Below are 57,671 nucleotides of genomic sequence, written 5' to 3'. Positions count from 1 at the left end.
CATCCGACGCTTTGCCGTTGATTCTATTAAATCGTTTTCTTTGGTTGACGAGAATATTGCGGCTTTATATGAGCAAATTCCTGAGGATCCTGTGTTGAAACACCTTCAACAAGCACTCGAAGATCTGAAGCCCAAATCAATGCAAGTCATTCGTTTTGGTAAACGCAATAAAGACGCTGAAGCCATGCAAACTATCATTTCAAATCAAGCCGCATATGATGAAGTAACTCGTCTTTCAAACGAATTATTAAGCAAAGAAAGAAACTATCTTTCACTAATTGCAGAGCAACAACATCAAAAGAATATTAAGCTGAGTATCTTTGCTGCTTCCCTTGTTGGCATTGCATTACTAGCTTCTATTTTTCTAAATCTTTACACAGCAAAGTATTTGTCTAAAGCGTTGGTTCGCATTAATGAAGCAATGAAGAATTTTGCAAACGGCGACTTAACCATTAAGAAAGCGAGTAAGCCGACTAATGATGAAATTGGAAATCTTTATCAAAGCCTTGTGCTTTCGATTGGGAGTATTCGAGAGATTGTATTGGGGATACGTGGGGAAACAAATAAAATTTCAAGCACATCCAATACAGTAGATAAGCGCGCTGCACAAACTCAAGCAGACGTGTCTGGGATATATACCGAAGTCGACGCACTTACATCTCAAATCAACTCACTAAACGAAACTGCTGAGAAAGTAGAATCTCGCTTCGAGCAAACAACGCAGTTTGCTCGTCAAACCGCCCTTCAAAGCGAAGAAGCAGGCGTTTCGATTGAAAAAGGGTTGCAATCTCTAAATCGCTTCCGAGAAAATACTATCGGCGTGATGAATAATACAAAGTCATTAGCAGAATCTGCCAATCGTATCACCGACATCACCTCTACTATCAAAGCGATATCAGAACAAACTAATCTACTTGCACTCAATGCTGCGATTGAAGCAGCGCGAGCCGGCGAACAAGGTAGAGGCTTTGCAGTTGTTGCAGATGAAGTTCGAAACTTAGCCAATCGCTCAGGAGACGCTGTAGAACAAATTTCAACACTTGCATCAGAAATGAACACTAGAGTGAGTCAAAATGTAGATAGCTTTGATACCAATTTTAAAGACTTGGATTTAAATATCGAAGCCCTTAAGAGCGTGTCTGAAAATGCAAAGCAAACTATTTCGCTATCTCAAGACACCATTTCGGAAATAAACAATACGAAACAAGATTTTTCTCAACAAGCTGTCTTCATAGAAGAACTAAGTCGCTTTCTTGTTACCTTGGATAAAGTAACTTGCAGAACTCAAGATGAAATGCACGCCTTGTGTAGTGAATCATCAGAGCTTGCCACCGCATCAACCACCTTGGAAGAAATGGTTCGCCAATTCTCAACGGGTTCTCATTAATAGGAGTGTCGTCATGAACATTAAACTGGGGTTAGTCATTATAACTTGCTTGTTTGCGCCTCATATCTTGGCCGACGAGTACAGTAGCACTGTATTTGAGGCGGGGCATCCTAGCCTCAAAAAATGGTTATTGCCTGACGAAGTGCCAACACCTAAAGATAATCAGCTAACACCAGAGAGAATCGAATTAGGTAAAAAACTATTCTTTGATCCCCGACTTTCTGGCGATAAAAATATGTCTTGTGCGACTTGTCATAGTCCAGTTTTTGGCTGGTCAGATGGTTTACCCAAAGCAAGGGGAAACAAGAGTATGGAGCTTGGTCGTGCAAGCCCTACGGTGATAAATACAGCCTATAACACCATACAAATGTGGGACGGTAGAAAAAAGTCACTTGAGGACCAAGCCATCGGCCCGATGAAAGCCCATGAAGAAATGAATATGGACTTGGGCGAGTTAATGAGGTTTTTAAATGAAAACGAGGAGTATTCGACACTATTTGGCAAAGCTTACCCAGATGCTGAAATAGGTGAGGAAACCCTAGCTAAAGCACTCGCTTCATTTGAAAGAACAGTCATTAGTAATAATTCACCTTTTGATCAATGGGTAAAGGGTGATGCTAATGCGCTTTCAAAACAGCAGATAAATGGCTTTAAGGTTTTTATGGACCCTCAAAAGGGCAACTGCTCTGTTTGTCACTCTGCTCCTAATTTTACTGACAACGGATTTCACAACCTTGGTTTGGCCGCTTTTGGAAAAGAAAACCCCGATTTAGGTCGTTATACACAACGCCCATTAGGTTTAATGAAAGGTGCATTCAAAACGCCAACAATCAGAGACGCATCGCTTACCGCTCCATATTTTCATGACGGCTCTGCGAGCACACTCAAGGAAGTTGTAGAACATTATCAAAGCGGTGGTGTGGTCAAGACTAACCTTTCACCTAACTTTAAAGGTGCTCAATTGAGTGACCAAGAAGTTGAAGACTTAATTGCGTTTATGCGCGCTTTAACAACTGAGCCAAAGCCTTTTACACTGCCAATTTTACCCTTAGCTGATTAACTATAGGAAAAACTATGAAAACGTATATCAAACTATTTGTTTTATTTATTGCTCATGTATTGCTTTTTACCACTGCGGTGCTAGCCCAAGAAACACATAAAGTAGGACAAAAGAATAAAGAATTTACAACTGACAAAATTGTCGTCAAAAAAGGCGACAGCGTAGAATTCGTAAACGAAGATCCATTTTTTCACAATGTATTTAGCTTAAGTGATGCTGCGATGTTTGACTTGGGATCATTCCCACAAGGAAACTCAAAAAAAGTGGTATTTGAAGAAAGTGGTGAGGTCGAGGTCGAGTGTGCAATTCATCCTAATATGCGCATGACCGTTGTGGTCGAAGACTAATCCCAGCTTGAAAACGAGGAGACTAGCTTGCGAAATTTACTATTAAGTTCAGCACTGATTGCCTATTCTTTACTAGGCATGGCTCACGCAAGCATCGGCTTAAAAGACGATACTACGCCTAGTTTAGACATCGGTGCAGAGGTCTTTAACCAACGTTGCTCACTGTGTCATGGCTCTCAAGGTATGGGAGAGGGGAAAATTCCATTAAAGATCCCTGATTACCCTGATACAAATTTGTTTACCGCTCAAAAAGCGTCGACTAAAGAAGAGATATATAACACGGTGGTATACGGCAGCATGCTAGAAAATATTAATCAATACATGCCACCGATGGGTAATGAGCTTACATGGACAGAACTTGAGTCAGTGAGTTTGTTTATAGGCTTCTTGCGCAACGAACCCAAGCAAGCAATAGCAAAGCTAAGTGATCTAGACCAGCAAAGCTCTTTCATAACACTCGGTAAAGACGTGTTTGAAGCTCGCTGTGTTTTATGCCACGGAAAAAACGGTTTAGGTGATGGACGGATGGCAAAAATTATCAAGTCCCCGCCACCTTTTAATTTAACTAAAAGCCGAGCACCTGCAGCCTACCTAAAGCGCATTATTGAAGAAGGTGGGCAACCTCTTGGGCGGTCGCCTCAGATGCCGCCTTGGGGTGAGCAACTGTCAGCTGACGAGCTTAACGCTGTGGTAGAGTATATTATTAGCTTGCGTGACTAAGGCCAATGAAGTTTGCTTCTCATTACAAGCTTGATCACACCACGACTCCTAAAGAAGTTTTTGTCGAACGCCGAAAATTTATCAAAGGGGCAATGGCGTTGGGCTTGCTTCCAATACAACAGGTCATCGCATCGCCCCACACTTTTGACTCAAATAAGCAGTGTTTTGATGTGGGTGAGCAACTAGCGACTAGTCAAAAAAAACACGTGCAATCGTATAGTAATTACTATGAATTTAGCACTGACAAACAAATGGTTAAGCACCTTGCTCGAGAATTCAAAACAGAACCTTGGCAGGTTCGCGTCTCTGGCTTAGTAGAAAGCCCCCTGTCACTATCGCTAGAGGATTTAAAGTCTTTTACCTCTTGCCGTCGAACATACAGACTGAGATGTGTAGAAGGATGGTCTGCTGTTATCCCATGGCATGGGTTCGAACTAAACCAACTTCTCTCTTTAGTAAAGCCTCTCCCAAACGCTAGGTATGTAAAGTTTAAATCGTTGCATGATCCCAAACAAATGATCAACCAACGGAATAATTTAATGCCATGGCCCTACACAGAAGGCTTACGACTCGACGAAGCAATGCATCCGCTTACGATCCTTGCCACTGGCATGTATAACGAAGCACTTGCTAAGCAAAATGGTGCCCCGATCCGTTTGGTGGTTCCTTGGAAGTACGGCTTTAAAAGCATTAAAGCAATTACAGAGATCGAACTAGTGGACACTCAACCGATATCAAGCTGGAGTCAAAGCTCTCCAAGTGAATATGGTTTCTACGCAAATGTGAATCCAAATGTTGCACATCCGAGATGGAATCAAAGACGAGAGCTTCCTTTAGGAGCAAAGAAAAAAATAAAGACGCAACTGCTCAACGGATACTACGAAGAAGTTCGTGACTTATATCAGAATGATGTACTTGATAGCCTTTTCTAACCGCGATAATCACACTCAAAATGATACTTGCACAACTCAAGAAACAACGCAAACGACACAATAGATATCTATTTTATCTTCTACAATTACTGCCCTTGGTATTTGTTGCGATTTACGTTTTCGATCTGTACCCCGTAAATGTATTTGAGGCATTAATGCTATGGTCTGGATATATCGCTATATCTGTGTTTGTTATTTCTTATCTCATGTCTCCTGCTCAAAGGCTGCTTTCATATATCGCCATTCGCGCTCAGTGGCCACTTGGAAAAAGACTATCAGATTGGAACTTCTTAATTACCTATCGCAGAACGTTCGGAATGGCCGCCGCGTACTTCGGTGTCTGGCACTTCATGACCTATTTTTATTTCGAATTTGACTTTGATTGGCTTGAATTATGGTTTGATTTGCAGGCGCGCCAGTTTATTTTCGTTGGCCTATTGGCCCAAGTTATTTTAATAAGCTTATTCATTACCTCTTTTAACTTTGCAAAAAAAGTACTTAAACGACATTGGTTGACCTTGCATTCTCTTGTACACATTACTGCTGTGTTGCTTTTACTTCACATCGTTTGGGAAAGTAAGGTGTTGTTTTGGTATCACTATATGACGATTGGGTTGATCAGTATGTTATTGATAGAGCGTATCATTAATGCGCCAGGTATGAAGCGAATTCAAGCGCGAATGCTCAGAAAGAAATAATCGATTAAATTTATGGCACAAACAAAAACACCGCCAAAAGGCGGTGTTTTTAAATCAATTCGTTGTGTTTCGAATTAAGCTTCTTGAATAATTACTAGCTTAACTGAAGACATAACTTCTGAGTGAAGTTGAACATCAATTTCGAACTCACCTGTTTCGCGAAGTGTACCAGTAGGTAATTTAACTTCTGCTTTAGCAACTTCAACACCTGCCGCAGTAACTGCGTCAGCAATGTCTTTAGTACCAACAGAACCAAACAATTTACCTTCGTCACCCGCTGGAGCTGCAATGGTTACAGACTCTAGTGCGCTTAGCTTGTCAGCACGTGCTTGTGCAGCAGCTAATTGCTCAGCGATTTTCGCTTCTAACTCAGCGCGACGAGCTTCAAATTTCTCAACGTTAGCTTTAGTGGCCGGAACCGCTTTTTGCTGTGGAAATAAGAAGTTACGTGCGTAACCTGATTTTACTGTGACTGTGTCACCTAAACCGCCTAAGTTGGCGACTTTATCTAGTAGGATGATTTGCATCTTGCTACCTCTATTATCTGTTTAAGCGCCAGCTTATTTATGTGAATCGGTGTACGGTAACAACGCTAGGAAGCGTGCGCGCTTGATAGCAGTCGACAATTGACGCTGATATTTTGCACTTGTACCAGTAATACGGCTAGGAACGATTTTACCACTTTCAGTGATGTAGTTCTTAAGCATGCTGATGTCTTTGTAATCGATCTCTGCAACGCCTTCGGCAGAAAAACGACAAAACTTACGACGTCTGAAAAAACGAGCCATTATTCGTCTCCTTCTTTTTCTGTAGTAGCTGGTGCAGCAGCCGGTGCTGGACGGTCTTCACGTGGTGGACGACGGTCTTCACGACGCTCTTCTTTAGCCATTGGTGATTGCTCAGTAACAGCCGCTTTTGTACGCATAACCATGTTACGCAATACAATGTCGTTGAAACGGAAAGCAGTTTCTAGCTCTTCAACAGCTTCTGGAGTTGCTTCAGCGTTAACAAGAACATAGTGTGCTTTGTGAAGCTTTTCGATTGGGTAAGCCAATTGACGACGGCCCCAGTCTTCTAAACGGTGGATTTTTCCGCCGTCTTGCTCAAGGATACCAGTGTATTTTTCAATCATGCCTGGTACTTGTTCACTCTGATCAGGGTGAACCATGAATACGATTTCGTAATGACGCATTACTGCTCCCTACGGTTATAGTCTCGGGTAGTGAAGTCTTCTACATAGAGACAAGGAACTTGGATGTTGACTTCAAGGGCGCGCATTATACGTAGCAACGACGCCAATCACAAGGGGTTTATTGATTAAATTTTAACTAATGCTGGATTACCTCAGCCACGCATAGCTTAGCTTCATAAAGATAGAACGGCCATTGACTGTTAGCTTATTTAACTCGTCGGTTTCAAAAGCCGATTGAGAGTAGCCAACAAAGAATTTAGTTAATGGGTTTACTTTGTATGAGTAAAGCAACTGAAAACCATAGTCAGCGTAATGCTCATCTACTTCATCAAGATAATTAGCGGCATTGCGCTCAATATCAGTGTAAGCCATTGTAAAACGCACTAATTGGCGTTGGTCAAACTGATAGGTCATTCGCAAATCAGATAAGTTGGCAGTGAACAAGTCTTGTCCTTGAGCATCAAAATCTACGTAACTGTGCTCAAAGTTCAAGCGCATATGTTTGCCGATGTTTAGTTCTATTTCTGGTTCAAATACAAATTGTTCACCGATTCGATTATTTGCAAAGTCAATCGCATCACCTTTATTCGTCCATGTATCAAAGGTGATATATTGGTTGGGACTGGTCACAAAAAACAAGGAAATACGGTTTTCCGAAAACTGTGTCGCATTATTATCAATTTGCAAATTGGTATTATCTTCGCGCAAGCCAACGCGTGTTCTTTCCATTATACCAATCTCCGCGAAAGTCTGATAATCACCGCGAATACTGGCGTAAATTTCTGACTCTTTTTCTATCAATTCTCCATCAGTATTATGAGAGATATCCCAGTCGCCATTGATTCTGATTCTATTCCACCAGCTATTTTCATTCCACCAATTGTAGCCACCACCGATGACAGTAGTCACACTGTCGACTCTAGACTGAAAACCTAAATCAGCTCGAAATTCATCATCTGTGAAAAAGTGACCAAAACGGAGGTTATAATCGTTGGTATTTCGGCGATAGTTAAATCGATAAGACAGCCCTTGATAACCTGTCGCTTCTTTGCTCCGCAATGCGGATTCACTTAGTTCATCTGATGATCGGCAAGCGTCTTCACAAAACGTTTTAAATAAGTCTATTGGATATTCAGTCTCACTCATAACCGCTTGCACTCTAATCGTATCCGTATCGCTTAATCTATATTTAGCGTCAATGCCAGAAACGTAGTTGTGATAAGCGTTTGAATCCCGAATAGTCACCACCGTACCTATCGACAAATCATCTGAATAATCATATCGATACCGCAAACCCAAATTAGTGGACTCGTCCTCTAAACTCGCAATACTTGAACCCAAGTTGCCCGGTACAATGAATGAAGTAGTCTCATCATTTGCCACAAACAAGCCCAAGGAGTGCTGATCGCTTCGGCCAGTTACTTTTGCACCATAATCAGGTGCATTAATATTGCGAGTGTAAATGAGGTTTTGGTCACTGCTAAAGTAATCAGCATTCTCGACAAAAAACGGTCTTCTTTCTTGGAAGAACAAAGCAAAAGTATTATTTACGCTGAGTTGGGCAACATCTGCTTCAACTTGTGAAAAATCAGGGTTGAGCGTGCCTAGCAACGTTATTTCAGGCGTAATTGCCCATTTGACATCCAAACCCAGTTCTTGGTTGTTTGAATCGTCCCAGTCTAAAGAGGATTCAGGTTCTCTTGTTTGCGCACGTCCAATAACAGCAGTCGGCACGATCGCTAAATTCTGACCTTGCTTTGCTTTTTCAAAGCCATCAACAAAGCCCATCTGACATAGGTTGCAAGAATTGTTGCGGTCAAACGGAACATGCGACAGGCGGTATTGTATTTTACGAGGGTAAAAACGCACAAACTCAATACCCCATCGCTTTATTGCATCTTTCTCTTGAAAGTTCATTAACCTCAATGGGATGGCAATTTCCACTTGATAACCATCTTCTGTTATTTTTCCTGCAGACTCCCAGATGCCATTCCAACTCATGCTTTCTTGGCCAGTCATTTCATTTTCGATTGAGTCAATTTGCGTCCCAAATGGATTGACAAAAAACTGATAAGCCAATCGTCCATCGCCGTACGTATCCAGCTTCAAGCCGACTAAGTCTTGCCCCCAAACATTATCTCGGTCCCGATAGAACGAACGTATATCGCCTGGATTTGGGTCGTAAGCCCTAAAGGCAACGAAAAATGTAGTGCCGTTTTCAAAATATGAAACACTGGTCTTGACTGGTGGCGTATCATTTTGCAAGGGTTGTGTCGTATAAGCCAAAGAATATGTTTGAGCATTACGCCAAGCATTGTCGTTCAAGTTGCCGTCTATATTTGGCTTGGCGTCGATAAATGGCACCGCAAGGGACGTAGGTTCTTGGGATGCTTGTGCGGCAGCACACAAAGGCGCAACGAGCAAAAGACAGGCTAGAAAATTTTTTTTGAATGACATTTATTTATTATCTTTTTCTTGTGTAAGCGCTTGGAGTCGCAAAGTATAAGGCTTTTTAAACGCAAAAACTTTTCAATCTTGTAGCTATGTCGGACCAAAATGAAAAAAGGTTTAAAGGCTTTTGCTGTTATTCCATATTTTCATCTAAATCATAGGGCTAGTGAAAACAGTGATCATATTGCGTTGCCTAAATTGATCTGTGTCAAAAAGGTGAACCAAAAGCAACAAAATAGGTCAAAAATTGTACTTTAGTTTATAAAATAGTGTAAGGTTTCGTTGAACATGGAGATAAAAATGCCTGAGCGTGGCGATAAATGAGTGAAAAATTGAACTCGACGCAAGCCAAAGCAAGAAACCCGTTAAGCTTAAACGCGGTTGACGTGTTGCTATTGGATTCAGAAAGTTCGCCCCTACATACGCTCTTCATGCATCAATTAACTGACATTAAGGTCATCGCTTCCTTAAATCTACGACAAATTATTTCTGCGCTTTCTTTAAAACCCGCTCCGTCATTGATAGTAATTAATACAGAAAACGAAAAAATTGATGCTTTTAACGCACTTATTAGGCTAAAACAGCAAAAAAGTAGCGCTCGTATACCTGTAATTATGGTTTCAGCACATGAAAATGTTGACGACCGTATTCGTGCATTTAGCCTCGGTTGCGATGATTTTATATCACTCCCCCTAAGACAAGATGAATTAAACGCGCGACTTTATTCAAAGATTAGAATTCAAGCAAAGCAATGTGAAATTCAACAGCTCGCTTACAATGATGAGTTGACTGGTTTAATGAATCGAAGGGGCTATAATCAAGCTTTATCATCCGAATGGGCTCGTTGTCGGCGTGCAAAAAAATCCTTGAGTATGCTGCTCATTGACATCGATAACTTTAAGTATTTCAATGATCACTATGGTCATCATAAAGGCGACGAGTTAATTCAATATACAGCCAACACTTTGAACAAAGTATGCAGCCGCAGTTCTGATTCAAGTGCGAGGTTTGGTGGTGATGAGTTTGTCGTATTACTGCCCGAGAGCAACTATGACAACTGTGCCCATTTAGCAAAATTAATTATCGATGAATTTGCTAATTCGCTGTCAAAAACCATGGAAATTGTCCCCGCTCCTCAAGTTTCCATTAGTATCGGCATATCATGTTTGGTGCCGTCAAATTTAAATACGCCTATAAACCTATTTAACGAGGCTGACCAAGCACTATACCAAGCTAAATCCTTGGGCAAAAACACTTGGCAAATTGCCCGCTAACATCGTTTTTTGTTTTCCTATTTTAATTTGTCTACACTGACAATAACGTTATTCTCATACGCTTAAAACCACTCTAAAACTGACAGGAAGTTATCTATGAAAAATATAGTGATTTGTGCAGATGGCACATGGAATCGACCTGAAGAACTCAACAGTGACGACCAACCGACCAACGTACTACGACTCGCACGCTCAATATCTAGGGTGACTAATGAAGGCTCAAAGCAGGTCGTTTTTTATGATTGGGGAATAGGTTCTTACCACAACTCCGCACTAGCAGGAGGTATCGGTATGGGGCTCGAAAAAAATGTCATGGATGGCTATCGCTTTTTAGTGCATAACTACGAACCCGGTGACCGAATTTATCTATTTGGATTTAGTCGAGGCGCATATACGGTTAGAAGCCTTTCTGCACTAATCAATAATGCAGGGATTTTAAAAGCCGTAGAGGGTCGACGAGTTGAAGAAGCCTTTGAGTTATATAAAAATCCCGACTACCCACCTAGCAGCGAGAAAGCCCGCGCATATAGAGGCAAGTACGCAGTTGAAAACAAGTCAAATGTGCACTTCATAGGGGTTTGGGATACGGTTGGTGCAATGGGCTTACCCTTTACTTTATTTGGTTTAATTAAAGACCAAGACCTATTTTATGACCATAAAATAGGCGGTAACGTAAAAACTGTCCGCCACGCACTTGCGCTAGATGAGTTTAGAAAAGACTTTGCACCCACCATTTGGGAAGACAGAGACAATGTCGATGTCAAACAAGTTTGGTTCGCAGGCAGTCACTCGGATGTTGGCGGAAGTTATGCGCCAGATGAAGAAGGACATTTACTTTCTGATATCCCATTGAAATGGATGGCTGACGAGGCATCGAAATTTGGTTTGAGCGTGGACGAAAATCTTGTTCAAACGACGCTAAACCCGATGGCCGACATTCACAATGAATACAAAGGAAAATTCAAGCTACTTGGCAAACTCAATCGCAAAATACCCAAAGATAATAAAAGTGCACAATACGTCCATAAAAGTGTACTAACGCGTTTTGAACAAGGCGCATACAAAACTAAAGCGCTAAAAGACTTTCAGACTTCAAACCCAGACGATTTAATTAAGGTTGAATGATAGCGACCGCCAAAATAAACCGTTCATATTATTAATAGACATGTGAGTAAGTCAGATTAAAATAACGCACAAATGATAAAATACTAAGAGAAGTAAAACGTGCCAAAAATTGAATTATTAAACCCCAAGCAACACGGTAAACTAAAGATCAAAACAGGTGTCGACGCTAACTACGACGATGTGCGCAACGTCATTGCGGTGGTTGCAGGGGAACTACCACAATTAGTGTTAGACTTTCCGGTTTTTTTCACTCAACACCCAGAGACTAAAGCCTATGAATTGGTTGCCCTAGCTGGCTTTGGCGCCACCGAAAATCTATTCGTTGACGGCAACAAATTTAAGGCGTCTTATGTGCCATTGGATATGCGCAGGCAGCCTTTTCAAGCATGCTTTGTCAATGGTGATATTAGTACAGCCCAAGAAAACGATGTAAAAATCGGATTGAACGTAGAAAGTAATCGAATTAGCGAAACAAAAGGGACTGCTTTGTTTAAAGAAGATGATTCACCAAGCCTTCTAGTCAACGAAATTTCAGAACTCTTGGGTGCACTGGTAAGAGGTATTCAATCTACGCAATCATTTATTGCTGCATTGGAAGAGCATTCATTGATCGAACCGATCACACTTAACATCAAAAAACCCGATGGTGGTGACCAAGCGATGGACGGACTATTTGCTATTAACAAGCAAAAACTAGCTGGATTACAAGGCGACATTGCAGCAGATTTTCACGCACGAGGTTACCTGCAAGCAGCTCATGCAATGATCCACTCTATTGGACACATTCAGAAGTTAGTCAACTGGAAGGTAGAGCAACTTGAAAAGGCTTAGTCTTGATTAACTAATCCTTCAAGAAAAGTAAAAAGCCAGTGCAAATCAACTTGATTGACAAGCGATTTGCACTGACGGAGAAAATCAGCGCCAACGGCGCTTTTTATGACCAGAGAGTGCATAAAATAAAATGAAGCCGTAACAAGGCAACATCATCCAGTAAGCGCTCTGATTGCCAGCTGACTCAGCGATATAGCCGTATACAACGGGTAAAATTGCCCCACCCGAAATACCCATAATCAGTAAAGCCGATGCTTTTGCGGTTAATTTATTTAGACCTTCCAATGCTAAAGGCCAAACAGCAGGCCATACCATCGCATTTGCAAACCCCAGAATAGCAATCAGACTGATGCTGTTGGGTAGCGTTGGCGCGCCAGTCCACCCCCAAAGTATTTCAGAGATCAGAGTTGATTGGTTGTCAGCAAAGATTATCAACACACTTAGCACAATTCCCAACATAGCTGAACCCGCTAATGCTTGAGCCTGATTGATAAAGCGAGGAATAACCGCCAAGCCAATAAGATACCCAACAACCATAAAGGCCATGGTGTAAGAAGTCAGCGAGGTTGCGTTGGCCACTCCCAATTGCGAGCCAAATAGACCAATTGTGTCTCCTGCGATGACTTCAACACCCACATATAAGAAAAGTGTGACAACGCCCAAAACGAGTTGTGGGTGAGACATCAAACCCTTGGCTTCTTCTTCATCGCTATCTAGCTTTTCAAGATCTAACTCTGGAAGAGATGAACGCTTTAACAACGCTGCTAACACTAGCAAAACACCTGTCATGTATAGGTAAGGCATTACCAAAGCATTGGATAGGGCTTCTATTTTTGCCTGTTTGTCTACTGGTGAAAGTGTTTCGATAAACTGTGTATTTACATTAGAAAAGTCATTTAATACCAAGGCCGTAAAAACAATTGGCGCGAGAAAACCAGCAAACTTATTCAACAAGCCCATGATTGATATACGAACCGCAGCCGTTTCGCTAGGTCCAATTTTAACAATGTAAGGGTTAGAGGCAGTTTGTAAAATTGTTAAACCCGTTCCAACGATAAATTGCGCCAATAAAAAGACCGAAAATGCCTGTGTGAATGCGGCGGGTATGAATAACAAACACCCAAGGGCTATTGTCACTAGACCAAGTGCCATCCCGTTTTTATAGCCTGTTTTATCGAGTACCCACGACATAGGTAGTGCCATGACGACGTAAGCAATATAAAAGGCAAATGCAATGAAAAGCGCTTCAGGTTCGCTAAGGTCGCATACGATTTGCAAAAACGGAATTAAAGCGCCGTTCAACCAAGTTATAAACCCAAATAGAAAAAACAAAACGCCTATAATGGCCATAGGCCCTAAGCTACTGCTGTTATTTTCTGTAGTTGTAGATGACACCGACTTCTGCATATTAATTCTCTTTTTGCTGATTAGCGTGTGGTTTTAAATTGTTAATTTTAAAGGACAATTACGCTTAGTTTCATTGCCCTGCGATAAATAGCCTTGTAACACTTAATGAATCGTCTAACTGCACCCAGTCTGCGTCCAGACCGATATCAATAGCGCCTTTTTGAGCTTGCATATTCAAAAATGCAGCAGGTGTAGACGTGGCCATTTGTAAGGCTTGCCCAATGGAGCATCCAAGTAAATTCACTGCATTTTTGACAGCTGTTTCCATATCCAAGGCAGAGCCAGCAAGCGTGCCTCCTTCAATCGTCAACTTGTTGCCAACGCGCGTTATATCCATACCTGCAAATGGCAAGGTAGTATCCGAACTCCCCACATGAGCCATGGCGTCGGTGACAAGCATTATTTTTTCAGGCCCCTTACATTTAATCGCCAACTTACAACTGTTGATACTCACGTGCTCGTTATCGACAATCAAACCGCAATATGCAGAGTCATCAAGCAAGGCAGCCCCTACGACCCCGCTAGCTCGGCTAGTTAAAGGAGACATAGCATTAAACAAGTGTGTAAAGCCCGTTGCCCCAGCCTCAATAGCATCAAAAGTTTGCTGATCGCTAGCGTTAGAGTGTCCTAGGGAAACAATAACATTCTCACGTACTAACGATTCAATACATGCTAGAGAAACATTTTCTGGAGCAACGGTGACACACACCTGTCCCAGATCTTTACGTGTAAAGATCTTCATTTCTTCGTCTGTAATTTTTCGGATATGCTCAAGCGGATGAATACCTTTTCGTGGACCACTTAAATGAGGCCCTTCAAAGTGAACGCCAATCACGCCTTTAACACCCTGTGCTATCGCACTAGCCACTGCATCAGCGGTGCGTTTCATAACGTCGATATCATCGGTAATTAATGTTGGCAACATTGAACCTGTACCAAATTGCTGGTGCGCCTTTAACATGGTTTTGATGGTGCTTAAACTAGGCTCATTGTTGAGCAATGCGCCTCCGCCTCCATTTACTTGAACGTCGATATAAGCGGGCGCAAGTATGCCCTCAATCACCTGAACATCTTCATCATTGTCTGACGAAGAAAGTGAGGCGACTTTGCCATTTTCAACGGTAATAAGCTGGTTTTGCTTGAACTGCTTACCATCAAATAAACGTTTAACAAAGTACTTCATTTAACTATACCCTTAGAGCGTTTTGGTAACTTTTTTGAGTCCCGGTGGTTCATCTGGATTTAATCCTTGTTCGCGAGCAATCCTTTCTATATCTAAGTAAAACCCCTGCATTAACAACAATGGTAGACATCTCGGATGACACCAGTCATTGTCAATATCAATGATCGTCGTCAATGCACCTCGACTGTTGATGTCTTGCATGAGCGCTTTGTGAGAGTCATAAGATTCATCTTTGATACACAAATCAATAATCGCTAGTTGGTTCTCGACGAGTGTGACCGGACCATGCAAAAATTCAGCGCTAGAAAACGCCTCAGCATGAATACTCAATACCTCTTTGAGCTTCAGTGCAAATTCTCTTGCTATTGCGTACCCAAAGCCCCTTCCCGTCACCACACAATGCTTCACCTTATTAAAGTTTGCAACTTGAAGACGCGGCGCTTGATTGACAATTTCACGCATCTGAGCAGGTAAACGCACTAAGCCATCAACCAACTTCGAGTCATTTTTCCACACTGCAACAAAATGGATAATCGCACTTAAGGTCGCTAAATAGCTTTTTGTAGCGGCGATAGCCTGTTCACTTCCAGCATGTAGCGGCACTTCGATGTCTACCACTTCACTTAGCGGTGAATTAGGTGCGTTTATCAATGCAACGGTTAAGGCACCTCTCAGCTTAGCTGACTTGGCTTGGGCGATAATATCTGGGCTTCCTCCTGACTGAGAAATCACTAAAACCAAGGCATTTTCTAAGTTTAAGTCCTGCTTGTAGATACTTTGCACGGAAGGTGCCGAAGACGAAACAGGAATTCCCATTTCAACCTCAATTAAATATTTAGCAAATACGCCTGCGTGGTCTGATGAACCTCTTCCAACAATGTAAACAAACTTAGGAGCAAAGGCCTTAACTTTACTGACTAAATCCAATATACGTGCTTGATTTAGTTCAAACTGCTGCTCTATAACGTCGGGTGCTTGCGCGGCCTCTTTGGCCATTAAAGTTTGACTCATGAAAAGCTCTCAATAATTTGGGTTGATTTAATAAATAGGATTGCGCCAGACTCAGGTGGCAGTTGAGCAGGTAAAATTTGTGACTTAAGTGCTTCTGGAAAATACTCGCTTAGTGCAATTGATACGCCACCAATAAACGATAATCTTGAAGGACTATGCTGTAAAAGCTGAGCACTCAGTTTGCTAATATAATGTGCGGCTTCTTCTACGATACTTAGGGCTTCCTTTTGATTATTATTTGCTAATTCAAACACTAATGGCGAAAGAGATGCAAAAAATGAAGGTGGTGCAGACACTGTTTTCGCCACCAAATCGATCGTTTTATTACAGTCAAGATGAGACATAATGGCATGAGTCAGCGAGTTTGGCTCAACAATACCATCTAAGGCTTCTAAGCAATGAGCAAGTGCTGTTTTACCTATCCACGCACCACTGCCCTTATCGCCAACCTGAAATCCATGACCTCCTAGAATCACTTGATACTCGCTATTAACTGCAATTCCAGAAGAACCGGTTCCCACAATAACAACCGTGCCGGACTGCCCCTTGTGAGCGCCCAAACATGCTATATGCAAATCGGTCGTTACTTGGTAGCTTGCAAAAGGAAGCTTTATCTCTTCAAACGCGGCTTTCACGCTGGGAATATTAATACCGGCTAGGCCAATACCTACATGAAGATCTTGTAGCCTTTCCTGTGCCAGACCTGCAGATTTCAAGCACATTTCGCAAGCTCTGATAATGTTTTTAATACTGCCAGACAGATCTCTTGCTGCATTTGCCGGTCCAGTCATCGCTTCAGCTAACAGTTGCCCTTTTTCATTTTCTAAACGCGCTTTGCATTTTGTACCGCCACCATCGATTCCGACGAATAAATTGCCTTCTAGGCTGATTTCGCTCACATTTAATTCCTTGATCATCTTTTATTGCTCGGTAGCGGCTTGAATGTCACTGATTGACATCGACCGACTATAACGCTCAGTTTTTGGTACACCTGCTCTTACATATTCAGCTGAACTCGGCGCTTTGGCTGGGTCATAAGGTATCCACTCGCCGTCTTGCTTGTATTCAAAATTCATTTCACCATAAATATGGTTTATCAATAGCCGCTCACCGTCGTGAACAACACCCGGAGGCGGTACTCGAAATACTATATTTTGCTGTTCTAAATAAGGTAAAACGCGATTGACTAAAGCGAAACTGAAACCCTTCCAATCGTCGCTAATAGACTGATTTATTTCCGTATCAGTTAAGTTTGGCGAATCCACTTGCCAATTTGGAGCAGTCCACGCTCGCTCTGCCACACTCGCTAGACGCGGAAAATACATATATTGCGCCACACTATCGTGTCTAACTACTTCACTCCAAAGGTGCGCCTGTATGCCTTCGACCGAGCCGCTTTCATCAATATTTGGATACGATTTTGGGTCACTGGGAAATGGCTTACCCATTCTATCGACCCAAAGCCTTTTGTTTTCGGTGATGAACTTTGAATTAAACTGAAATACCTTAAAGCTGTCGGTCGCTCTTGTTGCCCAATAGTAACCATGTTCTTCAGGGTGAGCCGCATACGGAAAATCAAAATACAATACATCTGGGAACGACAGAATCGTGCGCCAATTTGCATTCGCAAACTTATGCGCCCCCTTGTGGCCACCAAACATTAATGGGTCCCAAACGTTAACTTGCATGCGCTGAATGCCTGCCTTATCCACATTGCTCATGCCATCACTCCAACCACCGGCAATGACGCCATGTGATTCAACTAGGCTAGCTACACGTTTAATAAAGTACGGCGTCAAGTCTTCAGTTTTATTAAGCTCAACCTCGCTGGCTATAAATGCTTCACAAACAGGAGACTCAAACCAAGCGCCTGCGGTTTCATCTGCTCCTATGTGATATCGCGTAAGAGGCACATCTGCATCTTGATGAAGCTTGATTAGATGACCAAACACCTTATCGACAAAAGCGTAAGTAGATGGCAAACAAGGATTAATCGTATTATCATTATAGTGCTGCACTGAAGAGTACTTTGTTGTGTCTGCAAAATCTGATAGCAAGTACTGCTTTGCACCGACGAGATCTTCCTCGCTTTCAAGGCGCTTATATCTTGCCTCCATTGCTTTGACAGCGGCTCGCGAGTGTCCCGGCATATCTAATGAAGGAATAACTTCAACATGATGTTTCGCAGCGTATTGGAGCAACGATATATAATCTGAATTTGTGTAGAATCCATTGACGTGCGACTCACGGTCCGGCCCACTGCCAAGTTGAGGCAACAAACAAGTGCGCTCGCTTGGGTCAAAACAACGAAATCCACCTATTTGAGTGAGCTCTGGCAAGCCATCTACTTCAAGCCGCCAACCCTCGTCATCAGCTAGATGAAGATGCAGTTTGTTCAGCTTTAAAAAATGCATTTGTTTGATGAGCGTTTTAACAAAATCAATGCTCCTAAAGTTTCTTGCAACATCAAGGTGTACGCCTCGAAATGGATACTCAGGCTGATCTAGATACTCACCAACGTACAGGTGTTGGTCGTCATCAATAAGTTGCATCAAACTAACAAACGCATAAGAAATTCCAGCCATGCTTACTGAGCTAACTTCAAGACCTTGCTCTGACACTACCATTGAATAAGAGTCATCAGAAAGAGAAGTGGTGTTGGGGTCAAGTTCTATAGAAACCGGTATGCCATTTTCATCTTGTAACAGGGCAAATTCGCTCAACAGATTGTCAATTACTGATTTTTCACTATCAGCGATTAAATCAGTCTCTGGCCACAGGATATTCAAACCGTTTTTCAGGCTGATCTGTTTATCGTTTACATTAATTTTAGATATTTGAGGAATGATCCGTGTGTTGCTAACTTGCTGGCCATCGCTTGCAGCTTCGATGATAGCCTTGTTTCGCAGATATATCGAAGCAGCACTAGCTTTTTGTGTTTGGTCATCGGGTAAGCGTTTATACTGCTCATCTGTATTAAAATGTCCCGCATGATTAGCATAAGGTAAGTATGAGCTGTTTAATTCAAGTTCTGTCGGCAGTGCTTCTTTACTTGCTTCAATCACCTTAGTTTTTGTGTCGTGATAAACAAAGAAGTAATTGGGAAGCACATCTGAACGAGAGACAGACCAAAACTGACTGACTAAGGCTATTAAGTAATCTTGCTCAGCTTTAATTGGCTTTTTTGGTGATAGTTTATGTAAATCACCGTTTAATCGCTGAATATCAAACGCATCACTTGTTGTTTGTTGCACAGGGGATAAATGCGAGAACAGGATGAACCAACCAGAAGCAGGTAAATCTTTGGTAAACCTAAGTCGTAACTCAGATGCATAACAGTCTTTGGTCTCTTGGGAAATATCGCAATCAAGCTTTGTTGTGTTGCTTAATACTTGATAGGTAACGCTCATGTTTTCAGCATTGTCTACTATGTCAGACTCGCTCACCATCGCATGTGTTTGAGTAGGTTTTTTTTGACTTGCCTCCCCTTGATTTATAGCTTTATTACAAGCACTTAAGCTTGTTAACGCTAAAAACATCGCAGTAACGCGCACAGCCTTTAGCAGAGATAGTTTATTTGTATGCGGCGACATTAAAGCGCCCTCCTTGTTGAAACAGTATTCAGCAAATCAGTCTGGTACATAAAGTCCTGCGAGGTTTTCTGACAAATATCTACCGCTTTTTTGTGCTTCTTCTCGGTGAGTCTCAAAGAGTGTTTATGTGCGTCTGTAAAGCGTCCTTTACCGGCAAAAATGCAATACCAAGATGTTTTTGCATACGCCAAGTGATTCGCATTCTTTATCAATGCTTGCTCAAAAGAACCGGGGTTATCCCAAGCAAAAATAATATCGCTAAGTACAGCACTAATATGTTGGTTTTCTCGCGCCTTTATCCAATACTCAGAGTCATCTCTCGTATTTAGTAAATAATGGGCTTGCAAATAGTCTCTGGTACCATCAATTAAACTGTTAATCGTTTGATTGAATTGCTTGGCGGCGTTACTTTGATCTTGAGATTCGAAATGCTCAACAAAACTCTCACAGGTTTGCTGGATTAAATTTAACATCGGAGCCTCTAATGGCTCTAAGAAACCTTGTGACAAGCCCACCGCTAGGCAATTGTTTTTCCAATGCTGCTCTATACGGCCGGGCGTCCAGGATAAATGTAAGGCTGGCTTATCATTATTCCCCAAACGTCTTCTAAGTCTTTGTTCTGCATCTGTTTTTGTAATAAATCGATCACTGTAGACATAGCCGTTTCCGCACCTTGTCTGCAAGGGAATTGACCACATCCAACCATGTTCTAAGGCCTCAGATAAAGTCTGCGTTTTCATATCTTGAAAACGTTTATCACTTGTTTCATCAGTAGAATAGTCTGTCGAAATGGCAACAGCCGAATTGTTGGGTAGGTAATCTTGATAAGAGATTAGCTTTTCGCCAAGTGTTTGTTGAATCAATAGCCCTTTTAAACCCGTTGCGTCAACATAAAAGTCGGCTTTGAGTAATCCATACGACTTTGTAGCAATAGATGCTATTTTTTCATTGCTTGCGTTCACTTTTTCAACCTCATCTTGAAGGTGAATCACTCCTAATGAACGAGCATGCTCAGCTAAAAACAAGCCTAACTTCGCGGCATCAAAATGATAACCGTACTCGATATTACTTGCTAAACCAGCTTGTTTGTAAGGACCTTTGCCCTGCTCAGCCAAATAGCTATTAACAAAGTAATCGTTTGGATGTGTCGGTGTATCAAAACCCTCTCGACGTTGCTGACAACTCGCAAAAAACTCGCCAACACAATGCGTATCAGCTTCACCATAAAATGGATGAAAGTAGGAAGAAGGGCCTGTATGTGAGCACCAACCTGGAAACTCAATTCCACATTTATACGTTGCATCACAGGCAGCCATCCAAGTCGTTTCAGCGATGCCCAACTGGTCAAAAAAATCTCGAAGAAATGGCGTTGAACCTTCTCCTACACCAACTGTTCCAATATTTGCGGATTCGATCAGTGTTATCGTCAATGACTTATTCTGCCAACGGTGGGCCATCAAGCAAGCAGCCATCCAGCCTGCTGTACCGCCGCCAACAATTAAGATATTTGAAATATTATTCACGATTGAATCCTTAGATGAGCTGGCGCAGATAGCGCCAGCATGGCTTGCTATGCTTCAATTAAAAACGGAAGTTTGCACCCACGTAGAAGCGACGTCCGTTAGAACTTTGCGTTCCACCTAGACGTAAACCGTCGGTGTTGCGTTCGTAGTAATTCTCCCAAATTTCGTTGGTTAAATTTAACGCCTCTAATTTTAAGGTAATGTTTTCATTGATATTGTAGCTAAATTGCGCATCCATTTGAGCTTGTTCATCTCTGAAGTTGTCACCAATTTCGGCTGCAGCAATAAAGTACTCTGAACGGTAGTTATAGTTTAGACGAGCACTATAAGACGCTGTTTCGTAAAACACACCTAAGTTGTATGAATCCTTAGAAGTATTCGGGAATCTTACAGAACGCTCAGACAAAGTAGCACCAACAATGTTGCCTTGCTCATCAGTAACCGCTACTGCTTCGTCAATAACTGCATCACCCACATCAGTATACGTGTAGTTGAAATATGCACCTACACCATTATCCATCACATGTTGAATCTGGAACTCAATACCGTCAATCGTTGTCGAGCCGCCATTTTCAGGTGTTCTGAGCTGATTGATTTGCTGACCATTGATTTCTTTGGCAACGGTTTTGGTGAAGATAAAGTCATTGATATCTTTCTTAAACATGGTTGCTGAAACAATCGAAGTATCAGCAAAGTAATACTCTAAACCGGCTTCAAACTGATTGGCAGTCAACGGCTGAAGTTCTGGATTACCTGCCGAACCAGAGCTTGTTTCAGGCGTTAAATTAACCGCTGGCGCCAACTGGAAAGGCGCTGGACGCGTCAATACACGAGAAGCTGCAAAACGCAAAACCAAATCTTCATTTAGGTCATATGCAACGTTTAAGCTTGGCAACCACTCTTTATATTCGTTGTTAAATGAAACTGCTTGACCACTGACCAAATCAAAGCCATTTGACGTTGAGTCGGTTTCAACGTAACGCAAGCCTATGTTTCCGCGCAAGCCATCAGAGTTAAAGTTAGCCATGACGTATAGTGCAGTAATGTCTTCTTCTATTTCAAAAGAAGCATCACGTAGAAATACATCTGTATTACGACATAATACAGTGGTATCGGCACCACACTCTGCTACTGCATATAGCGCTTGATACATCGCATCGCGATCCGGGTTGAAATAACTCGCTGCAAATCCATTTGTGTTTGAGTGCTCTACCGTAAGGATATCACCAGACCAGAAGTCACTTGCAGGCCCTAGACTACCTTCGCCAACGGGGGCAAGATTAGAAAGACTGGTGCGATTTCTGTTTTGTGAAAAGCTTCTATCACGAAGTTTAACACCAGACTTAATTTCTGTAATGGCACCAAGATCGACTTCGTGTGTGTAGTCAAATTGGAGATAGTTTTCTTTATCTTCAGTTTTGTTTGCTTGATCAAAAATGCCACCTAACCACATTTGGTCAGTAGGGTTTTGCAGCCATGGACTTGCTGTTGTGAAGTCAATAGCTGGAGCCGCGCCGCCTGGATTATAGAAATCAAAATTAGCACGAGGATCGTTTGCATCTACCCAAAATTCGGTAAAGAAATCACGGTTGTCACCCTTACCTGTTGTAGTTCCGATCTGCCAGTGAAGGGTTCCACTAGAAAGCGTATAGTTACCCTCAAAATCAAGGATTTCGGTCGACATTTCAGAACCCTCGCGATAAATATTATCGTAAGCGATATGTCTAGCCCATCCTGGTCTTGCATCGTATCCACGCACTTGCAAGCTTTCGACAACGCCATTGCTCACGGTGCCAGCATTCGTATCCGCACCGACATAAGCGATACCTCTAAAGCCAATGCCAATTAAGTTAGAGTTAACGTTGTCAGCTTCTAGGGTCGAACTTAAATAGTGTAGATTCAAATCTAAGTCATCCGTCGGTCTCCATTGTGCATTGATATCAAAACCCACTCGCGCCCTATCTTGTTGGAACAAGGCTGAACCCATCCCCCAAGGTAATGCACCTTTTTCACTTGCACCTTGTGGTGCTTCAATCAGCGGGTCGATTCTTGGAATAGTAGGACCAAACCAACCAAAGTCTTCATTTGTCTCGCGCAGTACTGAGCGTTTCTGGTAACTAACAGATGCAAGGACACCAAATGTCTCTTCATCGTTTTTCCAACTATATAATCCAGAAACTGAAGGGTCGAATTCTTCAGAAATATCGTTGTATTGCATTTCAGTCGAGAATTGAATCGTATTAGCATCAAGGTCCATAGGTTTTCTGGTTCTTAGGATTACCGTTCCACCTAATGCACCTTCGTCAATATCAGCTTGTGCAGATTTATATACTTCCAAACCTGCGACCATTTCAGATGCTAGTATCTCAAAGTTAAAGTTACGCGCTGCATCTGACAAAACAAACCATTGACCCGTTCCAACCGCCTGCCCATTGATTAAGGTTAAGTTTTGATCTGGTTGAACACCTCGAATTGTGACACCTTGCCCTTCACCGAAGGTTCTATCAATTGTAATACCCGGGATACGAGATAGTGACTCAGCAACGTTTTTATCTGGGAATTGGCCAATATCTTCTGCCGTAATTGAATCAACAACTGCGTTTGCAAATCGTTTCTCGTTCAGATTGGCTTTGGTACTTGCTCTAAGTCCCTTAACTTCAATTACTTCGAGGTTATCTGCATTTGATTCTTGTGCAAACGCTGTCGAAGTTCCTAATAAGTTGATAGTCCCTAGCGCGACACCAACTGCTAGTGCAAGCTTTGTGCTTTTCATAATGTTGTGCCCTTTTGATGGTTTCATTTGTTTTGTCTCTTATTGCAAATCACGCTTTGACAGCGTTGTCATTTTTACTTTTTTAAACGTTGTCCATTCAGTCATTCTTTTGCTTGTACTCAAACAAATTCATCTCAACAATCGCTTGTTAAATATGATTTGACCATAAAATGACAACGTTGTCATTTATTTCAAAATAAAAACGTTTTCACTAAAAACTCCTGCCGAATTTCTTAGTGACAACGCTGTCATTTAGTTGTAGTGTTACTCACATAGATTATAAATGCAACAGTAATCACAAAAAATAAACAAATGGATCACTCGAATATAAAAAAAGATATTGATTTATTTGAACTTTTATTTTCAAACAACATTTATTGTTAATAAAACGTGATAAGAGCGGACAAAAGATGAAAACAAAAGCAACTATTAAAGATGTTGCGCGCTTAGCAAATGTCTCTATCAAAACAGTCTCACGGGTGACTAATCATGAGACATCAGTGGGAGCGAAAACCTTAGAAAAAGTTAAAAAGGCGATTGCAGAACTCAATTACCTGCCCAATCATGCTGCAAGGAATTTGGCGGCGACTCAATCGTACTCACTTGGCTTTGTATATGATAACCCTAATGCCTATTACATTATCGATATGCAAAATGGCATACTTGATGGTTGCCAAGAACGTGACTACGAACTCGTTATACATCCCTGCTCGTCATCAAGTGAGTCTATCGTTGACCAACTTAATATGATGGTAAAGCGTTCTCAATTAGCTGGCCTTATTATTTGCCCTCCATTATCAGAATCGCCAGAGGTGATAAAAGCCTTGAACGAACGAGATATCGCGCTTGTGAGAGTTATCTCCGGCAATGACACTGATTTGGGGGACAGCCCTTGTGTTTACGTTGATGACCAAGCGGCAGCTTTTGAAATCACTGAACACTTGATAACACAAGGTCATGCAGATATCGGCTTTTTGCGGGGTGACGATGACCACAAATCGAGTCATGAGCGAGAACGCGGTTACATAAAAGCCCTAGAAAAACACGATTTAACGCTCAAACAAGGCTATACAGTCAGTGGCTCTTACTCGTTTGAGTCTGGTGTTCGTGGTGCTAAATCACTGTTGGCGCTCGATTCTCCCCCAAGTGCTATTTTTGCTTGTAACGATGAAATTGCGGCAGGCGCTTTATTTGCTGCTCGCCTCGAAGGGGTCGAGGTTCCTAAGGATTTAGCGATCGCTGGCTTTGAGGACAGTCCATTTTCGCGTCAAACATTACCGAGGCTCACCACTGCCGCACAACCAAACTACGATATCGCAAAGCAAGCAACCAAGTTGTTAATTCAACTAATTGAAAAGCGTAAAAAACATCAACAGTTGGAAGCCAACGCCATGCATATTTGTTACCGCCCGCAATTAGTGATACGTCAATCAACCAACAAACATATGGATTAATATGTCAGTGCATACTCCAAAATCAATTGTTATCGTTGGCGGGGGAACCGCTGGTTGGATGGCAGCTAATCTGATCATTCATGCATGGCCAACTACTCAAGTTACACTTGTAGAATCCGCAGACGTCGGCATTATTGGTGTTGGAGAAGGTGCAACGCCTTACTTAAAAACCTTCTTTGCGCGTCTTGGCATAAACGAAGAAGAGTGGATGCCTGCTTGTGACGCTACCTACAAAGTCGGGATCAACTTTGAGAACTGGTCAGGTAGACAAGGATTCAAAGACTATTTTCACCCCTTCTTTTGCGCACTAGATAAACCAACTGCCGACATGTTTTTTCACAATTGCCAAGTTAAACGACATGGTGGTCAATCACATACTAATCCAGGCGACTTTTTTATTAGTGGTGAATTAGCTAGACAAAAAATTAATCCGGCTTTGTCTGCTAAAGCGCTAAGTGAGGGAATACAAGAAATAGACTATGCTTACCATTTCGACTCAGCAAAACTAGGCCACTTTCTAAAACTGAAAGCCTGCCAAAAAGGGCTGACTCATATAATCGATAACGTAACTGATGTCATTTCTCATCTCTCTGGTGATATAGAAAAAGTCGTCACCGAAAATCACGGTGACTTAGGCGCCGAGTTATTTATTGATTGCACAGGGTTTCGGGCACGTCTAATTCACCAAACCTTAAAGCGCAATTATGTTTCTTATGCTGACAGCTTATTAAACAATGCTGCAGTCGCGATTCAAACGCCAAATGATTCAAACCTTAAGCTCGAAGTACAAACGCGCTCAATTGCCCTTAGCAATGGATGGATGTGGAAAATCCCTCTGACTTCTAGGCAAGGAAACGGATATGTTTACAGTGATCACCATATAAGCCCGAATGACGCTGAGCAAGAACTACGACAGCAACTAAACATTGATGAAAACGCCGATGTAAGGGTAAAACATCTATCTATGAGAATAGGTCGACTAGGCGAGCATTGGCATAAAAACTGTTTGGCAGTAGGCCTATCCCAAGGATTTATAGAGCCCCTAGAAGCGACTGCGTTGATGCTTACGCAACTGACCGTCGACCAATTTATCCAACAATTCGATAACGCTGCGCAACCCTTAGATAACAAAAGAAATACTTTTAACAAACAACTCAACACCACATTTGACGGTGTCAGAGATTATATTGCAGCGCATTACCAACTCAGCAAAAGAGACGACACTCAATACTGGCGAGACAATCAGTTCAATAAGGCAACACCCGCCATATTCGCTGAATTAAAACAGGCATGGCTAAGTAGGCAAGACTTCGAGCAAAGCCTTTCTAAACATGCACAAGGCTTGGTTTACCTGCGTCCGTCTTGGTACTGCATATTTGCGGGCATGGGCGCTTTCCCAGAAAATTTGAAGCCAGTGAATAATATCGCCCCCGTTGAACAAGCTCTTAACTATGCGCAAAAGATTGCACAAAGTTATTTTAAAAACTGACTTAATAGACAGTTTTCTGTGCGTTCTTGGTCTCAGCCTTCTTGCCAGTTTCATATTACAAACTTCAACCAGCAAGCGTTTTCTAATAGTTTCGTGTAGTGTCGCTGTGGGTGTGCTGATACATGAAGTTCAACAATATTGGAGCCCAAAAGTATTTGACCTAATGGACATTGGCGCGTGTTTATCAGCCATTCCAGTTGCATACATATTGTATTGTCGCGTAGAGAAGTCTCTTTAAAACCTTGTTGCTTTGAGCGCTTGAGCTGACGACTTCACCAGATAAATGAGCATAATCAAAAAAGGAAAGAAGCCAAGCATCAAAGGCAAAAGGCTCTCGTTAAACCAGCTAGGAAAAAACTGTGCCTGACCAAAAAATAAAGAACCAGACGCGATAAAAAAAGACATGCACATTCGCCATAAATGTCGAGCGATTCTGGCTGTGTTTGAAAGTCTTTTCTTATAAATAACCTGAAGCTCTCCCAATACAGCTAAACCTCCTGCAACGACAAATAATATATAAGCTTGTGGTGGTGAACCATCTACTGAGCCATTTGGACTTTGAGAAGAGAGATACATAAACACGGCGCCCAACAAAGTGATCGCTGTTGCAACAAGCAAACCGATTTTTTCACTCGTCTGAGCAGTAAAATTGCGACGCCTAGCTGCATTGACACCACTTACAAGGAGATAGAGCGCCAATATGGCCGCTACAAAATTAGTGCTTTGTTGAGAATCGAGAAAAGGGGCGACAAGTGCACCAATCAAATAGCAAATTAACATACCCCAGAAAAACACTTTACCGGCAATGCGATGGCTCTTACTGCCTTTGACAGTCAAACTTGCGAGCGCCCCCGAGACAATACCAATCGCGCCACCTGCAATATGCAAATAAAGTAAGGCTAAAGCGCCCAAGTGAAAAAACCAATCGGCATCACTTTGGACTTCTAAACGATTTGCACTGGCAGGCGATGCAAATATTGAGAGTATGATAAATACAAACAATAAGCCGACCGAACTTGTTTTGAATCCCATAATTAACAACTCTTAGATTTGCTATTAAGGTTTTTACCTAATCACTTCGAATGACTCTATATTCAAAGTGTAAGTGCTCAGAGTGTTAATATATACAGCCTGATTGTTTCAAGATGTTTATGAGGTTTCGCTGAGGCCTCCGTTTTTAGCGAGGGGTTGACTCATTGCAACTGTCGGCTGGACTGCTAGAAGAAGCTACACAATGCGCCACATAATCAACTTCCAATGTTGCATGATGCAGACTAGGTGACACTTCACCGCCAATAGTGCCACCCATTGCTAAGTTCAATAACACAAACATAGGTTCTTCATACTGCGAGCATGAGCTCAAATCGTGTTCTATAACGAGTGTATCGTTATAGAATATTTTTATATCGTCAGCCGTCCACTCCACCGCATGAGTGTTAAATTTTGTTACGTCAACAACACCGTTTGGATAAGGGTAACGATGTTCGGTTCCGCATTTTTCAACATTAAAGAAGTTAGTGATAAAACGCCCGCCACCGTGTCCATACCACTCCCAAATATCGATTTCGCCGGCGCCAGGATTAGGCCACCCAATCGAATCGTCATCTCCCTTTATAGGCTGTTCTGCAATTCTATTTTCTAACATCCAAAACGCCGGCCACGTGCCACCCTCTAGATTTAAAAAGCGAAGACGTGCTTCAATCCGTCCATACAAAAACTCAGCTTTGTCTTTTGAATTAAGTCGCCCCGAAGTCCAATCACGTTTTCTTCCATTTTGCCCCTCACATTCAATACCTTGTCGCCGAGCATGTATTTTTAACGTGCCGTTTGATACTTCGTAGTTTTTATTCGGAGATACTTCATCATCGGTATAACACTGAATTTCGTCGTTATAACTAGCGGTCGTTTGCGCGGTCCAGTTCGACCAATTTACTGAACTACCGTTGAAGTCGTCGATCCAATTAAGCTTCCAACTAGCATGTGCAGTTGTGCATACCAACAATAACGAAACAAACAAAGTGACAAGCAACTTAGCTTTCGACGAGCAAATGAAATTAGTCAAAACAGGACCTTACCGATCAGATGATGATCTTGCAAAACTAAAAAGGCTTAGCACCAAATACAAGTAACATGCGATGAACCGGATACTTTTGCGATGAATTGCTGAATAAACATATCTCATCAAGACAAGTAATTTAAAACCCATACTTAACCAGTAAAACCGATTAAAAAAATCTGTTTAATAAGTGTGTAAAAACTGCATATTGTGTCTATTATTTAGCCATACCAATCGTAGATATTTAAAACAGCTTAATTAGGAGAATGTATGTCTAGTAAATCTAAAAGTGGCGTTTGCCCAGTTATGCACGGCGGAAATACAGGTTCTGATAATTCAGTGACTAAATGGTGGCCCGAATCGCTCAATCTCGATATTTTGCATCAACATGATACGCGCACTAACCCAATGGACCCAGACTTCAACTATGCTAAAGCGCTTGAAAACCTTGATTATGAAGCGGTGAAAGCAGACGTTAAATCGACATTGACCGATAGCCAAGAATGGTGGCCTGCTGATTGGGGGCACTATGGCGGTTTAATGGTTCGTCTAGCATGGCATTCTGCAGGCTCTTATCGCATGGGTGATGGTCGAGGCGGTGCAGCGACGGGTAACATTCGATTCGCGCCCTTGAATTCATGGCCAGACAACGCAAGCCTAGACAAAGCTAGGCGTTTACTATGGCCTGTTAAGAAAAAATACGGCAATGCACTGAGTTGGGCAGATTTGATTATCCTTGCTGGCAATATGGCTTATGAATCAATGGGCTTCGAGACATTTGGATTTGCTTTTGGTAGACAAGATATTTGGGGACCAGAAAAAGATGTTTATTGGGGAGCTGAAAATGAATGGTTGGCGCCTTCTGAAAATCGCTACGATGAATTAGCGCAACCAAGTACACTAGAAAATCCGCTTGCGGCTGTTCATATGGGATTGATTTATGTAAATCCTGAAGGTGTCAACGGCAATCCTGACCCAGCAAAAACGGCCCTTCATATTAGAGAAACTTTTAGCCGTATGGCAATGAATGATGAGGAAACCGCGGCACTAACATGTGGTGGACATACCGTAGGAAAAGCTCACGGCATGAACTCAGAAGCCAATATTGGCGCAGAGCCAGAGGGTTGCCCAGTGCACGCTCAAGGTCTTGGTTGGGAAAATCCAGATCAAAACGGACAAGCAAACAAAGCATTTACATCTGGGATCGAAGGTGCGTGGTCAAAAGAGCCTTTGAAATTTGATATGGGCTACTTTGACTATCTATTCGGCTACGAGTGGGAATTGACGAAATCACCTGCTGGCGCACATCAATATCAACCAATCAATATGCCAGAGTCAGAAAAGCCGACCGATCCTAGCAATCCAAGTGTTAAACAAATGCCCATGATGACAGATGCTGATATGGCAATGAAGGTTGACCCAACATACAAGCAAATATGTCAGAAATTCATGGATGATCCAGAATATTTTAAAGATACTTTTGCGCGCGCATGGTTCAAGCTGACTCACAGAGATATGGGACCTGTTAGCAACTATTACGGTCCTGACGTGCCAGAAGAAACGCTAATTTGGCAAGACCCTATTCCAAAAGGGACAGACGATTATGACATCGCTGCACTTAAAAACGCGATTGCAAAATCTGGCTTATCTAATATTGAGCTTATCAATACAGCTTGGGACAGCGCCAGAACATTTAGAGGGTCAGATAAGCGAGGAGGAGCCAACGGCGCTCGTATTCGCTTTGCACCTCAAAATACTTGGCCAGCCAATGAACCAGATAGATTGCAGAAAGTATTGTCCGTATTAGCACCCATTGCGCAAGAGCATGGTGCATCGATAGCTGATACCATTGTTCTTGGCGGAAATGTCGGTTTGGAGAATGCAATTTCAGAAGCACAGATGGATATCAGCGTGCCATTCGCACCGGGCCGTGGTGACGCATTAGAAGAGCAAACCGATAAAGACAGCTTCAACGTCTTACAGCCGTTGGCAGATGGATTTAGAAACTTCCAGCTAAAAGCATACGCTGTATCTCCCGAAGCCATGTTGCTAGATAAAGCTCAGCTACTCGGTTTAACCGCAGCTGAAATGACAGTCTTAGTCGGTGGAATGCGTGTGCTTGGTGCCAATTATGGTCAGTCTAAACATGGGGTATTTACTACCCGCATGGGCCAATTAACCAACGATTTCTTTGTCAATCTAACTGATATGTCAATGAGCTGGCACCCTATGGAAGATAAAAGCTATGAACTTCGAGATAGAAGCTCAGGCGAAGTCAAATTCACAGCGACTAGCGTAGACTTAGTCTTTGGTTCAAATTCAATCTTAAGAGCTTACGCAGAAGTGTATGCCCAAGATGATAACAAAGAAAAGTTTGTGAAAGATTTCGTAGCGGCGTGGACGAAGGTAATGAATAACGACCGTTTTGATATTCGGTCTTAATTCATAAATTTTGGAGTTTTGCGTTGCTATGGATGGCAAGGCGTTAACTTAATTAAGCAACTCGTGATGCTTCCTGTCTCTCAATCAAAAAAGGAAGCATCTCTTGACTAATAGCCTCAATGACCTTAACACAAACCGAGTTACCAAATTGCTTATATATTTGAACTTGAGATACTGCATCGATCTTATATTCTTCTGGAAAACCTTGTAGTCGAGCGCATTCTCTAGGTGTTAACTTTCTAGGGTTTTTACCTAGCTCAGTCTGATCGATCAAGATCTCAGATCCATCTTTGTAGTATCTGGCACTCAAGGTATTCGTATATGAATCATGAGCGCTAAACAAAGAATACCCAAAACCGTTACCTTTTTCTTTGTGTTGTGACTTTCGTTTCTGATGGCCTGCCCATAACTTATCTGAAATAGTAAACTTATCATCAGATAGAGATATGCTAGACAAGTCTTCAAGTATATCACCCAACTGAGTTTCATTCTTGGGCGGTTCGGGCCATTTAAAAGCGGTATCGAAGTCAATATCATTAAAATAGTCTTTGTCAAAGCCAACGATAAATACTCGTTCTCTATTTTGAGGAATTCCAAAATCTGCTGCTCTTAAGACTTTAAAATCGACCCAATAATTCAATTTTTCTGACACTGCATTTTTTGCCTCTTCACTCATAAAAAGGTCAGAAGGAATTGACTCACTTTCTTCCCCTCTAAGAATACTCAAAATTGTTTTGAGCGTCCGCCCCTTATCATGCCCTTTAAGTTGTTTTACATTTTCAAGCAAAAAGGCTTTCGGCCGCTTATCTACTAATATTTTTTGTATTTCAAAAAATAATGTTCCTCGAGTATCATTGAATCCTTTTCTTAAACCAGCTTGACTAAACGCTTGGCAAGGAAATCCACCTAATAGCAAATCGTGCTCTGGAATATCAGATGCGCTTATTTGAGTAATATCACCACTAGGCATTTCACCAAAATTTTTTAAATATGTCTTTTGCGCGAACTTATCCCATTCAGAAGTAAAAACGCATTCACCACCTAATTGCTGAAAAGGAAGCCGTAAACCTCCGATACCCGCAAAGAGGTCAATAAATTTAAAGTTAGAGTTCGGATTGATGTTTTTGAAAGGGGCTTTTTGATGTATTGATCTTAATTCGTTTTCTAAACCTAAGATTGCTTCAACTTTCTTAGGCGTGGGTTGGTGTTCGCCTTTCTCCCAGCCCCTTACTGTTCTCTCCCCTTGATTGCCGAGCCCCAATAAATTAGCAAATTCTGTTCGGCCTAGGCCTAAAGCACAGCGTATACTTTTTATTTCATTAGGTTTAAGCTTCTGGGTTGAGTTATGCATATTTAATAGTTTAACTTATCCGGTTTAATACCCGGAGAATATCACTGTATATTTAGACAGTCAATCAAAAATAGACCTACATGGAGTGTTTGTGAATATTTTAGATCTACAAGTTAGGGAAGATGAAAATGTTGAATATAAAACAGTAAACAAGGACCCCTCAGACGACACGATTCAGCAATTTGTGGTTCCGTTACAAAGATACGTTCTAGACAAAATCAACAAAGAAACTGATGTATATCCTCACATCGACTTTGATTTAACGCGTGTATTTATGTGCCAATTAATAGATAGTTTAGACAAGACAATCATTGATAATATAAAAGCTATTGGAATTAATGGGAAAGCCGTATCTACTAGCGAATGGAGTAAAAATAGGGAACACAAAGCTTTAATGGTGTTTCTTCAGTTTTACCCAGAATATGGGAACTTATTCACCAACGTTCATCTGCTCGCATCGATTGCGATTGAGTGTGTTGAAAAACACTTGGGTGAAGAAATAAATACGAAAAATTTTGTAAAAGCAAAACAGTTTATTGATCTGATCAATCGGCAACGATGGACCCGACCACAAGACGATAGTGAAAAACAAAGCGGGGTTTCCAACCTAGGTCAAGTTTCAGAATTATTGCTTGAAAAGGCTCTGAGTGAGCTTATTGACCAAAGGAACTTCTTTAAGACAAATAATCAAAAAATCCAGTCTTACGGTGACTTCGTTCTAATGTGCTTGCCTAACAATTTATGGCTATCCGTAAAAAGTAATTTTGCAAGAGAAAGGCTTCTCGCTTCCGGTTACACCACTGATATACTTGGCGTTGGCTTTTTTACAAGTAGTTCAGAATTTACAAGTCCATCAAAAATAAGAAATTTTCAAAGGGTTGGTTTTTTAGCAATGTACCTTCCAGAGATTCCAATTTCTGAAAAGCAAATATCCAATGACTCAAATACGTATGATGAAGTTGTTGAATATTATGGAGGGGAAGAAAATTTGCCTGTTAATATTAATGGTACAAAGTTCATTCGTTCATTATCCCAGTTGCATGGCGACTTAGAGAGACTACTTTTGCAAGGCAATATTGCAAATCGAATTGCTAGTGATTTCTAAATCTAATTTAAATGCAAACTGCTTTTTTACCTAACTCTAGATGGTTCAGAAATGCGTGACACTAGTAAAGATTTCAAACTTTGCACCTGCAAAGAAGAAATAAATAAATCTAAACCATATTGGATACTTTCACGAAAAAGAATAAACAAGGTAAAAGCTCTCACTTATCACAGGCTCTTATGAGCCTGAAATTATTAGTGAATAAACGGCTAACTTAGTGGATTGGTTGGAATCATCAAGGTTCTTTTGATAAATTTTCGACGATAAAAAGTAGTGTTCAAGTGAAGGGTTACTTACACCAAGCCCTGACTTACTTTTTCCAGCCAATTGTTGTAATTTTGACTATATTGTTTACCGTACGCACCGCCAGAAAACTGATATGAAATGAAGCAAAGGATAACTTCCTTGAAGAATAAAGGATAAACCACGCCACCACTCATACCTCCCTTATCGAGTTTTTTACAATAGATGTGGTTTGGCTCATCAATTTCATGTTCAGTGTGCTTATTAAAGCTTTGTTTAACTAAGGCCTGCAAATCCTTCCATTCTCCAGGTAAAGGCTCCTCGATTAAGTCTTCTTTCATGAGTTTCCACAGGACCTCACCGCCTCTTGTGAAGTAACCAGGAGGATCGTTCATTAGTAACCTTTGCATAGTGGACATTTTTTACCTTATTTTTTATGAGCGCTTGAGTAATTTATATACTAGCAGCGAATTAAACAAATAATCGTTTTCCTAGTACTTGATGGTATTTTTTGATTTGAGGTAGTTTTTGGAGATTGCTTCATGGTAAAGCAACGACGACAAGCAGCAAACCAGCGATGATTAGTGTGCACTTTGGCACGAACAAAAAAGCCCCGCTCAATGAGCAGGGCTTTGATATAAATGGTGCCTCGACCCGGGATCGAACCAGGGACACGCGGATTTTCAATCCGCTGCTCTACCAACTGAGCTATCGAGGCAATGCGTCTTTTACTGCGTGTTGACTACGTCGGTATGCATGTAATTCGCTGTGGGTGCGTATTAAACGGATTTTGAGCTTTTAAGTCAACATGTTTTTGGGCTTTTTTAGCGCTTTCTTCGATTTATTGGTTCAAGTGCTTATTTTGTAGGCGGAACGTAGCCTTCGATGCTGGGTTCTATGCCTTCAAATAAGTATGCTTCCATTTTTTCTTCCAAAAACTTGCGGTCGTTGGGTTCCATCATATTTAATTTATTTTCGTTGATCAGCATGGTTTGCTTCTTTTGCCAGCCGGTAAATGCTTCTTTCGAAATATTATCGAAAATACGTTTGCCCAATTCGCCTGGGTACAACTGAAAATCTAAGCCATCGGCCTCTTTTTTTAGATGCTCACAAAATACTTGTCTTGCCATTGTGTTTCCTTATTTATTGATGCAACTTACGTTGCAAAAAGCGCGATTGCCATGATTATAGATTAAAATTTAACAATTAGAACGCCAAAGGTCTTTGAACTTTTAACGCTTCGATGATCTTTACCGTGGGTGCTGATAGACCAATATCGCCGACATTTTGAATATCGACCCACCGGCTTTTCTTCTCTTGTACTTCATTGGGTAAATAGCTTGGCATTTCAAGTAACACCGGCTGTATATTCAAATGAAAATGACTAAAAGTGTGTTTAAAAGCAGGCAACTCTGTTGTTGAGTAATCTGCATCTTGAATATCTGCAGGTATTAATGTTTTCCACATTTCAGGAGTAACAAAGTCATTTTCTGAATAGTCCGTTTCTAAAAATGCCCATAAACCGCCCCAAATTCCTGAGGGAGGCCGCTGATGCATGAGCAATGAACCGCGATAGGATGGGATAATCATCGTCGTATATTTGGTAGGTATTTGCTTTTTGGGTTTGGAATGCGGAAGCTCGCTTTGCCTGCCTTGAGCATAGGCTAAACAACGACTTTGCACTGGGCATTCATCGCAGTTTGGCCTAGATCTTTTACAAAGCGTTGCACCCAAATCCATCATGGCTTGCGTGTAATCGCCAAATCGGGCTTTAGGCTTAAGATCCTCTGCCAGTTGCCACATTTGGTCTTCAACTTTTTTATTACCCGGCCATCCTTCCTGCGCAAAATACCTTGCAAGCACGCGTTTTACATTGCCATCTAAAATCACATAAGCTTGATCATCAGCTAAAGACAAAATCGCCGCGGCAGTTGACCGACCTATGCCTGATAGCGCAAGTACTTGTTCAAATTGCTCGGGGAAAACGCCATTATGCTCATCGCGGACTTGTTGAGCTGCCTTGTGTAAATTACGCGCTCTAGCGTAGTAACCTAGTCCTGTCCATAAATGAAGTACCTCATCCTGAGGCGCGTTAGCTAAGGCAATGACATCTGGGAACTTTTGCATGAAGCGTTCAAAATAAGGGATCACGGTCGCAACTTGCGTTTGCTGCAACATAATTTCAGAGACCCAGACTCGATAACGTGTTTTATTTTGTTGCCAAGGTAGGTTTTTTCGACCGTCAATATCCCACCAAGCCAATAAACTTTCGCTAAACACAAAGTTGTTTTTTGTCATTTTTATTCTTTTAAGACTCTTCAAAGCTACAAATAAATCAAGGCTAAGCAAATCTAACAGATGCTCACTACTTGAGATATGGTATGTTACATCGCATCGCGTTAAACAGCTCACAAAAGATTTTAAGTGAATACGATAAACCAAAGCGTACTTTTTTTACCTGGTACCTTATGCGACGAGCGCATCTGGCTGCCAATTTGGCAAACGCTTAACATATATGAGCGTCTTTATTCTCCCCTGCAATGGGCACAAAGCCTTGAAGACATGCTCGCGCTGACCGAAGATCGCATTTCGCAAGCTCAGGGCAAAGTGCATTTAGTGGGTTATTCGATGGGAGGCTATATTGCCGCGCTTAGCGCACTGCAAAACAAAAGTGAAATAGCGTCTATTAGCTTGATTGCTTATGACCCTTTTGGTTTGAGCAACGAAGAGTTATCGACAAGACAATCTTTGTTAAAAGCGTTAAGCAAAAACCCAAAGATGAAGCTTGGTCGCAACCGCTTAGCACAATATTTCACGCAAGCAGAACTTGAACACAATACCCACCCTCAAACCGTTATAGATATGCAAAATGACTTAGGCAATTCAACCTTGGTGAATCAAATAAAGTCGACAACACCTCGACAAGATTTATCAACACAACTACAAAGCTTAGATATCCCTATGCAAGTTATCGTTGGGGAACAGGATTTCATTGCACAAGCTAATAATGTTGAGAAGTTTTGCCAGAGCAAACCATCTGCTAATCTGCACTGTTTGTCAGGTACTGCTCATATGTTGGTACTAACGCAGGCAAATAAGGTCAGCGATATGTTGGCGCAGTTTATTAGCGCCAATTCAAACTAAAAGTAATTGCGCTATCTCGTTACCCAATTCTTGCATTTATCTAAGCCTTTTCATTTAACGAACATAATAGGATAATGACCCATTAAGAATTCAAAACATGAGCGCCGTAAGTTGTGTCACATCACAGATTTACCCTGCACGCGCCGTTAATCAACGATGAGAAGAGTACATGAGAGGGTTTAACTCCGAAGAAGAAGCGCGCGAAGCGGGTGTCTATATCAGCAAAGTAAAAAGCTTTGTAAAACGAGAAGGTAGACTTACCAAAGCACAAGCGCGAGCAATCGAAGTCAATTGGGAATCGATGGGCTTAGAAATAAACCAAGGCTTATTAGCTTTCGAGCAAGTGTTTGGCAACAACAATCCCGTCGTACTTGAAATCGGTTTTGGTATGGGTAAGTCATTGGTTGAAATGGCCAGCGACTCGCCCGACATTAATTTTATCGGTATCGAAGTGCATAAACCAGGCGTCGGTGCGTGTCTAGCTGCGGCAGAAGAAGCTGGACTGACAAATTTGCGTGTATTTGAACACGATGCGATCGAAGTGCTCGACAAGTGTATCGCGGATAACTCGCTGAATCGTTTACAGTTGTACTTTCCCGATCCATGGCATAAAAAGCGCCATCATAAACGCAGAATAGTACAAACCAACTTTGTTGAAAAAGTATCATCTAAACTTGCTATCGGCGGCAAATTCCATATGGCGACCGATTGGGAACCTTATGCTCACCACATGTTAGAAGTAACTTCTCAGGCGAGTACATTCAAAAATACCTCAGGACAAGGCGATTTTGTTGAGCGACCTGATTATCGGCCTATCACTAAATTTGAGGTCAGAGGCCAGAAACTAGGTCATGGTGTTTGGGATTTAGTATTTGAGAGAATCGCATAATGCTAAGTTTACCTAGTCAGTTACTGATACGAAACCTAGACCTGTTTGCTGAGGGTCAATGGGCCATTGTTAATCCAAGCGATGTGCATATTTTCTCTGAGATTGAATCAGACAAGGTTGTTGGTTTGCATCAGATGTTCGATATGTACCAAGGCGCCTCGAATATCTCAAAGCACAAACAATACTACGCTGCTGATTTTACTGCTATACCTGCACTAAAAGAAAACAAGCTAGACGGCGCGGTTATTTACTTACCAAAAGCTAAACAACATTTAGATTTATTGATACATCAGTTGAATGACTTACTTAAAATAGGCGGTCAACTTCTGGTTGTCGGAGAAAATAAAGCCGGTATAAAAAGTGTAGGTAAGCTACTAGAAAAGTTAGGCTCTACCGTGAACAAAATCGACGGTGCCAAGCACTGTGGATTAATTTGTGTTACAAAAGAAAACGAAGCTAGCAAAGCGTTTAACCTAGAAAGCAATGGCGTTATTCGCACATACTCAGTCAATGATCTTCCTGTAAAAGTGTTTTCGTTACCGGGTGTGTTTGGGCATAAACAATTTGACCCAGGCACTCAGCTTTTACTGTCTGAACTTGCACCTAAAAGTGATCGCTTACTAGCTTTACGAGGCAATATTTTAGACTTCGCTTGTGGCACAGGCATTATTGGTACGTATCTTTTAAAAGCCAACGCTCATGTTAAATTAGTGATGAGCGATGTATCTGCATTAGCGACTTATTGCGCTAAAAAGACACTCGAACTCAACGAGGTTGAAGCGCAAGTGATAGACAGTGATGGCTTAAACGAAGTATCGGGTACGTTTGATGCGGTTGTCAGTAACCCTCCTTTTCACACTGGTATCAAAACTAACTACGATATTACACAGCAGTTTATTGTCGATGCGCATAAGCAAACCCGTCCTAGAGGAAAGCTAATGATCGTTGCCAATCGTTTTTTGCCATACGCAGATACACTGAGCAAACAATACTTCAAATCGCAGACGGTGTTGCAAACCAATAAATTTAGTATCTATGAAGCGGCTAAATAACCATAAACTAGTAAAATAAATAACGATGAGTAAAGCATGAATATCTTATTTTTAATTTCCGAAGTTGAAGACATCGTTAAGACCGGTGGGCTGGCGGATGTGGGCAAAGCACTGCCTATAGCCCTAAAAGAATTAGGCCACGATGTGCGCATATTCATGCCTTATTATGCCCAAGCAAAGCGCACTTTTAAGCTGCCCGATGCCTGTGTGAAACAAGTATTACACGCAAACGAACAGCGTTATGAATTTGGTGTAAAAGAACTAAATTTCGAGAACATTAAGGTCTATTTAATCGACTACCCAGAATATTTTGCTGATGAAGATCTATATTCAAAAACCAGCCAAGTTTCAAATAGTGAGAAGTTCGCATTCTTTTCACTCGCAGCACTAAAAGCATCTGAGTCCCTTGCTTTTAAACCTCAAATATTACATTGCAATGATTGGCATACATCGATTGCTTGCTACATGGCTAAACACGATCCGCAAATTAAAGATTTTTACCGAGACACAAAAAGCGTATTAAGTATTCACAACGCTGCGTTTCAAGGCGTCGAAGATTTAAAAAACATGAAGTGTGTCTCGGCTCACCAGTCGCATTTATACGTTGATAATGGTCATATTAACCTATTAAAAACAGGCTTGATTCACGCTGATAAAATATGCCCTGTGAGCCCTAGTTATGCGCAGGAGATATCAACACCGCTTGGCAGTCATGGTATAGATGATGTAGTCAGACATCGCCAAAACGATGTCATTGGTGTACTCAACGGTTGTGATTATGAACAATGGAACCCTGAAACCGATCCAATCATTGCTGCGCGATACAGTGTGGATGACATTTCTGGCAAAGCGAAATGTAAAGCAGCACTGCAAAAAGAATTCAATTTACCGGTTACCAAAAATACACCTTTACTTGGTATGGTTTGCCGAACAACAATTCAAAAAGGGTTCGGGTTTATTCTGCCAATGCTAGAGCAGCTATTGCACCATAAAGTACAAATCGTCATTGTTGGCACAGGCGAAGAAGATATTACTAAGCCTTTGGCAGAAATCGCAGCCAAGCATCCTAAACAATTCGCGTTTATTAACGACTTCCAATCTGAATACGCGCACTACGTAGAAGCTGGCGCCGACTTCTTTTTAATGCCATCACAATTTGAGCCTTGTGGTTTAAACCAAATGTACAGTCTTGCATATGGCACCTTACCCATCGTTCGCGCTGTCGGCGGTCTTAAAGACACGGTTAAAGACATAGATTTATCAGATGGTAATGGCTTTGTATTTGAAAACCCCAGCCCAGATGCGTTACTTAACGTCATCCGTAAAGCACTATTACTGTTTCACGAATACCCAGCGCAGCTCACCAAAGCCCGTAAACGGGCAATGCAGGTTAAGTTTACGTGGGATGTTGCGGCTGCTAAGTTTCAATCTATATATAAACAAATGTAACAACGCAGCTCTTGAGCTCGATTGAGAGCAAGCTGCCAACTGTACTCATGACTTTTCATGAGTGCTGTACAGAATCTTTTTATACAAACTAAATTTAAACTTTGTAGTAATTAACCGACAAAAGCACCTGATTTTGAGAAAAAAAGTAGCCTTTGTTGTTAAATTTCATAGAATTAACGACAAATAACACTAAAGTACATTTTATTTCTTGAACGTAATTGAATATACTATATGTGTAAGTAATTGTGTTTTCGTAATAATTACTGATAAACTCCCAATAACAATGTTAATAGAGTGTAAATAAATGCAAACGCCAAATATCCTGATTGTAGAAGACGAAGTCGTAACACGAACAACGCTCAAAAGCCTTTTTGAAGCGGAAGGATACAATGTTTTTGAAGCTGAAAACGGCGAAGAAATGCATGACTTCTTTGAGAATAACACCATTAATTTAGTTATCATGGATATCAACTTACCGGGTAAAAATGGGCTAATACTCGCAAGAGAAGTAAGAGACCGCAAAAATGTAGGGTTAATCTTTTTGACTGGCCGTGATAACGACGTCGACCGTATTTTAGGCTTAGAAATCGGCGCTGACGATTACCTCACAAAACCATTTAACCCACGCGAACTCACTATTCGTGCACGTAACTTGTTATCACGCACTAGCAATGCTGCTGAAGATGATGATTTACCAAGTAAAGTCAGCTTTAATGGTTGGACGCTCGATGGTGACAGCAGAAGCTTGATTTCACCTGCCGGCAAAGAGTTTAGACTTCCGCGCAGTGAGTTCAGAGCATTACACCTGTTCTTGAGCAACCCAGGTAAGATTCTGACCCGCGAACAACTCATCATGGAAATGACGGGGCGTGAGTTACGTCCAAATGACAGAACGGTTGATGTAACAATCCGCCGCATTCGTAAACACTTCGAATCAGAGCCAAACGAAGAAGAATTAATTGTCACTATTCATGGCGAAGGCTATCGCTTTTGTGGAAGTGTCGACTAAGCTAACAGTCTTTTGAATTAAGCCCGCGTTTGCGGGCTTAATTGTTTTTGGGCAATCAATAAACAAGTATGCAGAACCGACAATGTCCGCCAATCACTACGCTAAGATTTTACATCAAGTTGAGCAGTTCATAGTCAGTAAACAGTTTGCTCAAGCAATTGCTTTACTGAATCAAACGTTAAAATCGACTCCTAATTTTTATCAAGCTTGGCTAAAGCTGAGTGAATGCCTATATAAGGCTGACTACTATGATCAAGCCATTGAAGTTGCGCGACATGCTGAAAACTTTGACCCTTTAACCCAAGCTTTCGATCAAATCAGACAATGTATGCAAGCTAAGGCTTATACAAAAGCCATTGGGATTGCGGGCACAATGTTGAAACAAATACCTCACCACCCAAGAGCAGTCTACACAATTGCTCAAATTTATTTGATGCAAAATAAAGCAGAACAAAGCGCTGAACTGTTGAAAACTGAGCTACCATTTTTACCAGCTAATTTATCACTTAGAAATTTGCTAATTGACAGCTACGTACAATCAAATGAATACCAAGCAGCACTCGACGCATCGAGAGCGCTAGCGGAACTTAAAGAGAGTTTTGATAGTTTGTGGAAATGGATTGGTTTGTTACAAAAATACAGTCAGCTAGATTTACTCCTTGAGGTGTGCGAAAGAGCCAATAAGTATGTGCAAAATAAACCGTTGCACTATTCGCAGTTATCACTGATCAAAGGTCAAGCGCTTAGAATTTTAGGTAAAAGAAAATTAAGTGTTGAATCCTTAAAGACGGCAATAAAAGCCAATCCAAAAAATGTAGAGGCTTGGGCGGCTTTGGCTGATATGAAAAACTATGTTTTTTCGAAAAGTGAAATAAATCAAATAGAAGCACTTATTCAAGATTCAGAGTTGACATCTAACGCCCAAGCTATCGCAACATTCGCACTTGCAAAAGCGGTCGAGTTGCAGGAAGGGCTTGAACAAAGTATGCCTTTTTATAAAAAAGCCAATGCACTAGTAGGTAGTCATTCAGCCTACACTAAGGCAATGATAAAAGAATTTGAGTTGCGAAAAAGCGTCTACACAAAAGCTAGTCTACTTGGTCAATCTAACAAGTTCAGTAAACACCCCAAGCCTATTTTTATCGTAGGTATGCCCCGTTCTGGATCCACGCTGATCGAGCAGATACTGGCAAGCCATTCATCAATAGAAGCCACTATCGAACAACCCACGCTTCAGGCTGTTGAGCAACAAGCTGAGGGCTACTGCAAACAAAAATATGGCAAGAGCCTTTATGAGTGCTTACCTTATTTAACAGGTAATGAATTAAGCGTGTTCGGGAAGAGTTATTTAGAAAAAGGCGCTATTTTTAGAGAACAAAACCTTGATTACTTTATCGATAAACAACCCTTTAATTTCAGGCTGATTGGTTTTATCCACAAAATTCTTCCTAATGCTATTATTATCGACATACGAAGAAATCTAATGGACTGCGGCTTAAGCTTATACAAGCAGTATTTCTACTCGGGTGTGCAATTCAGTTACCACCTCAAACAAATCGCATTGGTGCTCAATGCTTATCAGGATTTGATGCATCATTGGAACAAAGTCTTACCCAACCGTATTGTGACGCTCCAGTATGAAGAACTGATTAACGCTCCTGAGTCATTTATCAAAGCGCTCTTGCTTCGGCTTTCTCTTCCCTTTGAAGAAGCCTGTATTGACTTCAGTAAAAATACGCGAAAGGTGCATACAGCGAGTAGTGAACAAGTTCGCCAACCTATTAATCAAAATAGCATGGGTGTATGGAGAGAAGTAGCGAATGATCTCAAAGACCTGAGCACCAACTTAGCCAATCATTTGGGTAAAACTAACAGTTACTGACGCTAACACAAAAGCCCCACCAAAGTGCAAAAACCTCGATTTAGTGCGCAAGAATGCACTATAAAAGAGCATAGCAATAAAGTTTACCATGCTTTGTTGCCTGTAAGTCGCATAAACTCGTAGCGACCTAACTGGCATAAAGTGTGCAATTTCGCTTTATAACAAAAAATACTAAGTTAATCCTACAGGCAGTATTATGAAAGCTCACTCAAAACACCCACAGATAAAACGTTCAGCGGTTTCTTTATGTATCGCGACAGCATTAGGGCTAAGCGCATCCGCCAACACCTATGCTCAAGACGCATCGACTGATAAAGAAGCTGAAGTTGAAGTTATCAATGTCACTGGTTCACGTATTCCGACCGATCCAAATGTAATAAGTTCAGTGCCAATTCAATCACTTGATAGCAAAGACATTGCTATGTCTGGTGAATTAAACTTGGCGGACATCGTAAATGATATTCCAGCACTTATTGCTTCAACCACTTCAGAAAATAGTTTAACCGGTGCAAATGCGCTTAATCTAAGAGGTTTGGACTCTGATAGAACCCTTACACTTGTTAACGGTCGCCGCCATGTTGCAGGATTTAGAGGTTCTCAAGCCGTTGATGTCAGTACTATTCCTCGCGCACTGGTTGAACGCGTTGAAGTTACCACAGGTGGCGCATCTGCAATTTACGGTGCTGATGCGGTTACTGGTGTAGTAAACTTTATATTAAAGGATGACTTTGAAGGTGTTTCACTCAATGCAACAACCGCGATACCTGAACAATCAGGCGGTGCAAGTTTTGCATTTGATGGCGCTTTTGGTAAAAACTTTGATGACGATAAGGGAAATATTGTCCTCACGCTAACTTTAGAAAAAGAACAAGAATTACTTCATGGCGATCGAGATTGGTCAAAAAACAATGGATTGTATTCAAGTGTGCCAGATCCAGATGATAGTTCTCGTCGAATTCTCGCCAATGACATCGGATATTGGTTGAGTTCAAATGAAGGCTCAATCGCACCGACGTTCGGTGGGCGTGATGTATTGTATGTAGATATCAATAATAATGGCATACCAGATTGTCAGGAATCTAGAGGTGGACGCGCCAGTTTTCTTGCCGGTTGTTGGGTGACAGGTCCCGATGGCACGGTTAGAGTAAACACTGATGGACCTATTTACGACGGACTTCTAAGTAGCGGTGGAGACGGTGCCAAGTTTAACTTTGACAACGATACCTTGATGCCAGATACCGATAAAGTAGTCGTTAACTTAAACGGTGATTATCAAATTACCGACGACTTAAATCTGTTTTTTGAAGCCAAATATGTCAACACTAAAAGTAATGTATATAACGAGTATGATTCTTACTACGATACATTGTTTATCCTCCCAGATAACCCATTTATCCCCGCGGCTCTTCAACCTGTAGTTGCAGAAACTGGTGGATTATTGCTAACGCAAGATGCAATTGGATGGGATGACGATGCAACAACATACGAACGTGAGACTATGCGATTTGTAGGTGGTTTTACTTGGGACTATGATATTAATCACTCCTTAGAGTTTGCGGTTAATCACGGTCAATTTACTAATACCACTGAATACACCGAACAATACCTAGACCGGGTATTTGCTTCTATCGACGCAACTACTGACGCCAATGGCAACATAGTTTGTCGCTCTGATCTTGATCCAAACGCAGCTTACGAAATAGATTACTTTGCGTTTAATGTTAACTACGCAAACGGTAACTTCTTCAGTGACCGCTATTACAGCTTTACCCCTGGCGATGGTCAATGTGCACCATTAAATCCCTTTGGAACCAACGCATTGAGCGAAGAAGCAAAAGACTTCATCTCGGTGCGCAAGCAAGACAAGCTAACAGTTGAGCAAACGGTTCTTTCATTAACCGCAGTCGGTGAGTTTGAAGTACTAGATAGCCTGTTGGATGATTCTATCGGTTATGCTGCTGGTATCGAATACCGTGAAGAATCAAGTGACAATCGTTTAGATCCTGCAGAATTGGGTATTTTACCAGAAGGTACCTCGTTCACCCCAGGCGTGTTAGTAAGTGAAGTATCACCGTGGTTAAACTTCTTAACCGGCATCGATAACGTTCAGCAGTTTAATACTGCGGGTGAATATGATGTGTGGGATAGTTTTGTTGAAGTACGCTTGCCTATTTTCCTAGACCGTGAATTTGCTCATGAGTTTACGATTGACGGTGCAATTCGCTTAGCGGATTACTCAACACTTGGCAATGCAACAACATGGAAAGTCGGTTTCTCTTATAGTCCAATTGAAGACTTGAACTTCCGTGGAACAATATCTGAAGCAGTGAGAGCACCAAACATCACTGAATTATTTGACCCGCAACTGCCTATCACCGTCAACTTGAATGAAGATCCATGTGACCCAGCAAACGTTAATGCTGGCACGCCACAGCGTCAAGCAAACTGTGTCGCTTCACTACAAGCAACAGGTGTCGCTACATCAGATATACTTGACGCAGATGGCAACTACATTTGGCTAAACCCTCTGACAGCTCGCTTCAGTGGAACTTCAGGTGGTAATCCTGACCTTGATGTTGAGACTGCTGAAACACTTACCCTAGGTGTTGTGTTCAGACCTAGCTTTCTTGAAGGTTTAACATTGACGCTAGACTATTGGGATATGGAGATTGACGATGCAATCGACGCGGTCAGTGCTTCTGATATCCTCGACGGCTGTTACGACTCACTTAACTTCCCAGACTTAGGTTTCTGTAATCAATTTACAAGACGAGCAGACGGCGGTTTGAATAGTTTGACAACCGGTGAGATTAACTTTGCTCGTATCGAAGCGGACGGCGTTGATTTTTCTGTAAACTATGTATTCGAAGTTGATGAAAACCAGTTTGGCATTAGTGTAGTTGGGACCCAACAAAAAGCGTTAAATCGCTTCTTTAATCCCACAGATCCGAGCGACGTAAACATTGTGCTTGAAGAAATTCAAACACCTAAGACCTCTGGTAATGTTGAGTTAAGTTGGTCTCGCGGAGGACTTAGTATGGCGTTCCAAACGACTTATCAAAGTCGTCAAGCCTACGGTGCAGTTGAGAGCTCTTTAGGTATTCAAGGGAATGAAGCCTTATATGGTCCAGGCGGCGGTTTCTACGGAAGCACACTGATCCACGATATTAACGCAAGCTATGAACTAAGCGATAATTTATCAGTATTTGGTGGAATCAATAACTTGGCAGATGAAGACCCATTCTTGACTGAACTAGCTTGGCCTGTAGGTCCTCGAGGTCGCACTGTGTTTGTTGGCGTGAATTACACGATGGAATAAAGCACACCCAGTGTGCTAAAAAGCCGCGAAGTTTATCTTTCGCGGCTTTTTTATTGCTTAAAGAGAAGAGGTCTTAAGACTATTATTAAGCACCCGCAACCGACATTTGTTCAATCAATACAGAACCCGTCTGAATGCTGCCACGCACTTCACGATCAGCTCCAACAGCGACGATGTTCATTAGCATATCTTTTAAATTGCCCGCAATGGTAATTTCGTGGACAGGATATTGAATAACACCGTTTTCTACCCAAAAGCCTGCTGCGCCGCGCGAGTAGTCGCCGTTTACGATATTGACACCCTGACCCATTAGTTCCGTTACTAACAAACCAGTACCCAATTTTTGCAGCATCTGTGCATCGTTTTCGCCAGTACTGCCAATCATCCAATTGTGAATGCCACCCGCGTGACCATTAGTTTGCATACCGAGCTTTTTAGCAGAATAACTGGTCAGCAAATAATGTTGCAGGACACCATCTTCAATAATCGTCATATCCTTAGTTTGCACACCTTGGTTATCAAAAGGTGAGCTGGCTAAGCCGCGCATTAAGTGAGGTTTTTCTTCGATCGTTAACCAATTAGGTAAAATCTGTTTGCCAAGGTGATCGAGCAAGTAGGAAGATTTGCGGTACAAGCTACCGCCACTTATCGCATTTACCATATGCCCAAACAGACCTGAAGCAATTTCTTTATCAAATAAAACAGGTACTTTGCAGGTATCTAACTTCTGGGCATTTAAACGACTTAAGGTATTTTTTGCAGCAAGCTTGCCAACGGATTCACTGCTATTTAACTCGTCGGCAACACGACTAACCGTATAAGCATAATCGCGTTGCATGTCATCACCGTCTTGGCCAATTAAGACACAGCTTAGACTGTAGCGACTACTTGGGTAACCCGCGTTAATTCCATGCGTGTTGCCGTATACTTTAACCCCAACATTAGCATTATAAGAACCGCCGTCAGAGTTGGTGATTTTATTATCAAAGTCCAGCCCGGCCTCTTCGGTAGCTATCGCCAATGCGATTCCCTTTTCGGTATCTAGCTCTATTGGGTGATACAAGTCTAAGTCAGGAACATCAGTCGCCATTAACGCTGCATCCGCCAAGCCAGCGCATTCATCCTCTGAGGTGTACTTCGCAATCTCAACGGCCTTTTCAACCGTTAGCCTCAGGGCATCGGGACTTAAATCGGCAGTAGATGCACTGCCCTTTTTATTGCCTACATAAACCGCAATGCCTAGGCCGCCGTCATTGGTGAATTCAACGGTTTCGACTTCTTTCATGCGCGAAGATACAGCGATGCCTTGTACTTTAGACATACTCGCTTCGGCACTAGTCGCGCCAATTTTTACTGCTAGTTTTAAGGCGTCATCGACGGCGCTTTGAATCTCAGATAGTTGTTGCTCTGCATGCATAATAGTTTTTTCTGTCCAAAAATTAGCGTGACGGTTACAATCCGCACCATACTAACATTAATGATGTTAAAAACGATCAATGAATAAGCGTAAAAACACCGATATAAATGCGACTCAAGAGACTGATTTCGAGCAAGAGATCGGCGAAGAAGAATTTAAGAGCAAAACGCAACTTAAACAAGAAGCGGACGACCTTAAAAAGCTAGGCTTTAATTTAGTTGAGCTATCAAAGCCTCAATTGCGTGGCCTTGGGCTAGATGATGAGCTACTTACAGCGATTGAACTGGCGCAAAAAATCAATCGCAAAAAAGATGGTTTTAGACGCCAACTTCAACTTATTGGCAAAATGCTGCGCTCTAGGGATATCGCGCCCATAGAGCTGGGACTTGAAAAACTAAAAGCGCCGCACCTAGCCGCTACTCAAGTTTTTCATAAACTAGAAAAACTAAGAGATGAAATATTGAGCAATGGTGACAAAGCAATTCAAGATGCCGTTGAAAAATATCCAAATTTAGACCGACAAAAGCTAAGGCAATTGCATCGTCAGGCCGTTAAACAGAAAGAAGCCGAAAAACCTCCTGTGGCAGCACGCGAGATTTTTCAGTACTTGAAGTTAACTATCGATGAGTGATTTTAATGGTCAGAAACTACGTCGGCACTTTGGCAGTGCTCTTTTTAAGTGTTTTACTTACCGCATGCAATGGCAGCTCAGGTGAAAATGGGGATAACCCTTTTGACCCCGATTCAGCGCCACCTGCAAGTCCCGAATATTCTCTCACTCTCACTGTTCTTTCCCAAGATTGTTCAAGCTCAAATGGCAATTCATTTACACTTGGTGAGCAAATCTGCCTACAAGCTCAATTGCTGCAAGATGGCATAGGCGCAAACAACCAAGTCATCAGTTTTACTACTCAAGTAGGTAGTTTATCCAGTGAGACCAAACTGACCGATGCCAATGGCATTGCAGAAATAAGTATTAGCTCGGTCGACGCCAACATTGGTGCCGGCGCTGTTACCGCTGATTTCTCTGATGAAACAACGGCAACAACAAATATAGAGTTCATCGCAGCAGAGCCTGAAACAGACAATACGATTAATGTTACTATCCAGTTGCGAGATGCACAGGGTAATCTCATTAATCGCTTCAGCGATGCTCAAAACATCAATGTGAGTGCACAGCTCTCCACACAGGGTGATTTCGATCTAACAAATCAAATTGTTTCCTTTCAGACAAGCAATGGCGAGTTAACACTTAGCGACACACTTACCAATGAGAACGCGATTGCTAGTACCCAGATCCTAACAGAGAATGCCGTATTCGGTGCTGGTACAATAACGGCCTCTTTACAAAATGATGAACTGACCACAGCTGCGCTGAATTTTGAAATTTTTGAGCGTGACCAAGTTCAAGAAGTAGTCAGAATAGGTTCTTTTGCAAATAGTGTTTTTAACGAGAATGTATTGGGTATTTCTGGTTTTAACGCAGAAGATGAAATCAGTATAAGTGCTGGAGCTACATTAGGAGTCTTCGTCGATTTAGTGGACGCTAACGATGTACCTATCGCCAGTAATATCCCTATCAGCTTTACATCAAATTGCACGCAGCAATCAGCAGGTGTAATAGATCAGTCCGTTACAAGTATAAATGGACGGGCAAACGCAACATATGAAGATATTAGTTGCGCCACAGGTAACGGTAACCAAGATATCATACAAGCAAGCGTGTTCGTTGATGGCAATCAACTTCAAATTAGTAGAATCGTGAACTTACTTGCCGAATCAGCTGGCTCCATTGAGTTTATTTCTGCTTCACCCGACAGTATTGTGCTTCAAGGCACCGGAGGGCAAGGCAGCGAGTCAGTGTCTTTACTTACCTTTCAAGTAACTGGCGCGCAAGGAAATCCGTTGGCACAACAAAGTGTCGACTTCACATTGAACACAGAATCTGGTGGGTTAAGTTTATCACCTGTTTCTGGGCTGACCAATTCACAAGGTCAAGTAAGTACCCGTGTCACCGCAGGTAATGTACCAACAGCTATTAGAGTCACTGCATCACTGACCAATCAACAAGGCCAAACAATTCAAACCCAGTCGGATTTGTTAAGTGTTAATACAGGATTGCCCGATCAAAACAGTATTTCGCTTGCAGCCAATAACTTAAATCCAGAAGCACGTAACATCCAAGGTCAAGAAGTCACGATAACTGCTCGTTTATCTGATACCTTCAACAATCCGGTACCTGATGGAACAGCCGTCGCATTTACCACTGAAGCTGGGTCAATTCAGCCGAGCTGCACGACCAGTAATGGTGCGTGTTCGGTTATCTGGACAAGTTCATTGCCCATTGCAGAAGATCACCGCGTGACCATATTAGCCACAGCTATCGGACATGAAACCCTGAGTGATAGCAACGGAAATAATGTCTATGATGATCAAGATGGTGGGGCGATTACTGACGATGACGGAAGTGGTTTTGACGTGACACTAGCATCGCAATCAGGTTTCATTGATTTAAGTGAGGCTTGGAGAGATGACAACGAAAACAGAGTTCGTGATGACAACGAGATCTTTTTAGACTTTGATTCTTCTGGAAGCTTTAATGCGCAAAATGGCTTATTTGATGGCCCTCAATGTGACGCGAGTAACTGCGGAGCATCAAGCTTACACGTTCGAAAGTCGCTGGTTTTAATTACTTCAAGTTCGTCGGTGCTAATATCGGTTTTTAACAACGGTAATGAAATTATTAACAACCAAGCAACGCCTAGTTCATCTCCTTTGCTTGCGATACCTAGGGGAGAAAGTGCGAGCTTTCAATTGGCTTATTCAGATACGCAAGAGCAGGCAATTGCGAGCGGCTCAACAATTGTGGTCGAGGCTACATCAGGAGCACTAGGCGGCGTGACAGAAGATGTGATGCCAGTAAGCAACCGCGCAGGTGCACGCACTTCGGTATTTACAATCGTAAACTCACTTTTGGAGGATGACCTGGCGACAGATTCAACTATCAGTATCACGATTACGTCGCCAAGTGGTGTTCAGTCCAATTTAAACTTTAGTGTGACACTGCAGTAGCTTGCTCAAGCTCTTCAGAGTACTTCAAGCCCCATTGGCGACGAATTTCATCCATCGTCTGCATCATTTCTAAGGTTTTGTTTAGCGGCAAAATGGGGCTTTGTGTCAAACCGTTTTCTAGGCAATCGTGAAAGTGTTCGATTTCGGCGCAAAATTCATGTCCTTCATCAAAGGGTAAATCAATTACCTGCGGCGCTTCGCCCTGAACACAAACCTGATACGACTTTGCCCCTAAAAAGTGAGGCACGATAATGTGCCCTTTTGTACCGCTAATAACCGCTTCGCACGGAGCAGCTTGAGTATAACCAGACGTGAGTAATGCTGTTTTACCCTGACCAAAATCAATTGTATAAAAGCCTCGTTGATCGACACCAGTTTCATCATCTAAGACACATTGAGCATAAATAGAGTGAGGTGCATTTTGAAACACTATCGATGCAATTGTAATTGGATAAATACCTAAATCGAGTAAAGCGCCACCAGCCAGTTCAGGGTTGCGGAGTCTGTGCGTAGTTGGTAATTCTCGATTGAGGCTAAAATCTGCTTTTACAGTTACAACTTCACCGATTAATCCCTCTTGAATAGCCGATTGAAGTGAACGAATAGCAGGCAAAAACCGGGTCCAAACCGCTTCCATCAATAAAACATTATTTTTACTTGCAAGCTCAATCAGCACTTTCGTTTGATTTGCATTAACAGTGAGTGGTTTTTCACACAGCACATGCTTCCCAGCATTTAAGCAGAGTTTTACGGTTTCAAAGTGTGCATTATGTGTATTGGCGACATAGATAGCGTCAATCTCTGGCGTGCTAGCGAGGGCTTCATAACTTTCATAAGCACGGTCAATGTTATGTGTTTTTGCAAATGCTTTTGCTTTTTCAAAATTCCGCGCCGCACAGGCAGCAGCGATTCCCTTATTACTCGGTTGTATCCCTCGTAAAAACTGCAGTGCAATATGCCCACAGCCTAATATTCCCCATTTTATTGTCATTAAAGTGCTTCTATTTTTAACCCGTTCCCTGCGTTACAAACATAAATATCTGCAGTTAACGAAAACTGTTGGTGGTAGTTATCTTCAACTGCTTTAATAAGTTTTGCAAGGTCTTGCTCGCGGCATAAACACACAACTGCACCACCAAACCCGCCACCGGTCATTCGAGCACCACCACTTTTACCCAAAGCGTTGCTGCAAATTTCAACGAGACCGTCAATTGCCGGCACCGTAATTTCAAAATCATGCTGCATTGAGTGGTGCGACGCTCTCATTAACTCACTCAATGATTCTAAATTGTTATTTTGAAGTGCCTTAACAGCATCTAGCACACGTTGGTTTTCGGTGATTACGTGCTTGGCTCGCTTAAATTCGTTTAGACTGAGCTGATCTTTATGCTCAAAGAGTAATTCCATGCTTGCGTCACGCAACATTTTCACACCCATTATGCGCGCTGCATTTTCACAATCAATTCGACGCACATTGTATTCACTGTCAGCTAGTTTGCGCGGATAGTTAGAATTTACTATCACCACATTCAAATCGTTAGGAATCGCAACCGCCTGTGTTTCTAAACTTCTGCAATCAAGCATTAGCGCGTTATTGGCTTGCCCACAAGCCGAAATTAATTGATCCATAATGCCACATTGGCAATCAATAAAATCGTTTTCAGCCTTTTGTCCGAAGACGGCGATCTCTGACAAACTTAAAGACAAGTTATCCGCATGATTGAATAACCCTCCCAATGCAACTTCCAGCGCAGCGGATGAAGATAATCCACTTCCCTGAGGCACGTTGCTATCGATCAGCATATCGAAACCACTTAGTTGGTGACCTTCACGCTTCAAAACAAACACAACCGCACGGATATAGTTACCCCAGTGTAAATCACCGGGAATGAGGTCTTGGCTGTGGTCAAACTGTTCAGACTCATCTAGATAACTCATTGAACGCACATTTATTGTCGTATCGTTTCGCTTCTTGAACAAAATACGCGTGTTAAATTCAAGCGCACAAGGCAATACAAAACCATCATTATAATCTGTATGTTCTCCAATTAAATTGACACGACCAGGCGCAATTGAGACAGCTTCAGCTGGATAACCATAGGCAGATTGGAAAGCAGAGTTTAATTCGGAAATGGGCGTTACATTTATCATAGATTTCTCTTTAGCTAATAGTGCGACTGTTAAGCCAAGTGCTGAGTATTTTGTTTATAGTGAGTACCACGTGCATCTCTGAGGATTTTTGCTGCGGTCTCTGCAGTTAAATCACGCTGACTTTCTGCAAGCATTTCGTATCCAACCATGTGTTTTTTGACCGTTGCAGAACGCAACAAAGGCGGATAAAAATGCGCATGAAGTCGCCAGTGTTCTTTAGTTTCGATGTCACTCGGCGCATTGTGCCAGCCCATGGAGTAGGGGAAACTACAATTAAACACATTGTCGTAACTCGACGTTAGCACATGAATCGCCTCTGACAATAAGTATTTTGACCTCTCATCAAGTGAGTTGAAATCTGCGTGGTTTTGTTTGGTCAGTAAAAGTGTTTCAAATGGCCACTTCGCCCAATATGGAACAACAACTAGCCAAGCTTCATTTTCAAAAACGACTCGAGACTTCTCGCTAATTTCGCGAGTAGCATAGTCATCAAGAAGCGCCCTCTTATGCTTGTCAAAATACGCGAGTTGATTTTGCTCTTCTCTGGCTATTTCGGTCGAATAGTGATTATGAGCCCAAACCTGTCCATGTGGGTGAGGTTGTGAACAGCCCATCATTTCACCTTTATTTTCAAACAAATGGACACACCTATAACGCTGACTTAATTCTTGATATTGCTGCTGCCATGTATCAACCACATGATTTATTTCGTTGACGGCCATCTCTGCTAAGGTTTTACTATGGTCAGGTGAAAAGCAAATGACTCTGGCTTCACCAGTTGCAAGATCAGCCTGAAACAAATCGTCATTATCAACGGATGCATCTTCTGGCAATGTTTCGGTTAATGCCCCGAAATCATTTTTAAAAACGTGAGTATAGGCATAATCTGGATTACTCTCGCCATTCGCTCTTGTATTTCCGGCGCACAAAGGACATTTTTCATCGTAGGATGGTAAGTCTAATTGTGACTGTGTTTCAGTTGCGCCAGACCATGGGCGATTATTTCGATGAGGCGACACTAAAACCCATTCTCCATTAAGGAGATTTTTTCGCCTGTGGGTAAACTCATATTGTTTGGTCATAATCTCATCACTTGTTGTAAAAAAACACTCCAACGTATTGGCGTGAAGAATACTCAAAATCACATTACGAATCAAATTAATATAGTATTTATATGATAAATACTATGATATCGCACAAAAAGAAGGCAACGCTAAGTTTGTGATTTAAATTTCACAAACTATACTTTTAAATCTGCAAAAACAGGCGTTATCGGCACTATATTGGTGCGAAATTGTCAATAGTTTGTGAACTCTTTGTCAATATTACTTACATTATTTAATCATATTTTCATCAAAAAGATTGAAATTATCTCTCATTTGATTATATTTATACGATAAATAGGTTTTAATCTATTTTAGTGCCACACACAAAAATGCACTTACTCGTTTAAAGAAGAGCAAAAAACAGCTAAATATAGCAAGGGGAAACACATGCACAATCAGAGCTTTAGTCAGCTTGGAAAACGCACCGCACTAGCAATGGCAGTTGCAGGCGCGATGTTCGGTTCACAAACAGCCGTCGCTCAAAGCGCAGGCGCAAATGATGCAACAGTAGAAGTTATTCAAGTTAGTGGCATTCGCAGCAGCTTGAAAGCATCAATGGATGACAAGAAAAATTCAAACGTTGTATCAGATGGCATCAAAGCAGAAGACCTGGGTAAGTTCCCAGACTTAAACGTGGCTGAGTCTTTACAGCGTATTACAGGCGTATCCATCGACCGCAGTGGTGGTGAGGGTCAAGCAGTAACTGTTAGGGGCTTTGGTCCGCAGTTTAACACTGTTTTAGTAAACGGTCGCCAAATCGCAACTGACAGCTCTGGTCGTGAATTTAACTTCGACGTGATCGCAGCAGACCAAATCGTAGGCGCAGACATATATAAGAGTACTAGCGCACACCTTCAAGAAGGTGGTATCGGTGGTACTATCGGTCTAATCACAGCTCGTCCTTTTGATTTCGGAGGATTTAAAGCAGTTGGTTCAATCAAAGGCATGTACGAAAGTCTTTCTGAAGAGACCTCGCCTTCTGCTTCTTTCTTGGTGAGTAACACATTTGCCGATGAAACAATGGGCTTATTAGTTGCCGTTAGCCGTCAAGAACGCGATGTTCAAATTAACCAAATCGCAACAGCAGGTTGGCGTCCAAATCAGACAATTCAAAACGCTAGAGACGGTGTTTTATTCCCGAATGCATATATCCCTCGTAACTGGGATCAGATCGTTGACAGACAGCAACGCACGCGTACCAACGCAAGTTTGGTGTTTCAGTACGCTCCATCTGATGACTTAACGGTTACAGTTGATGGTTTTGTATCTAAATTCGAAGTTGACTCTTTGGTGACTGACCTAGCATCTTGGTTTGAACCGGATCGCGTTGGTTCGGGCACGATTGACGCAAACGGAACACTTACTCAGTTCACACAAGAAGTAGGTTTGTCTGCTTTAGGGTCAGGCGATCCTGCATCTGACTTTGTATCTACTACTCGTAATTCACGTGATGTAAGCAATGAAGGTATTGGGATTAACTTCGATTGGCAAATCAATGAGTCTTTAGAAGCGCAATTCGATTTCTCAACATCTAAAGCTGAAAACGATAGAGCGGGTAAAGACAGATTTAACGTTGTGGGTATCATCAACAACTACAGCTTCGACGGAACAGGTGATATCCCAACAGTTGTTCACGACGGCTTTGGCAATGGCAACTTACCTTCGGCAGACTTAGCTCGTTTGCACTACAATGAAAAAGGTAATGTGCCTACCGATAAAGATAAAATCTCTGAATACAAAGCAGATTTCAAATATACATCTGATAGCGATGTGTTTGAAAGCGCGCGCTTTGGTATCTATAATCAAGTTCGTGAGAAGTCACAGTTCCAGATCTTCGGCAGTCAATGTGCTTTCTGTGGTTACGGCACACCAGCTCCAAACAGCACCATAGACTTCAGACCATTTACAGCTAACAACTTCTTTAATGGTTTAATCGATACGTTTTACACATACGACGGTGACGCATATGTTGACTACCTAGCAGCTCAAGGTGTGCCAATAGAGCCTACGCTTCAGAACAACCGTTATACTATCAACGAAGACATTACGTCACTATACGCTGACTTCACTTTCTTATATGACCTTGGCGATATGCCAGTCACTCTAAATGTAGGTGCGCGCTACTCAGAAACAACAATTGATGTAGAAGCGGTTCAAAGCTTTGTAACTGACGTTGTAAGAACTTCTGATGAAACATTGTTTGGTAACGTATTTGGTCCAGCGACAGATATCGTTCAAGGTGGAAACTACTCTAACTTACTTCCAAGCGTAAACTTGAAGCTAGAGCTAACAGATGAAATGGTACTGCGTTTCTCTGTTTATGAGTCAATGACACGTCCTACTATGTCTCAGTTATCTCCAGCGACTAACTTCGGTGAACCGCGTCGAGGTAATTTAGCAGCAGCAGGCGGTAACCCAGCGCTTAAACCTTTTGTATCAGAGAACTGGGATATTTCTTACGAGTGGTATTACGGCGACGCTAACTTATTTACTTTCGCTTTCTTCAACAAAGAAGTGGATGATTTCATCGTTACGCTAACCGGCACTGAGACATTTACTTTATCTGACCGTGCTAACAATCCTGGCTTTATCTGTGGTAACGATTTGTGTGCAGAGTTAGATCCTAATGCACCAACAACAGCACCAGAACTAGTTGGCTTGCAAGAAGACTATACAGTAACACGTCCTCAAAACAGCGAAGCTGCAACCGTCACTGGTTATGAAATTGGTGTGACTCACATTTTCGAAAATGGTTTTGGTTTCACAGCTAATGCTACTGTTGTAGACAGTGACGTTGAGCTTGGCGCAGATACGACGCAAAGCTTTGCGCTTGAAGGTCTTGGTGATTCACAAAACTTAGTCGTTTTCTACGAACAAGAAAACTATCAAGCACGTCTTGCCTTTAACAATCGTGAAGCGTTCTTACGTGCAATTGATAATGGCTTTAACGGTGAACCAATCAATACTGAAACCTTTGGTCAGTGGGATGTGAGCGCAAGCTACGACATCAACGAAAACCTTACGGTATTCTTCGAAGGTATCAACATCACTGAAGAAGAACTGCGTCAGTTTGGTCGTTTTGCTAACCAGACTTACTCTATTGAAGATAACGGCTCTCGTTACTCTGTAGGTATACGCGGTACTTTCTAAGCGTGTGATGTAAGACAATTGGCGGCCCGAATGTGTCCTCGGGTCGCTGATTTTTTTATTGCATCAAGATTAAACCAGTATATTTTTCAGTGCGTTTTGCCTACTTGACGTGTTGCTCACTGATAAATGTATTGAGTGTTTTACTTCATTAACTATAACCGCTATTTTTTCAACTCTACTTTGGGTTGTATCAAGTTTTAAAAGGTGCTGAGAAAATATGTCGCAAGCTATTACAAAAATAGCCATCGTGGGTGGCGGTACTGCAGGTTGGTTAAGTGCAGCAATTATTGCTGCCCACCACAAAACAAATCAAACCCAGGGTATACAGGTTTGCTTAGTTGAGTCTTCGGACATTCCAACGGTCGGGGTGGGTGAAGGTACTTG

General features: G+C 41.9%; 45 protein-coding genes and 1 tRNA gene (2 of these 46 only partly in view). 24 read left to right on the top strand and 22 right to left on the bottom strand.

Translation table 11 applies throughout. The annotated features are described in order from the left end of the window. The 6 genes in view from KUL10_RS09325 to KUL10_RS09300 are tightly spaced (at most 27 nt apart) and all read left to right on the top strand, a layout consistent with a single transcriptional unit that may run on beyond the window. A protein-coding gene (locus KUL10_RS09325; protein WP_158525355.1) for a methyl-accepting chemotaxis protein crosses the window boundary here: on the top strand, window positions 1–1,387 show its 3' portion. 248 nt of this gene lie to the left of the window's left edge; 1,387 of the gene's 1,635 nt are visible here — the last part of the coding sequence; its start codon lies beyond the left edge, outside the window; it ends in the stop codon at window positions 1,385–1,387. A 13-nt stretch (window positions 1,388–1,400) separates the two neighbouring features. After that, a complete protein-coding gene (locus KUL10_RS09320; protein ID WP_110428644.1) occupies window positions 1,401–2,447 on the top strand; it encodes a cytochrome-c peroxidase in 1,047 nt (348 codons plus the stop codon). 14 nt (window positions 2,448–2,461) lie between these two features. Continuing rightward, a complete protein-coding gene (locus KUL10_RS09315; RefSeq protein WP_110428643.1) occupies window positions 2,462–2,794 on the top strand; it encodes a plastocyanin/azurin family copper-binding protein in 333 nt (110 codons plus the stop codon). A gap of 27 nt (window positions 2,795–2,821) precedes the next feature. Next, entirely contained in the window at window positions 2,822–3,514 is a 693-nt protein-coding gene (locus tag KUL10_RS09310; protein ID WP_199509211.1) for a c-type cytochrome, read from the top strand. 5 nt (window positions 3,515–3,519) lie between these two features. Next, complete coding sequence (gene msrP, locus KUL10_RS09305; protein WP_110428642.1) at window positions 3,520–4,446, top strand: protein-methionine-sulfoxide reductase catalytic subunit MsrP; 927 nt, start codon at window positions 3,520–3,522, stop codon at window positions 4,444–4,446. A 20-nt stretch (window positions 4,447–4,466) separates the two neighbouring features. Beyond that, window positions 4,467–5,144: a ferric reductase-like transmembrane domain-containing protein gene (locus KUL10_RS09300; RefSeq protein ID WP_110428641.1), complete on the top strand. Its 678-nt coding sequence runs from the start codon at window positions 4,467–4,469 to the stop codon at window positions 5,142–5,144. Window positions 5,145–5,218: 74 nt separating this feature from the next. Here the strand turns inward: KUL10_RS09300 and rplI are convergent, their stop codons facing one another. The 4 genes from rplI to KUL10_RS09280 all read right to left on the bottom strand — a co-directional run bounded on the left by rplI (window position 5,219) and on the right by KUL10_RS09280 (window position 8,793). After that, complete coding sequence (gene rplI / locus KUL10_RS09295; RefSeq protein ID WP_110428640.1) at window positions 5,219–5,671, bottom strand: 50S ribosomal protein L9; 453 nt, start codon at window positions 5,669–5,671, stop codon at window positions 5,219–5,221. A gap of 33 nt (window positions 5,672–5,704) precedes the next feature. Then, window positions 5,705–5,932 carry a 30S ribosomal protein S18 gene (rpsR, locus tag KUL10_RS09290; RefSeq protein ID WP_110428639.1) on the bottom strand — a complete coding sequence of 76 codons (228 nt, stop codon included), beginning with the start codon at window positions 5,930–5,932 and terminating at the stop codon, window positions 5,705–5,707. Then, window positions 5,932–6,336: a 30S ribosomal protein S6 gene (rpsF, locus tag KUL10_RS09285; RefSeq protein WP_110428638.1), complete on the bottom strand. Its 405-nt coding sequence runs from the start codon at window positions 6,334–6,336 to the stop codon at window positions 5,932–5,934. The genes rpsR and rpsF overlap by 1 nt, the downstream gene beginning before the upstream one ends. Before the next feature lie 147 nt (window positions 6,337–6,483). Further along, complete coding sequence (locus tag KUL10_RS09280) at window positions 6,484–8,793, bottom strand: carbohydrate binding family 9 domain-containing protein (protein ID WP_110428637.1); 2,310 nt, start codon at window positions 8,791–8,793, stop codon at window positions 6,484–6,486. 314 nt (window positions 8,794–9,107) lie between these two features. Between KUL10_RS09280 and KUL10_RS09275 the strand changes: the two genes are divergently transcribed. The 3 genes from KUL10_RS09275 (at window position 9,108) to KUL10_RS09265 (ending at window position 12,017) form a co-directional block, all read left to right on the top strand. Further along, on the top strand, window positions 9,108–10,061 hold the full coding sequence (locus KUL10_RS09275; RefSeq protein ID WP_110428636.1) for a diguanylate cyclase: 954 nt from the start codon (window positions 9,108–9,110) through the stop codon (window positions 10,059–10,061). Window positions 10,062–10,157: 96 nt separating this feature from the next. After that, complete coding sequence (locus KUL10_RS09270) at window positions 10,158–11,186, top strand: DUF2235 domain-containing protein (RefSeq protein ID WP_110428635.1); 1,029 nt, start codon at window positions 10,158–10,160, stop codon at window positions 11,184–11,186. A 99-nt stretch (window positions 11,187–11,285) separates the two neighbouring features. After that, window positions 11,286–12,017: a SapC family protein gene (locus KUL10_RS09265; protein ID WP_110428634.1), complete on the top strand. Its 732-nt coding sequence runs from the start codon at window positions 11,286–11,288 to the stop codon at window positions 12,015–12,017. A gap of 84 nt (window positions 12,018–12,101) precedes the next feature. Here the strand turns inward: KUL10_RS09265 and KUL10_RS09260 are convergent, their stop codons facing one another. The 7 genes from KUL10_RS09260 to KUL10_RS09230 all read right to left on the bottom strand — a co-directional run bounded on the left by KUL10_RS09260 (window position 12,102) and on the right by KUL10_RS09230 (window position 23,507). Next, a complete protein-coding gene (locus KUL10_RS09260; protein WP_110428633.1) occupies window positions 12,102–13,424 on the bottom strand; it encodes a sugar MFS transporter in 1,323 nt (440 codons plus the stop codon). A 70-nt stretch (window positions 13,425–13,494) separates the two neighbouring features. After that, window positions 13,495–14,607, bottom strand: coding sequence for an N-acetylglucosamine-6-phosphate deacetylase (nagA, locus tag KUL10_RS09255; RefSeq protein WP_110428632.1), 1,113 nt, complete (start codon window positions 14,605–14,607; stop codon window positions 13,495–13,497). 12 nt (window positions 14,608–14,619) lie between these two features. After that, window positions 14,620–15,618, bottom strand: coding sequence for a glucosamine-6-phosphate deaminase NagB-II (nagB-II, locus tag KUL10_RS09250; protein WP_110428631.1), 999 nt, complete (start codon window positions 15,616–15,618; stop codon window positions 14,620–14,622). Continuing rightward, entirely contained in the window at window positions 15,615–16,517 is a 903-nt protein-coding gene (locus KUL10_RS09245) for a BadF/BadG/BcrA/BcrD ATPase family protein (RefSeq protein ID WP_233499766.1), read from the bottom strand. Before KUL10_RS09245 ends, nagB-II begins: the two co-directional genes overlap by 4 nt. 21 nt (window positions 16,518–16,538) lie before the next feature. Continuing rightward, complete coding sequence (locus KUL10_RS09240) at window positions 16,539–19,211, bottom strand: family 20 glycosylhydrolase (RefSeq protein WP_110428630.1); 2,673 nt, start codon at window positions 19,209–19,211, stop codon at window positions 16,539–16,541. Continuing rightward, on the bottom strand, window positions 19,211–20,734 hold the full coding sequence (locus KUL10_RS09235) for a tryptophan halogenase family protein (RefSeq protein ID WP_110428629.1): 1,524 nt from the start codon (window positions 20,732–20,734) through the stop codon (window positions 19,211–19,213). Before KUL10_RS09235 ends, KUL10_RS09240 begins: the two co-directional genes overlap by 1 nt. Before the next feature lie 58 nt (window positions 20,735–20,792). Beyond that, on the bottom strand, window positions 20,793–23,507 hold the full coding sequence (locus KUL10_RS09230) for a TonB-dependent receptor (RefSeq protein WP_233499765.1): 2,715 nt from the start codon (window positions 23,505–23,507) through the stop codon (window positions 20,793–20,795). 410 nt (window positions 23,508–23,917) lie between these two features. On the opposite strand from KUL10_RS09230, the gene KUL10_RS09225 reads away from it, so the two are divergent. After that, the gene (locus KUL10_RS09225; RefSeq protein WP_110428627.1) at window positions 23,918–24,961 is read left to right on the top strand and encodes a LacI family DNA-binding transcriptional regulator; all 1,044 of its coding nucleotides are present in this window, start codon (window positions 23,918–23,920) and stop codon (window positions 24,959–24,961) included. A 1-nt stretch (window position 24,962) separates the two neighbouring features. Further along, the gene (locus KUL10_RS09220; RefSeq protein ID WP_110428626.1) at window positions 24,963–26,450 is read left to right on the top strand and encodes a tryptophan halogenase family protein; all 1,488 of its coding nucleotides are present in this window, start codon (window positions 24,963–24,965) and stop codon (window positions 26,448–26,450) included. A 234-nt stretch (window positions 26,451–26,684) separates the two neighbouring features. Here the strand turns inward: KUL10_RS09220 and KUL10_RS09215 are convergent, their stop codons facing one another. After that, window positions 26,685–27,482: a hypothetical protein gene (locus KUL10_RS09215; protein WP_110428625.1), complete on the bottom strand. Its 798-nt coding sequence runs from the start codon at window positions 27,480–27,482 to the stop codon at window positions 26,685–26,687. Window positions 27,483–27,627: 145 nt separating this feature from the next. After that, window positions 27,628–28,512, bottom strand: coding sequence for a family 16 glycosylhydrolase (locus KUL10_RS09210; protein WP_110428624.1), 885 nt, complete (start codon window positions 28,510–28,512; stop codon window positions 27,628–27,630). Window positions 28,513–28,776: 264 nt separating this feature from the next. Between KUL10_RS09210 and katG the strand changes: the two genes are divergently transcribed. Further along, window positions 28,777–30,948 (top strand): catalase/peroxidase HPI, encoded by a 2,172-nt coding sequence (gene katG, locus KUL10_RS09205; RefSeq protein WP_110428623.1) that lies wholly within the window; start codon window positions 28,777–28,779, stop codon window positions 30,946–30,948. A 52-nt stretch (window positions 30,949–31,000) separates the two neighbouring features. Here the strand turns inward: katG and dcm are convergent, their stop codons facing one another. Beyond that, window positions 31,001–32,299 (bottom strand): DNA (cytosine-5-)-methyltransferase, encoded by a 1,299-nt coding sequence (dcm, locus tag KUL10_RS09200; RefSeq protein ID WP_110428622.1) that lies wholly within the window; start codon window positions 32,297–32,299, stop codon window positions 31,001–31,003. Between the two features lie 91 nt (window positions 32,300–32,390). Between dcm and KUL10_RS09195 the strand changes: the two genes are divergently transcribed. After that, window positions 32,391–33,404: a hypothetical protein gene (locus tag KUL10_RS09195; RefSeq protein WP_110428621.1), complete on the top strand. Its 1,014-nt coding sequence runs from the start codon at window positions 32,391–32,393 to the stop codon at window positions 33,402–33,404. A 293-nt stretch (window positions 33,405–33,697) separates the two neighbouring features. On the opposite strand, the gene KUL10_RS09190 is transcribed toward KUL10_RS09195, so the two are convergent. The 4 genes from KUL10_RS09190 to mutY all read right to left on the bottom strand — a co-directional run bounded on the left by KUL10_RS09190 (window position 33,698) and on the right by mutY (window position 35,945). Then, window positions 33,698–34,042, bottom strand: a complete 345-nt coding sequence (locus tag KUL10_RS09190; RefSeq protein WP_146216771.1) for a hypothetical protein — start codon at window positions 34,040–34,042, stop codon at window positions 33,698–33,700. A 247-nt stretch (window positions 34,043–34,289) separates the two neighbouring features. Then, window positions 34,290–34,365 (bottom strand) — tRNA-Phe (locus tag KUL10_RS09185). 139 nt (window positions 34,366–34,504) lie between these two features. Beyond that, complete coding sequence (locus tag KUL10_RS09180) at window positions 34,505–34,777, bottom strand: oxidative damage protection protein (protein WP_110428619.1); 273 nt, start codon at window positions 34,775–34,777, stop codon at window positions 34,505–34,507. A gap of 76 nt (window positions 34,778–34,853) precedes the next feature. Further along, window positions 34,854–35,945 carry an A/G-specific adenine glycosylase gene (mutY, locus tag KUL10_RS09175; RefSeq protein WP_110428618.1) on the bottom strand — a complete coding sequence of 364 codons (1,092 nt, stop codon included), beginning with the start codon at window positions 35,943–35,945 and terminating at the stop codon, window positions 34,854–34,856. Between the two features lie 126 nt (window positions 35,946–36,071). On the opposite strand from mutY, the gene KUL10_RS09170 reads away from it, so the two are divergent. The 7 genes from KUL10_RS09170 to KUL10_RS09140 all read left to right on the top strand — a co-directional run bounded on the left by KUL10_RS09170 (window position 36,072) and on the right by KUL10_RS09140 (window position 46,391). Beyond that, window positions 36,072–36,791, top strand: a complete 720-nt coding sequence (locus tag KUL10_RS09170; RefSeq protein ID WP_110428617.1) for an alpha/beta fold hydrolase — start codon at window positions 36,072–36,074, stop codon at window positions 36,789–36,791. 169 nt (window positions 36,792–36,960) lie between these two features. Then, window positions 36,961–37,680: a tRNA (guanosine(46)-N7)-methyltransferase TrmB gene (trmB, locus tag KUL10_RS09165; protein ID WP_110428616.1), complete on the top strand. Its 720-nt coding sequence runs from the start codon at window positions 36,961–36,963 to the stop codon at window positions 37,678–37,680. Next, window positions 37,680–38,732, top strand: a complete 1,053-nt coding sequence (locus KUL10_RS09160; RefSeq protein WP_110428615.1) for a methyltransferase — start codon at window positions 37,680–37,682, stop codon at window positions 38,730–38,732. Before trmB ends, KUL10_RS09160 begins: the two co-directional genes overlap by 1 nt. A gap of 36 nt (window positions 38,733–38,768) precedes the next feature. Continuing rightward, window positions 38,769–40,181 carry a glycogen synthase GlgA gene (gene glgA / locus KUL10_RS09155; RefSeq protein WP_110428614.1) on the top strand — a complete coding sequence of 471 codons (1,413 nt, stop codon included), beginning with the start codon at window positions 38,769–38,771 and terminating at the stop codon, window positions 40,179–40,181. A 304-nt stretch (window positions 40,182–40,485) separates the two neighbouring features. After that, window positions 40,486–41,190 (top strand): two-component system response regulator ArcA, encoded by a 705-nt coding sequence (gene arcA / locus KUL10_RS09150; RefSeq protein WP_110428613.1) that lies wholly within the window; start codon window positions 40,486–40,488, stop codon window positions 41,188–41,190. A gap of 82 nt (window positions 41,191–41,272) precedes the next feature. Then, window positions 41,273–43,072: a tetratricopeptide repeat-containing sulfotransferase family protein gene (locus KUL10_RS09145; RefSeq protein ID WP_110428612.1), complete on the top strand. Its 1,800-nt coding sequence runs from the start codon at window positions 41,273–41,275 to the stop codon at window positions 43,070–43,072. A gap of 196 nt (window positions 43,073–43,268) precedes the next feature. Then, entirely contained in the window at window positions 43,269–46,391 is a 3,123-nt protein-coding gene (locus KUL10_RS09140; protein WP_110428611.1) for a TonB-dependent siderophore receptor, read from the top strand. 85 nt (window positions 46,392–46,476) lie between these two features. Here the strand turns inward: KUL10_RS09140 and pmbA are convergent, their stop codons facing one another. Further along, window positions 46,477–47,808, bottom strand: coding sequence for a metalloprotease PmbA (gene pmbA / locus KUL10_RS09135; protein WP_110428610.1), 1,332 nt, complete (start codon window positions 47,806–47,808; stop codon window positions 46,477–46,479). A 79-nt stretch (window positions 47,809–47,887) separates the two neighbouring features. Here pmbA and yjgA point away from each other — a divergent pair, with 79 nt between their 5' ends. Continuing rightward, complete coding sequence (gene yjgA / locus KUL10_RS09130; RefSeq protein ID WP_110428609.1) at window positions 47,888–48,439, top strand: ribosome biogenesis factor YjgA; 552 nt, start codon at window positions 47,888–47,890, stop codon at window positions 48,437–48,439. 5 nt (window positions 48,440–48,444) lie between these two features. Continuing rightward, on the top strand, window positions 48,445–50,880 hold the full coding sequence (locus KUL10_RS09125) for an Ig-like protein, group 1 (protein ID WP_110428608.1): 2,436 nt from the start codon (window positions 48,445–48,447) through the stop codon (window positions 50,878–50,880). Here KUL10_RS09125 and KUL10_RS09120 read toward each other — a convergent pair. From KUL10_RS09120 to KUL10_RS09110, 3 genes are read right to left on the bottom strand one after another with little or no spacing between them, the layout of a single operon-like run. Beyond that, window positions 50,861–51,871, bottom strand: coding sequence for a Gfo/Idh/MocA family protein (locus KUL10_RS09120; protein ID WP_110428607.1), 1,011 nt, complete (start codon window positions 51,869–51,871; stop codon window positions 50,861–50,863). The two genes, KUL10_RS09125 and KUL10_RS09120, sit on opposite strands and share 20 nt — an antisense overlap. Further along, complete coding sequence (gene galK, locus KUL10_RS09115) at window positions 51,871–53,031, bottom strand: galactokinase (protein ID WP_110428606.1); 1,161 nt, start codon at window positions 53,029–53,031, stop codon at window positions 51,871–51,873. Before galK ends, KUL10_RS09120 begins: the two co-directional genes overlap by 1 nt. 29 nt (window positions 53,032–53,060) lie before the next feature. After that, complete coding sequence (locus KUL10_RS09110) at window positions 53,061–54,113, bottom strand: UDP-glucose--hexose-1-phosphate uridylyltransferase (protein ID WP_110428605.1); 1,053 nt, start codon at window positions 54,111–54,113, stop codon at window positions 53,061–53,063. A gap of 411 nt (window positions 54,114–54,524) precedes the next feature. On the opposite strand from KUL10_RS09110, the gene KUL10_RS09105 reads away from it, so the two are divergent. Both KUL10_RS09105 and KUL10_RS09100 read left to right on the top strand, forming a co-directional pair. Further along, complete coding sequence (locus KUL10_RS09105; RefSeq protein ID WP_199509210.1) at window positions 54,525–57,287, top strand: TonB-dependent receptor; 2,763 nt, start codon at window positions 54,525–54,527, stop codon at window positions 57,285–57,287. Between the two features lie 217 nt (window positions 57,288–57,504). After that, on the top strand, window positions 57,505–57,671 hold the 5' end (the start) of the coding sequence (locus KUL10_RS09100) for a tryptophan halogenase family protein (RefSeq protein WP_110428604.1). The gene runs 1,360 nt beyond the window's last position; the window shows 167 of its 1,527 coding nt (coding positions 1–167); it begins with the start codon at window positions 57,505–57,507; its stop codon lies off the right edge, out of view.

It is taken from the genome of Glaciecola sp. KUL10 (assembly GCF_003203515.1).
Taxonomy (GTDB): Bacteria; Pseudomonadota; Gammaproteobacteria; order Enterobacterales; family Alteromonadaceae; genus Glaciecola.
Note: the sequence above shows the minus strand (reverse complement) of the source record. Positions and strands in the feature narration are given on the sequence as shown.

Coding starts and splice junctions, on each gene's coding strand:
- KUL10_RS09320 (WP_110428644.1), top strand. CDS start 1,401: ATGAACATTAAACTGGGGTTAGTCATTATAACTTGCTTGTTTGCGCCT.
- KUL10_RS09315 (WP_110428643.1), top strand. CDS start 2,462: ATGAAAACGTATATCAAACTATTTGTTTTATTTATTGCTCATGTATTG.
- msrP (WP_110428642.1), top strand. CDS start 3,520: ATGAAGTTTGCTTCTCATTACAAGCTTGATCACACCACGACTCCTAAA.
- KUL10_RS09300 (WP_110428641.1), top strand. CDS start 4,467: ATGATACTTGCACAACTCAAGAAACAACGCAAACGACACAATAGATAT.
- rplI (WP_110428640.1), bottom strand. CDS start 5,671: ATGCAAATCATCCTACTAGATAAAGTCGCCAACTTAGGCGGTTTAGGT.
- rpsR (WP_110428639.1), bottom strand. CDS start 5,932: ATGGCTCGTTTTTTCAGACGTCGTAAGTTTTGTCGTTTTTCTGCCGAA.
- rpsF (WP_110428638.1), bottom strand. CDS start 6,336: ATGCGTCATTACGAAATCGTATTCATGGTTCACCCTGATCAGAGTGAA.
- KUL10_RS09280 (WP_110428637.1), bottom strand. CDS start 8,793: ATGTCATTCAAAAAAAATTTTCTAGCCTGTCTTTTGCTCGTTGCGCCT.
- KUL10_RS09275 (WP_110428636.1), top strand. CDS start 9,108: ATGAGTGAAAAATTGAACTCGACGCAAGCCAAAGCAAGAAACCCGTTA.
- KUL10_RS09270 (WP_110428635.1), top strand. CDS start 10,158: ATGAAAAATATAGTGATTTGTGCAGATGGCACATGGAATCGACCTGAA.
- KUL10_RS09260 (WP_110428633.1), bottom strand. CDS start 13,424: ATGCAGAAGTCGGTGTCATCTACAACTACAGAAAATAACAGCAGTAGC.
- nagA (WP_110428632.1), bottom strand. CDS start 14,607: ATGAAGTACTTTGTTAAACGTTTATTTGATGGTAAGCAGTTCAAGCAA.
- nagB-II (WP_110428631.1), bottom strand. CDS start 15,618: ATGAGTCAAACTTTAATGGCCAAAGAGGCCGCGCAAGCACCCGACGTT.
- KUL10_RS09240 (WP_110428630.1), bottom strand. CDS start 19,211: ATGTCGCCGCATACAAATAAACTATCTCTGCTAAAGGCTGTGCGCGTT.
- KUL10_RS09230 (WP_233499765.1), bottom strand. CDS start 23,507: ATGAAAAGCACAAAGCTTGCACTAGCAGTTGGTGTCGCGCTAGGGACT.
- KUL10_RS09225 (WP_110428627.1), top strand. CDS start 23,918: ATGAAAACAAAAGCAACTATTAAAGATGTTGCGCGCTTAGCAAATGTC.
- KUL10_RS09220 (WP_110428626.1), top strand. CDS start 24,963: ATGTCAGTGCATACTCCAAAATCAATTGTTATCGTTGGCGGGGGAACC.
- KUL10_RS09215 (WP_110428625.1), bottom strand. CDS start 27,482: ATGGGATTCAAAACAAGTTCGGTCGGCTTATTGTTTGTATTTATCATA.
- katG (WP_110428623.1), top strand. CDS start 28,777: ATGTCTAGTAAATCTAAAAGTGGCGTTTGCCCAGTTATGCACGGCGGA.
- dcm (WP_110428622.1), bottom strand. CDS start 32,299: ATGCATAACTCAACCCAGAAGCTTAAACCTAATGAAATAAAAAGTATA.
- KUL10_RS09190 (WP_146216771.1), bottom strand. CDS start 34,042: ATGAACGATCCTCCTGGTTACTTCACAAGAGGCGGTGAGGTCCTGTGG.
- KUL10_RS09180 (WP_110428619.1), bottom strand. CDS start 34,777: ATGGCAAGACAAGTATTTTGTGAGCATCTAAAAAAAGAGGCCGATGGC.
- mutY (WP_110428618.1), bottom strand. CDS start 35,945: ATGACAAAAAACAACTTTGTGTTTAGCGAAAGTTTATTGGCTTGGTGG.
- trmB (WP_110428616.1), top strand. CDS start 36,961: ATGAGAGGGTTTAACTCCGAAGAAGAAGCGCGCGAAGCGGGTGTCTAT.
- KUL10_RS09160 (WP_110428615.1), top strand. CDS start 37,680: ATGCTAAGTTTACCTAGTCAGTTACTGATACGAAACCTAGACCTGTTT.
- glgA (WP_110428614.1), top strand. CDS start 38,769: ATGAATATCTTATTTTTAATTTCCGAAGTTGAAGACATCGTTAAGACC.
- arcA (WP_110428613.1), top strand. CDS start 40,486: ATGCAAACGCCAAATATCCTGATTGTAGAAGACGAAGTCGTAACACGA.
- KUL10_RS09145 (WP_110428612.1), top strand. CDS start 41,273: ATGTCCGCCAATCACTACGCTAAGATTTTACATCAAGTTGAGCAGTTC.
- KUL10_RS09140 (WP_110428611.1), top strand. CDS start 43,269: ATGAAAGCTCACTCAAAACACCCACAGATAAAACGTTCAGCGGTTTCT.
- pmbA (WP_110428610.1), bottom strand. CDS start 47,808: ATGCATGCAGAGCAACAACTATCTGAGATTCAAAGCGCCGTCGATGAC.
- yjgA (WP_110428609.1), top strand. CDS start 47,888: ATGAATAAGCGTAAAAACACCGATATAAATGCGACTCAAGAGACTGAT.
- KUL10_RS09125 (WP_110428608.1), top strand. CDS start 48,445: ATGGTCAGAAACTACGTCGGCACTTTGGCAGTGCTCTTTTTAAGTGTT.
- KUL10_RS09120 (WP_110428607.1), bottom strand. CDS start 51,871: ATGACAATAAAATGGGGAATATTAGGCTGTGGGCATATTGCACTGCAG.
- galK (WP_110428606.1), bottom strand. CDS start 53,031: ATGATAAATGTAACGCCCATTTCCGAATTAAACTCTGCTTTCCAATCT.
- KUL10_RS09110 (WP_110428605.1), bottom strand. CDS start 54,113: ATGACCAAACAATATGAGTTTACCCACAGGCGAAAAAATCTCCTTAAT.
- KUL10_RS09105 (WP_199509210.1), top strand. CDS start 54,525: ATGCACAATCAGAGCTTTAGTCAGCTTGGAAAACGCACCGCACTAGCA.